Annotated in this window: 48 protein-coding genes and 2 tRNA genes; 36 read left to right on the forward strand and 14 right to left on the reverse strand. The window is 49.0% G+C overall.

The genetic code is table 11. The features are described 5' to 3' along the window. Positions 1-78: 78 nt before the first annotated feature. From HMPREF3139_RS01425 to HMPREF3139_RS01455, 7 genes are all read right to left on the reverse strand, one after another. Complete coding sequence (locus tag HMPREF3139_RS01425) at positions 79-1,422, reverse strand: aldehyde dehydrogenase family protein (protein WP_070459820.1); 1,344 nt, start codon at positions 1,420-1,422, stop codon at positions 79-81. A 79-nt stretch (positions 1,423-1,501) separates the two neighbouring features. Beyond that, entirely contained in the window at positions 1,502-2,161 is a 660-nt protein-coding gene (locus tag HMPREF3139_RS01430) for a MarC family protein (RefSeq protein ID WP_070459823.1), read from the reverse strand. Between the two features lies 1 nt (position 2,162). After that, the gene (rodA, locus tag HMPREF3139_RS01435; protein ID WP_070459826.1) at positions 2,163-3,314 is read right to left on the reverse strand and encodes a rod shape-determining protein RodA; all 1,152 of its coding nucleotides are present in this window, start codon (positions 3,312-3,314) and stop codon (positions 2,163-2,165) included. Further along, complete coding sequence (mrdA, locus tag HMPREF3139_RS01440; RefSeq protein WP_070459829.1) at positions 3,307-5,355, reverse strand: penicillin-binding protein 2; 2,049 nt, start codon at positions 5,353-5,355, stop codon at positions 3,307-3,309. Before mrdA ends, rodA begins: the two co-directional genes overlap by 8 nt. 4 nt (positions 5,356-5,359) lie before the next feature. Continuing rightward, positions 5,360-5,860 (reverse strand): rod shape-determining protein MreD, encoded by a 501-nt coding sequence (gene mreD, locus HMPREF3139_RS01445; RefSeq protein WP_070459832.1) that lies wholly within the window; start codon positions 5,858-5,860, stop codon positions 5,360-5,362. 4 nt (positions 5,861-5,864) lie between these two features. Then, a complete protein-coding gene (mreC, locus tag HMPREF3139_RS01450) occupies positions 5,865-6,707 on the reverse strand; it encodes a rod shape-determining protein MreC (RefSeq protein WP_070459835.1) in 843 nt (280 codons plus the stop codon). 11 nt (positions 6,708-6,718) lie between these two features. Beyond that, positions 6,719-7,756, reverse strand: coding sequence for a rod shape-determining protein (locus HMPREF3139_RS01455; RefSeq protein ID WP_070459838.1), 1,038 nt, complete (start codon positions 7,754-7,756; stop codon positions 6,719-6,721). Between the two features lie 225 nt (positions 7,757-7,981). Here HMPREF3139_RS01455 and gatC point away from each other — a divergent pair, with 225 nt between their 5' ends. From gatC to HMPREF3139_RS01480, 5 genes are all read left to right on the forward strand, one after another. Beyond that, positions 7,982-8,272, forward strand: a complete 291-nt coding sequence (gene gatC, locus HMPREF3139_RS01460; protein WP_003685110.1) for an Asp-tRNA(Asn)/Glu-tRNA(Gln) amidotransferase subunit GatC — start codon at positions 7,982-7,984, stop codon at positions 8,270-8,272. A gap of 150 nt (positions 8,273-8,422) precedes the next feature. Next, complete coding sequence (gatA, locus tag HMPREF3139_RS01465) at positions 8,423-9,871, forward strand: Asp-tRNA(Asn)/Glu-tRNA(Gln) amidotransferase subunit GatA (RefSeq protein ID WP_070459841.1); 1,449 nt, start codon at positions 8,423-8,425, stop codon at positions 9,869-9,871. 97 nt (positions 9,872-9,968) lie between these two features. Then, complete coding sequence (locus tag HMPREF3139_RS01470; protein WP_004520129.1) at positions 9,969-10,589, forward strand: trimeric intracellular cation channel family protein; 621 nt, start codon at positions 9,969-9,971, stop codon at positions 10,587-10,589. 100 nt (positions 10,590-10,689) lie between these two features. After that, positions 10,690-12,120, forward strand: coding sequence for an Asp-tRNA(Asn)/Glu-tRNA(Gln) amidotransferase subunit GatB (gene gatB / locus HMPREF3139_RS01475; RefSeq protein ID WP_070459844.1), 1,431 nt, complete (start codon positions 10,690-10,692; stop codon positions 12,118-12,120). A gap of 81 nt (positions 12,121-12,201) precedes the next feature. Continuing rightward, positions 12,202-13,206, forward strand: coding sequence for an FAD-binding oxidoreductase (locus tag HMPREF3139_RS01480; RefSeq protein WP_070459847.1), 1,005 nt, complete (start codon positions 12,202-12,204; stop codon positions 13,204-13,206). A 237-nt stretch (positions 13,207-13,443) separates the two neighbouring features. Here HMPREF3139_RS01480 and HMPREF3139_RS01485 read toward each other — a convergent pair whose 3' ends face one another. Next, the gene (locus HMPREF3139_RS01485; protein WP_070459851.1) at positions 13,444-15,552 is read right to left on the reverse strand and encodes a LysM peptidoglycan-binding domain-containing protein; all 2,109 of its coding nucleotides are present in this window, start codon (positions 15,550-15,552) and stop codon (positions 13,444-13,446) included. A 156-nt stretch (positions 15,553-15,708) separates the two neighbouring features. On the opposite strand from HMPREF3139_RS01485, the gene HMPREF3139_RS01490 reads away from it, so the two are divergent. From HMPREF3139_RS01490 to HMPREF3139_RS01510, 5 genes are all read left to right on the forward strand, one after another. After that, the gene (locus tag HMPREF3139_RS01490; RefSeq protein ID WP_070459854.1) at positions 15,709-16,368 is read left to right on the forward strand and encodes a class I SAM-dependent methyltransferase; all 660 of its coding nucleotides are present in this window, start codon (positions 15,709-15,711) and stop codon (positions 16,366-16,368) included. Between the two features lie 43 nt (positions 16,369-16,411). Then, complete coding sequence (gene mutM, locus HMPREF3139_RS01495) at positions 16,412-17,239, forward strand: bifunctional DNA-formamidopyrimidine glycosylase/DNA-(apurinic or apyrimidinic site) lyase (RefSeq protein ID WP_070460049.1); 828 nt, start codon at positions 16,412-16,414, stop codon at positions 17,237-17,239. 64 nt (positions 17,240-17,303) lie between these two features. Then, positions 17,304-18,089: a 1-acylglycerol-3-phosphate O-acyltransferase gene (locus HMPREF3139_RS01500; protein WP_070459857.1), complete on the forward strand. Its 786-nt coding sequence runs from the start codon at positions 17,304-17,306 to the stop codon at positions 18,087-18,089. 188 nt (positions 18,090-18,277) lie between these two features. Next, a complete protein-coding gene (locus HMPREF3139_RS01505; RefSeq protein ID WP_049348362.1) occupies positions 18,278-19,015 on the forward strand; it encodes a redoxin family protein in 738 nt (245 codons plus the stop codon). A gap of 253 nt (positions 19,016-19,268) precedes the next feature. Next, positions 19,269-20,675: a dihydrolipoyl dehydrogenase gene (locus HMPREF3139_RS01510; protein WP_070459864.1), complete on the forward strand. Its 1,407-nt coding sequence runs from the start codon at positions 19,269-19,271 to the stop codon at positions 20,673-20,675. Between the two features lie 73 nt (positions 20,676-20,748). Here the strand turns inward: HMPREF3139_RS01510 and HMPREF3139_RS01515 are convergent, their stop codons facing one another. After that, the gene (locus HMPREF3139_RS01515; RefSeq protein ID WP_049328597.1) at positions 20,749-21,879 is read right to left on the reverse strand and encodes a PilT/PilU family type 4a pilus ATPase; all 1,131 of its coding nucleotides are present in this window, start codon (positions 21,877-21,879) and stop codon (positions 20,749-20,751) included. A gap of 203 nt (positions 21,880-22,082) precedes the next feature. On the opposite strand from HMPREF3139_RS01515, the gene HMPREF3139_RS01520 reads away from it, so the two are divergent. The 3 genes from HMPREF3139_RS01520 to lepB all read left to right on the forward strand — a co-directional run bounded on the left by HMPREF3139_RS01520 (position 22,083) and on the right by lepB (position 25,729). Next, positions 22,083-22,784, forward strand: a complete 702-nt coding sequence (locus HMPREF3139_RS01520) for a 5'-methylthioadenosine/adenosylhomocysteine nucleosidase (protein WP_049328596.1) — start codon at positions 22,083-22,085, stop codon at positions 22,782-22,784. Between the two features lie 132 nt (positions 22,785-22,916). Further along, positions 22,917-24,710, forward strand: a complete 1,794-nt coding sequence (lepA, locus tag HMPREF3139_RS01525) for a translation elongation factor 4 (protein ID WP_002226499.1) — start codon at positions 22,917-22,919, stop codon at positions 24,708-24,710. Continuing rightward, positions 24,710-25,729 carry a signal peptidase I gene (gene lepB / locus HMPREF3139_RS01530; RefSeq protein WP_070459868.1) on the forward strand — a complete coding sequence of 340 codons (1,020 nt, stop codon included), beginning with the start codon at positions 24,710-24,712 and terminating at the stop codon, positions 25,727-25,729. The genes lepA and lepB overlap by 1 nt, the downstream gene beginning before the upstream one ends. A 54-nt stretch (positions 25,730-25,783) precedes the next feature. On the opposite strand, the gene HMPREF3139_RS01535 is transcribed toward lepB, so the two are convergent. Then, on the reverse strand, positions 25,784-26,662 hold the full coding sequence (locus tag HMPREF3139_RS01535) for a DMT family transporter (protein WP_141743125.1): 879 nt from the start codon (positions 26,660-26,662) through the stop codon (positions 25,784-25,786). Between the two features lie 236 nt (positions 26,663-26,898). On the opposite strand from HMPREF3139_RS01535, the gene HMPREF3139_RS01540 reads away from it, so the two are divergent. The 12 genes from HMPREF3139_RS01540 to greB all read left to right on the forward strand — a co-directional run bounded on the left by HMPREF3139_RS01540 (position 26,899) and on the right by greB (position 36,129). After that, the gene (locus tag HMPREF3139_RS01540) at positions 26,899-27,438 is read left to right on the forward strand and encodes a gamma carbonic anhydrase family protein (protein ID WP_003747238.1); all 540 of its coding nucleotides are present in this window, start codon (positions 26,899-26,901) and stop codon (positions 27,436-27,438) included. Positions 27,439-27,452: 14 nt separating this feature from the next. Continuing rightward, the gene (locus HMPREF3139_RS01545) at positions 27,453-28,052 is read left to right on the forward strand and encodes a Maf family protein (protein ID WP_070459874.1); all 600 of its coding nucleotides are present in this window, start codon (positions 27,453-27,455) and stop codon (positions 28,050-28,052) included. Positions 28,053-28,140: 88 nt separating this feature from the next. Next, positions 28,141-28,920: a 16S rRNA (adenine(1518)-N(6)/adenine(1519)-N(6))-dimethyltransferase RsmA gene (gene rsmA, locus HMPREF3139_RS01550; protein ID WP_070459877.1), complete on the forward strand. Its 780-nt coding sequence runs from the start codon at positions 28,141-28,143 to the stop codon at positions 28,918-28,920. 7 nt (positions 28,921-28,927) lie between these two features. After that, a complete protein-coding gene (locus HMPREF3139_RS01555) occupies positions 28,928-29,251 on the forward strand; it encodes a hypothetical protein (protein WP_070459880.1) in 324 nt (107 codons plus the stop codon). Continuing rightward, positions 29,251-29,979: an amino acid ABC transporter ATP-binding protein gene (locus HMPREF3139_RS01560; RefSeq protein WP_070459883.1), complete on the forward strand. Its 729-nt coding sequence runs from the start codon at positions 29,251-29,253 to the stop codon at positions 29,977-29,979. Before HMPREF3139_RS01555 ends, HMPREF3139_RS01560 begins: the two co-directional genes overlap by 1 nt. A gap of 63 nt (positions 29,980-30,042) precedes the next feature. Continuing rightward, positions 30,043-30,402 (forward strand): hypothetical protein, encoded by a 360-nt coding sequence (locus HMPREF3139_RS01565; RefSeq protein WP_049322913.1) that lies wholly within the window; start codon positions 30,043-30,045, stop codon positions 30,400-30,402. A 4-nt stretch (positions 30,403-30,406) separates the two neighbouring features. Next, positions 30,407-30,859 carry a protein YgfX gene (locus HMPREF3139_RS01570; RefSeq protein ID WP_070459886.1) on the forward strand — a complete coding sequence of 151 codons (453 nt, stop codon included), beginning with the start codon at positions 30,407-30,409 and terminating at the stop codon, positions 30,857-30,859. 38 nt (positions 30,860-30,897) lie between these two features. Then, positions 30,898-32,181 carry a bifunctional tetrahydrofolate synthase/dihydrofolate synthase gene (gene folC / locus HMPREF3139_RS01575; protein ID WP_070459888.1) on the forward strand — a complete coding sequence of 428 codons (1,284 nt, stop codon included), beginning with the start codon at positions 30,898-30,900 and terminating at the stop codon, positions 32,179-32,181. A 13-nt stretch (positions 32,182-32,194) separates the two neighbouring features. After that, positions 32,195-33,340 carry a cell division protein FtsN gene (ftsN, locus tag HMPREF3139_RS01580; protein ID WP_070459891.1) on the forward strand — a complete coding sequence of 382 codons (1,146 nt, stop codon included), beginning with the start codon at positions 32,195-32,197 and terminating at the stop codon, positions 33,338-33,340. Beyond that, positions 33,333-33,866, forward strand: coding sequence for a CvpA family protein (locus HMPREF3139_RS01585; RefSeq protein WP_070459894.1), 534 nt, complete (start codon positions 33,333-33,335; stop codon positions 33,864-33,866). Before ftsN ends, HMPREF3139_RS01585 begins: the two co-directional genes overlap by 8 nt. Before the next feature lie 152 nt (positions 33,867-34,018). Next, entirely contained in the window at positions 34,019-35,563 is a 1,545-nt protein-coding gene (gene purF, locus HMPREF3139_RS01590; protein ID WP_070459897.1) for an amidophosphoribosyltransferase, read from the forward strand. 74 nt (positions 35,564-35,637) lie between these two features. Next, positions 35,638-36,129 (forward strand): transcription elongation factor GreB, encoded by a 492-nt coding sequence (greB, locus tag HMPREF3139_RS01595; protein WP_070459900.1) that lies wholly within the window; start codon positions 35,638-35,640, stop codon positions 36,127-36,129. 87 nt (positions 36,130-36,216) lie between these two features. Here greB and plsY read toward each other — a convergent pair whose 3' ends face one another. Further along, positions 36,217-36,828: a glycerol-3-phosphate 1-O-acyltransferase PlsY gene (plsY, locus tag HMPREF3139_RS01600; RefSeq protein ID WP_070459903.1), complete on the reverse strand. Its 612-nt coding sequence runs from the start codon at positions 36,826-36,828 to the stop codon at positions 36,217-36,219. A gap of 57 nt (positions 36,829-36,885) precedes the next feature. Between plsY and folB the strand changes: the two genes are divergently transcribed. Both folB and HMPREF3139_RS01610 read left to right on the forward strand, forming a co-directional pair. Continuing rightward, positions 36,886-37,236 (forward strand): dihydroneopterin aldolase, encoded by a 351-nt coding sequence (folB, locus tag HMPREF3139_RS01605; protein WP_070459906.1) that lies wholly within the window; start codon positions 36,886-36,888, stop codon positions 37,234-37,236. Positions 37,237-37,309: 73 nt separating this feature from the next. Beyond that, the gene (locus HMPREF3139_RS01610) at positions 37,310-37,846 is read left to right on the forward strand and encodes an NUDIX hydrolase (protein ID WP_070459909.1); all 537 of its coding nucleotides are present in this window, start codon (positions 37,310-37,312) and stop codon (positions 37,844-37,846) included. A 130-nt stretch (positions 37,847-37,976) separates the two neighbouring features. Here HMPREF3139_RS01610 and HMPREF3139_RS01615 read toward each other — a convergent pair whose 3' ends face one another. Both HMPREF3139_RS01615 and HMPREF3139_RS01620 read right to left on the reverse strand, forming a co-directional pair. Further along, positions 37,977-38,615 carry an alpha/beta hydrolase gene (locus tag HMPREF3139_RS01615; protein WP_070459911.1) on the reverse strand — a complete coding sequence of 213 codons (639 nt, stop codon included), beginning with the start codon at positions 38,613-38,615 and terminating at the stop codon, positions 37,977-37,979. A 41-nt stretch (positions 38,616-38,656) separates the two neighbouring features. After that, positions 38,657-39,451 (reverse strand): polyamine aminopropyltransferase, encoded by a 795-nt coding sequence (locus HMPREF3139_RS01620; RefSeq protein ID WP_039862255.1) that lies wholly within the window; start codon positions 39,449-39,451, stop codon positions 38,657-38,659. Between the two features lie 215 nt (positions 39,452-39,666). Between HMPREF3139_RS01620 and HMPREF3139_RS01625 the strand changes: the two genes are divergently transcribed. The 6 genes from HMPREF3139_RS01625 (at position 39,667) to HMPREF3139_RS01650 (ending at position 45,308) form a co-directional block, all read left to right on the forward strand. Then, positions 39,667-39,742, forward strand: a tRNA-Thr gene (locus HMPREF3139_RS01625). Positions 39,743-39,778: 36 nt separating this feature from the next. Further along, positions 39,779-39,854 (forward strand) — tRNA-Thr (locus HMPREF3139_RS01630). Positions 39,855-39,982: 128 nt separating this feature from the next. Next, positions 39,983-40,774, forward strand: coding sequence for a 3-methyl-2-oxobutanoate hydroxymethyltransferase (gene panB, locus HMPREF3139_RS01635; protein WP_049333454.1), 792 nt, complete (start codon positions 39,983-39,985; stop codon positions 40,772-40,774). A gap of 119 nt (positions 40,775-40,893) precedes the next feature. Further along, positions 40,894-41,730: a pantoate--beta-alanine ligase gene (panC, locus tag HMPREF3139_RS01640; protein WP_070459914.1), complete on the forward strand. Its 837-nt coding sequence runs from the start codon at positions 40,894-40,896 to the stop codon at positions 41,728-41,730. An 88-nt stretch (positions 41,731-41,818) separates the two neighbouring features. Continuing rightward, positions 41,819-44,419, forward strand: coding sequence for a DNA mismatch repair protein MutS (gene mutS, locus HMPREF3139_RS01645; RefSeq protein ID WP_070459917.1), 2,601 nt, complete (start codon positions 41,819-41,821; stop codon positions 44,417-44,419). A 37-nt stretch (positions 44,420-44,456) separates the two neighbouring features. After that, positions 44,457-45,308: a DUF5672 family protein gene (locus HMPREF3139_RS01650; RefSeq protein ID WP_070459920.1), complete on the forward strand. Its 852-nt coding sequence runs from the start codon at positions 44,457-44,459 to the stop codon at positions 45,306-45,308. 43 nt (positions 45,309-45,351) lie between these two features. On the opposite strand, the gene HMPREF3139_RS01655 is transcribed toward HMPREF3139_RS01650, so the two are convergent. Next, positions 45,352-46,185, reverse strand: coding sequence for a DUF4198 domain-containing protein (locus HMPREF3139_RS01655; RefSeq protein WP_070459923.1), 834 nt, complete (start codon positions 46,183-46,185; stop codon positions 45,352-45,354). Positions 46,186-46,571: 386 nt separating this feature from the next. Between HMPREF3139_RS01655 and HMPREF3139_RS01660 the strand changes: the two genes are divergently transcribed. The 3 genes from HMPREF3139_RS01660 to HMPREF3139_RS01670 all read left to right on the forward strand — a co-directional run bounded on the left by HMPREF3139_RS01660 (position 46,572) and on the right by HMPREF3139_RS01670 (position 49,604). Next, complete coding sequence (locus HMPREF3139_RS01660) at positions 46,572-47,621, forward strand: sulfate ABC transporter substrate-binding protein (protein ID WP_199901837.1); 1,050 nt, start codon at positions 46,572-46,574, stop codon at positions 47,619-47,621. Between the two features lie 77 nt (positions 47,622-47,698). Then, positions 47,699-48,757 carry a DNA polymerase IV gene (gene dinB, locus HMPREF3139_RS01665; RefSeq protein ID WP_070459930.1) on the forward strand — a complete coding sequence of 353 codons (1,059 nt, stop codon included), beginning with the start codon at positions 47,699-47,701 and terminating at the stop codon, positions 48,755-48,757. A gap of 115 nt (positions 48,758-48,872) precedes the next feature. After that, positions 48,873-49,604, forward strand: a complete 732-nt coding sequence (locus HMPREF3139_RS01670) for a phosphoadenylyl-sulfate reductase (protein WP_070459933.1) — start codon at positions 48,873-48,875, stop codon at positions 49,602-49,604. Positions 49,605-49,639: the final 35 nt, after the last annotated feature.

The raw sequence follows: 49,639 nt of genomic DNA on the forward strand, positions 1-49,639 counted from the left end.
GGGGATTTTGGGGAATTTTGCAAAGGTCTCAGGCCGTCTGAAATCGGGTTTTCAGACGGCCTGAGTTAATGCAACAGTTTATTTTTGCCAATAGGTTTTGACGTTGACGAATTCGTACAGCCCGAATTCTGATAGCTCGCGTCCATAACCTGAAGCTTTGACGCCACCAAAAGGTAGGCGCAGATCGCTGCTGGTGTGGCGGTTGATAAAGACAGAGCCTGCTTGAATTTTTTCGGCGTATTGCCATGCATTTGCCGTGTCGGCTGTGTAGATACAGGCGCCGAGGCCGAAAGGTGTGTCGTTGGCAAGTGCGACGGCGTGATCCGGATTGTTGGCGCGTAAAATCATGGCAACTGGGCCGAAGACTTCTTCGTGCCAAACGCGGCAGTTCGGGTTGATTTGATCCAATACCGTGGCAGGGTAAAACCAGCTTTCTCCCTCAGGGATATAACCGCCGCTCAAGCACTGCGCGCCATGTGCAACCGCATCTTGAACCTGCTCGTGTACGGTTTGACGCAGGTCTTCGCGGTGAAGCGGGGCAAGGGTAGTGTTCGGGTCTTTGGGATTGCCGGTTTGCAGTTTGGCGCATTCGGCAAGGAAGAGCGGGATAAATTGTTCGGCAATATCTTGGGTAACAACGATGCGCTTGGCGGCATTGCAGGATTGTCCGGCATCGCGAAAGCGCGAATAGCAGGCATCGATGACTGCACGTTGCAGATCGGCATCAGGCAGGATAATAAACGGATTGCTGCCGCCCAGTTCAAGGACGGTTTTTTTCAGATGTCTGCCCGCATGGGCGGCCAGCAAGCGACCGGTATGGGTCGAACCGGTAAATGCCATGGCATCGGTATCTTCAATGGCTTTAAGCGTGTCTTCATGGTTTAACCATGCGCCGATAAGCGGCAAACCTTTGGGGACGAGGTTGAAGAGTGTTTCGCTGACGCGGGCGACACTGGGCGCAGGTTTGACCGCGCAGGCATTGCCGGCACAGAGGGCAGGGATGGCAAATCGTAAAATCTGCCAAACAGGGTAGTTCCACGGCATGACTGCCAAAACAACGCCCAAAGGCTCGAAGCGGACTTGGCTGAGGCTGGCTTGAGTGGCGATGGTTTTATGGGCAAGCAGTTCGGGGGTAAGGCGGACGTAATAGCGGATAAGCTCGATGGATTTGCTGATTTCGGCACGGCATTCGTGCAGGCAGCGTCCGACTTCTTCGCAGACCATTTCATCAGGGCGTTCTTGGTTTTGGGTAAGGCTGTCGGCAAATTGTTGTAAGAGGGCAGTGCGCTCGATAATGCTTGATTGTGCGAAGGTTTGCTGAAGGGTTTGGAGGCGGTTTAATTCGTCGGTGAACTCGGTATAGCTTTGCGCCGGTCTGCGGTAAATGGTTTCTCCGGTGAAAACGTGGGTGCTGTGAAACATGGTTGACTCCTTTGTTTTTATGTTTTTATGAGGCCGTCTGAAAATGTTTCAGACGGCCTTTTATTGTGATGATTGTACTTCAAGCGACCAGTTGGGGGAAAATGGATTTTAAGCCGGCAACAATAATCTCTACGGAAATGGCGGCAAGCATCATGCCCATGATGCGGTTGAGGATGGTCAGGCCGGTAGTGCCCAAGCGTTTGCTGATGCGTCCGGCCACGACCAGAATGAAATAGCAAATCAGGCTGACCAAAAAGCCGGAGATGATAATTAGGGCAATATCGCTGTAATTTTTGGCGGCAGAGGAGTAAATGATGACGGTAGAAATACCGCCGGGACCGATGGTAATCGGAATGGCAATGGGTACGACGGCAATGGCTTTTTCATTGCGGCGGATTTGTTGCTCATGGTGATGCTCTTCTGAATTGGGGTCGATTTTGGGCTTGGCAGGATTATTGTTGCCGTTCATTAAGGAGATGGCAATCAGCAAAACCAGAATACCGCCGCCGACTTGGAAAGAGCCCACGCTGATACCAAGTACTTTCAACAAGATACCGCCACTCAGTGCAAAGACGATGATTACGATGAAAACGGCCAATGCGGCAGTACGCGCGATTCTGCGCTTTTCTTTGGTGCTGTGGTTTTGTGTCAGATCAAGATAGATTGAGAGCGCGCTGAAAGGATTAATCAGCACGAGAAATGCCACAAGCAGCTTGCCGATTTCTACACCCAGTTCCATATTATTCCTCGCTTTCAGTTAGGTCATCGTTATCCGCATTACGGCGGCGGAGGTTTTTGTGTTCGTTGGCAATACCCATCAGCAGGGCGAGCACCACCATGATGGAAAGTGTAGCCGTACCGCCGTAGCTGACCAAGGGGAGGGGGACACCTACGACGGGCAAAATACCGCTGACCATGCCCATGTTTACAAAGGCGTAGCAGAAAAAAGTCATGGTCAACGCGCCTGCCAAAGTACGACTGTAAAGGGATTGCGCTTGTGCGGCAATCCACAATCCGCGTGCCAGAATGATGAGGTAAACCAGCAGTAAAAGGATATTGCCAATCAGGCCGAATTCTTCGCCGAATACTGCGAGAATAAAGTCAGTCGTTGATTCGCGAATATAGTCTAAATGGGTTTGCGTACCGTTGAGCCAGCCTTTACCCCATACGCCGCCCGAGCCGATGGCAATCATGGATTGGATGATGTGGTAGCCTGCGCCTAACGGGTCTTTGGTTGGGTCGAGCAGAGTGAGGACGCGGGTTTTCTGGTAGTCGTGCATGCCGTAATTCCACAAGAGCGGCAAAGCGGCCACAAAGGCAATAATGGCGGAAAAAATAGCCTTCCAAGGCAATCCGGCAAAGAAGATGACAAAAATACCCGAAGCCATAATCAGTGCTGCCGTACCCAGATCTGGCTGCTTCAATATCAGGGCAACAGGAACAAGAATCAGAACGAGGGCAACAATATAATGTACCCATTTCAGACGGCCTTCATAGCGTTGGAAATACCACGCGACAGTCATGGGAATACCGATTTTCATGATTTCGGAAGGTTGGATACGGGTAAAGCCGAGGCTCAGCCAACGTGTCGAACCGTTGACGGTAACGCCGGCAACTTCGACGCCAATCAGCAGTAATACGCCGACAATGTAAACAGGTAGGGCAACTTTGGCAGCCATTTGCGGCTTGAATACGGCGATAATCCATAAAAGGACAAAGCCCAAAACGGTATGGATGGTTTTGTTTTCCAATTGGCCGAACTCTTGCCCGTCTGCAGAATAGAGCAGGAACAGGCTCATGATGTAGATGGCGAGCATGGCAAAAAACAGCCAAGGGTCAATCGGGGCCGCAATGGTGGATTTGAAATTTTTCCACACTGATGTGTTATTCATGATGAACCTCCGGCTGTGAGGCAGGGCTTGTCGGCGTCAGTCCGTAGGCAGATTGGAAAATGCTGGTAATAGGCTGATGCTTGTCCGTTGTTTCAGTTTTGGCTAAATCTGACTCAAGGCCGTCTGAAAACTGTTGCGGCTTGACGTGAAGCATATAAAAATCAGTCATTTCACGGGCCAATGGCGCGGCATACGCACCCCAGCCGCCGTTTTCCAAAATAACGGCAATGGCAATTTCAGGTTTTTCCAATGGCGCAAACGAGATAAACCATGCGTGGTCGCGGTGTTGTTCGCGCAGGGCTGCGGCATTGTAGCGGCCGCCTTGTTTAATTTGTACGACTTGGGCTGTACCGGTTTTACCGCCCATCGTATAGGCGAGTCCGCCACCGATACGGTGCGCCGTACCACCCGGTTTCAATACCTTTTCCATTGAGCGTTTGACGTATTCGAAGTTATCGGCTTTGAACGGAATTTGACGCTCAGGATTGGGGTTGATACGGGTAATTTTGCGCGCGCCGAAATCCAATACTTCTTTGACCAAATGCGGCTGATAAACGACACCGTTATTGGCCAGAGATGCTGTCGCATGTGCCATTTGCAAAGGCGTGTAGGCGTTGTAGCCTTGGCCGATACTGACGGAAACCATCTCGCCGGCGCGCCATTCTTTGGCAGTCGGGTCGGAAGATTTGGCAAAGCGTTTGGCTTTCCATTCGCGGCTGGGCAAAACGCCTGTGTATTCGCTGGGCAGGTCAATGCCGGTTTTCTGGCCGAAACCGAATTGCGCCAGATACGGAGAGGCTTTATCGATACCCATTTCGTAACCCAAACGGTAGAAGAAGGTATCTGAGGATACTTGAATGGCTTTGCTCAAGTTGGCCGAGCCGTGACCGCTGCGGACGGAGTCGCGGAAGATATGGCGGCTGCCGGGTATGCTCCATGCGCCGGGTGCAGGGACGATAGTGTTTTGAGTAATTTTGCCGCTTTCCAACAAAGCCATGCCCATAAAGGGTTTGAATGTAGAACCCGGCGGATAAAGGCCTTGGGTAACGCGGTTGATCAAAGGCTTTTTCCAATCGTCATTCAGCATTTTCCAAGTGTCGCTGTCGATGCCGTCAATAAAGAGGTTGGGATCAAAGGAAGGTTTGGAAACAAAAGCCAAAACAGTACCGTCTTGCGGATTGATGGCCACCAATGCGCCACGGCGGTCGCCCAAGATGCGGTCGGCTTCCTGTTGCATACGGATATCCATACCTAGGCGCAAGGTTTGCCCCATTTTGGACGGAACATTTTTCAATACGCGGACGATGTTGCCGTAAGCGTCTTTTTCGACTTCCTGATAGCCTGGAATGCCATGAAGCTGGTGTTCGTAATATTTTTCCAAGCCGGATTTGCCGATATGTGTACTGCCGCGGTAGAGGGCGGTCAGGCCTTCTTCTTCCAGCATTTCTTTGTCTTTGTCGCTAATACGGCCGATATAGCCTAAGAAATGGGAAGTCAGTTTGCCGTAAGGATATTCGCGGAAAGTGCGTGAATTGACCTCTACGCCTTTGAATTCGCGCAGATGTACGGACAAACGGGCGGCTTCTTCATCGGTCAGTTTGAGTTTGAGTGGGATATTTTCAAATTTTCTATAGCTTTCGCGGTATTTTTTGAAGCGTTTTAAATCTGTCGGCGTGATATCGACGTATTTTTTCAATGCTTCAATGACATCTTCCATCTTGCCTTCGATGCGGCTGGGAATAACTTCGAGCGAAAAGACAGGATAGTTTTTGGCCAAAGGAACGCCGTTGATATCGACGATTTCGCCGCGTACGGGCGGCGTTGGAATCAGGGTGATGCGGTTGCTCGATGCTTGACCGGAAAACTCGTTGTGCTGAGTCACTTGCAGGTAAAAGAACCGCGCCAGCAAGATGGAAAAGAAGATAACAATCAGGATAAACGCAACGAGCAGGCGCAACAAAGCGTCGGCTTGTGCTGCCTGAGCGGAAGGTTTCTTGATATGTTGACCACCGGAAAGACGGCGTGGAAGAGTCGGTTTCATCTTTTCAGTGGGAGCGGTAAATACGGGTCACAATCAACATTAGCTGGCTGAGTATCGGCCAAAGTAATGTGCCGACAAATGGGGCAACAAAGCCTTGCAAAGTGATGACCTGATGATTAAGGAACAAACGGGCAACAGTTAAGACGGCCTGATTGAGAAGCAGCGCAGCCAAGACAGCAGCCAATTGCATAATGTGGCCGTACAGCATGATCTGGCGGCGGTGGTTTAAAATGAAATAAGTCATCACGACGTAAGACAGGGCGTGCAATCCCAAAGTCGCGGCGGTTGCGGCATCGACAATCAGGCCGATGGCAAAAGCCAGTCCCATGCCTGCGCGTTGCGGTTGGTGCAATGCCCAATACAGCAGCATCAGTGCCGTCATTTCAGGCAGCCAGAAGAACCCGTCAAAGGAAAACGGCATAAAGTCCAGTATCATCATCACGATGAGACTGGCCGCCATAATGTGCAGCGGTACTGCACGGTAAGAATCGTCAAAATCGTTCATGAAATCAGCGTGGGGAAGAAGGGGCGGAAGAAAGTACCAAGACAAAACGGCTGCTGCGTAAAGCGGCTAAAGGCGTCAGTTGCGTATCGTAATAAGGCGTTCCCGATGCGCGGACAACCTTGCTGACGGTTGCAACGGGAATCCCCGCCGGATAAGTACCGTCCAAGCCGGAAGTCAGTAGAATATCGCCGGGTTTCAAGTCTGAGCCGGTTGGAAAATAGCGCAAATCCAAACCGTTGCCATTGCCGTATGCCAAATTGCGTTCGCCGGTGCGACTGACGGCTATGGGGACAATGCTTTGTCCGCCTGAAATCAGCCCAATTTCCGCACTTTGTGTGTGAACTTGTGTCAACAGGCCGATCAAACCGCTTTGATCGATGACCGCATCGCCAACTTTCAAACCATCTTGGCCGCCCTTGCCGATAATCAGTCTTTCGGAAAGCGGATCTTTGCCATTGGAAATGACTTCCGCACCGATAACGTTGTGAATGCCTTTTTGTTGCAAACCGTACAGTTTTTTTAATTCGCGCAATTCATCAGTATTGACTTTATCTCGCTGCAAATCAATTTTCAGACGGCCATTTTCTTCCAGAAGTTGGCGGTTTTGTTCCAAGAGCTCGGATTTGGACTGGGAGAGGTCGGCAAAATATTGATAAAGTTGAACAGGTTGATTTGCCAGCCATTGAACAGGATAGAGCATGGGCATTACTGCAGCACGTACAGGCTGCATCAATGAAAAGCGGTAATCTGCCACCATCAGGCCGGCAGCCAGAGCGATATAAACGACAAAACGAGGCAACAGCTTAGAGCCTTTTGCCTCGTCAAAGCGCAAAGAAGAGCGTTCCATAACCATCTACCTTATGGGTTTTCCGTGAATACGGTATCCCATTTGCCGATATAGTCCAAAGCCTTACCGGCACCATAGGCAACGCAGTTCAGAGGTTGGTCGGCAATACCGACGGGCAGGCCGGTTGCGTCGGCCAAGACAGTATCGATACCGTGCAGAAGCGCACCGCCGCCGGTCAGCATAATACCGCGGTCGGCGATGTCGCCGGCCAATTCAGGCGGAGCCTGTTCCAAAGCTAGACGAACGGCACGGATGATTTGATTTACCGTTTCACTCAATGCTTCACGGATTTCATCTGAAGTAACTGCCAAGGATTTAGGCGTACCTTCGGCCAGATCGCGGCCTTTAATGCGCATGGCTGTTTCGGTTTCAAAGCCCGAGGCAGAGCCGATTTGTTTCTTCAATTCTTCGGCTGTAGCTTCGCCAATCAAGACACCGCGATGGCGGCGCAGGTAATGGATGATACTTTTATCGAATTCATCGCCGGCTGCGCGGACAGAAGCAGAATAGGCCATGCCGCCCAGTGAAAGAATACCGATTTCAGTCGTACCGCCGCCAATATCGACAATCATCGAACCTGCCGCATCTTCAATCGGCAAGCCCGCGCCCAAAGCGGCGGCCATCGGTTCTTCAATCAAATGCACGCTTGCCGCGCCGGCGGCAAACGCCGAATCCAAAATTGCTTTACGTTCCACTTGGGTAGAGCCGCCAGGAACACAGATAACCACGCGAGGCGGAACCAAAGACCGTCCTTCGGTGGCTTTTTTAATCAACATCCCCAGCATACGCTCGGTGATCACAAAGTCTGCAATCACACCGTCCCTCATCGGGCGGACAATTTCGATATTGCGCGGCGCACGACCCTGCATCTTTTTGGCTTCCGTGCCCACTGCCATAATTTTACTTTTATTGCCTGCGCCGGATTGAATCGCAACCATGGACGGCTCATCCAAAACAATCCCTTTGCCGCGTACAAAAATCAGCGTGTTGGCCGTGCCCAAATCGATGGCAATATCATTGGAGAGGAAACGAGATAAAAGACGAAACATTAGGATTCCTGAAATTCCGGCCCAGTCCGGATGCTTTAAGCAGTATTTAAAATAAGAAAAACAGGTACACGGTTTTAGACGGATAAATGCGCCCTTAAAAGGCCGTCTGAATCAAAACACCATGCCAACCTGTTTGGTTTTCGGTTATAATTCTTCGCTTCATAGAAGACGAAATGCAATGATACCCCAAACCCAAGAGGCATTGCTATCAGACAAGGATTTTTTATGGCTTTAAGCTTAAATGATGTGGAAAAAATCGCAAAACTCTCGCGCCTCACTTTAACGGACGAAGAAAAAAACAAAACGCTTGCCGAGTTGAACGATATTTTCGCCATGGTTGAAAACATGCAAAGCGTCAATACCGACGGTATCGAACCCATGGCGCATCCGCACGAAGCCGCTTTACGCCTGCGCGAAGATAAAGTGACTGAAACCGATCATGCTGCCGAATATCAGGCTGTTGCCCCCGAAGTGCGCAACCGCCTGTATATTGTTCCTCAAGTAATTGAAGAATAAGGTTTCATACGGCCTTTGCTTATCGGCAAGCCCCTATTGCAAGGCCGTCTGAAAGGATTTTTTGTTCAGACGGCCCGATTTATTGATTTAAACGGATGTTTTCAATATCTGTTTTGAAAGCAAAAACTGTTTTATAGAAAGTACGGCACAATGACCGCTTACACGCTCAAACAAGCCAGCAGCCTGCTGCAATCCAAACAAATTTCCGCAGTCGAATTGGCGACCGAATATTTGGCCGCTATTGCTGCGAAAAACCCTACCATCAACGGCTACGTTACCATCGATCAAGATAAGACCCTTGCTGAAGCTAAAGCAGCCGATGCGCGTATCGCGGCCGGTAATGCAACAGCTTTGACCGGTGTGCCGGTTGCTTACAAAGATATTTTCTGCCAAACAGGTTGGCGCAGTGCATGCAGCTCCAAAATGTTGGATAACTTCGTTTCTCCTTATACTGCTACTGTGGTGCAAAACCTGTTGGATGCCGGCATGGTTACTCTTGGCCGTACCAATATGGACGAATTTGCCATGGGTTCGACCAATGAGACTTCGTTCTACGGCGCAACCAAAAACCCATGGAATCTTGAACATGTTCCCGGCGGTTCGTCAGGCGGTTCGGCTGCCGTGATTGCGGCGCGTTTGGCACCGGTTGCGTTGGGTTCGGATACCGGCGGTTCTATCCGTCAGCCTGCATCGCATTGCGGTATTACCGGCATCAAGCCGACTTACGGTACGGTTTCACGTTTCGGTATGGTTGCCTATGCTTCCAGCTTCGACCAAGCCGGCCCTATGGCGCAAACAGCCGAAGACTGCGCGATTTTGTTGAACGCTATGGCCAGCTTTGACGAGCGCGATTCCACCAGTTTGGAGCGCGACAAAGAAGACTACACCCGTGATTTGGACAAGCCGCTCAAAGGTTTGAAAATCGGTTTGCCTAAAGAATATTTTGGCGAAGGCGCAGATGCCGATGTTCAGACGGCCTTGCAAAGCGTTATTGATTTGCTCAAAGTACAAGGAGCGGAGACTGTTGAAGTTTCCCTGCCGCAAACATCATTGTCGATTCCTGCTTATTACGTTCTTGCCTCTGCTGAAGCAAGTACCAACTTGTCCCGTTTTGATGGCGTACGTTATGGCCACCGTGCGGTGCAATTTGGCGATTTGGAAGAAATGTACAGCAACACCCGTGCCGAAGGTTTTGGCAGCGAGGTCAAACGCCGTATCATGATCGGTACTTATGTATTGAGCCATGGTTACTACGATGCGTACTATTTGAAAGCGCAAAAACTGCGCCGTCTGGTTGCCAATGATTTTCAGACGGCCTTTGGTCAATGTGATTTCATTTTGGCGCCGACTGCGCCGACTGCCGCGCCAAAACTCGGCAGCGACATTCACGACCCTGTGCAAATGTACTTATCCGATATTTACACCATCGCCGTGAACCTTGCCGGTTTGCCTGCACTGACTCTGCCTGCCGGTTTCAGCGCAAACGGCCTGCCGATTGGTGTGCAATTTATCGGCAACTATTTCTCCGAAGCCAAAATTTTGGGTGCCGCACATCAAGTTCAGCTGAACAGCGATTGGCACACTAAAGCGCCGGAATAATGTTTTAGGGCCTTGATGATTCAAGGCCGTCTGAAAATAAACCATATAAAAGCGCCTGAATGTATTGAGGTGCTGCATATTGTAGATATTTAAAAACATGACAGCCACCGACTTCATTCAAATCATTGGGACAGCCGCGTTTGCCATTTCCGGCTATTTGGTCGGCTACAACAAGCGGTTGGATGTACTCGGTGTCGTCATTACTGCGTTACTGACGGCTGTCGGCGGCGGCATGATACGCGATGGCTTGGTCGGCCGGATTCCGCAAGTGTTTTTGCAAACCGATGCGCTGATAGTTGTATTTGCCACGCTTGCCATCGCATGGTTGATAAGGGTGCAACGTTATCGCAGCACCTATTTGGCTGCTGCTTTTATTATTGCCGATGCCATCGGTTTGGCAGCGTTCAGCATTACCGGCGCACAAATCGGTATGACCTTGCAGCTCAATTTGTTCGGCGTTATTTCTTTGGCTTTTGTGACTGCCGTTGGTGGCGGTATTGCGCGCGATATTTTGGTCAATGATGTGCCGATGATTTTGCGCACCGACCTTTACGGCAGTGTAGCCATTTTGATTGGCGGGCTGATTTATCTGTTCGGGCATTTGGGCTGGATTAATATTTTTACGTTAAACCTGCTCTTTGCCGGCGGATTGTTGTTTCGCCTGACTGCATACCGTTTCCATTGGCAACTGCCCGGTTTCCAACGCCGCAGGAAATAAACTTATCTTATCAGACGGCCTATTATGTTTTTTATTCAGGCCGTCTGAAAAACGAATCACTCATTTAACCGATTAACTTTTTTTCGACAGAAAGACCCTTATGACTTGGGAAACCGTAATCGGACTGGAAATCCACGTCCAACTCAACACCCAATCCAAAATCTTCAGCGGCGCATCCACTGCATTCGGTGCCGAGCCTAATGCCCACGCCAGCGTGGTTGAGTGTGCGTTGCCGGGCGTATTGCCGGTAATGAACCGCGAAGTCGTCGAAAAAGCCATCAAACTCGGTTTGGCTTTGGATGCGAAAATCAATCAGAAAAACGTGTTCGACCGTAAAAACTATTTTTATCCTGATTTGCCAAAAGGCTATCAAATCAGCCAGTTGAATTTGCCGATTGTAGAACACGGCAAACTGGAAATCGTAGTGGGCGATGAGGTTAAAACCATCAATGTTACCCGTGCGCACATGGAAGAAGATGCGGGTAAATCCGTGCACGAGGGTTTAAACGGTGCCACCGGTATTGACTTGAACCGTGCCGGTACGCCTTTATTGGAAGTTGTCTCCGAGCCTGAAATGCGTTCCGCAGCCGAAGCCGTGGCATACGCTAAAGCGTTACACGGTTTGGTAACTTGGCTGGATATTTGCGATGGCAATATGGCGGAAGGCTCGTTCCGCGTTGATGCCAACGTATCTGTCCGTCCGAAAGGTCAGGCAGAGTTCGGTACACGCCGTGAAATCAAAAACCTCAACTCTTTCCGCTTCTTGGAACAAGCCATCAATTATGAAGTGGAAGCGCAAATTGAAATCTTGGAAGACGGCGGTAAAGTACAGCAGGCAACCATGCTGTTTGACCCTGAAAAAGGCGAAACCCGTGTGATGCGTTTGAAAGAAGATGCACATGATTACCGCTATTTCCCAGATCCGGATTTGCTTCCGGTCATTATTTCAGACGGCCAATTGCAAAAAGCCAAAGAGCAAATGCCAGAGTTGCCGCATGAAATGGCGGCGCGTTTTGTTGTCGATTACGGCGTGTCTGACTATGATGCGCGCCTGTTAACTGCCAGCCGCGCTCAAGCCGCCTATTTTGAAGAAGCAGCCAAAGCCTGCGGCCAAGGTAAATTAACGGCGAACTGGATGAACGGCGAGCTTGCTGCTACTTTGAACAAAGAAGGTTTGGAATTAGCTGGAAGCCCGATTACGGCTCCACGCCTTGCCGAGTTGGTTGCTAAAGTTGCAGACGGAACATTAAGTAGCAAATTGGCGAAAAAAGCTTTTGAAGCAATGTGGGCCGAGCCTGAAGCAGGTATTGCCGAAATCATCGAAAAACATGGCTTGCAACAAATTACCGACACTGGAGCAATTGAAGCGATGGTGGATGAAGTGTTGGCAAATAATGCGAAAGCCATTGAGCAATTCCGTTCCGGCAATGAAAAAGCCTTGAATGCGATTGTCGGCCAAGTGATGAAAGCAAGTAAAGGCAAGGCCAATCCTGCTCAAGTTCAAGAGTTGATTAAAGCCAAATTAGCTTGATAGATAGGACAGGCCGTCTGAAAAATAGGTCTTATTTTTCAGACGGCCTTTATTTTTGATTCTAAAATTATTCTAAATACCATGACACATACTATTACCTTATCAGATCAAATAACATTTACGGCAAACGATGATGAAACCGTTCTTGCTGCTGCGACCCGTCAGAATTTAAATCTGCCCCATTCTTGTAAAAGTGGCGCCTGCGGACAATGTAAGGCCGAGTTGATGAGTGGTGAATTTGAAATGGGCGATCATATTGATAAAGCCATCAGCGAAGAAGAAAAAGCGCAGGGCAAAGTGCTATTGTGCTGTACTACTGCGAAGAGCGACCTGAAAATCAATGTGCAGGGGTTTAATCCGAATGCTTTGCCAGTGCGCACTTTGCCTGTACGTATCGAAACGATTGAAATCAAACATGATGTTGCTTTGTTGAGATTGGCTTTGCCTAAAGCCCCATCGTTTGCATTTTATGCAGGGCAGTATATTGACTTGTTGCTTCCGGGTAATATTAGTCGCAGTTATTCAATCGCCAATTCACCTGACCAAGAAGGCGTTTTGGAGTTGCATATTCGGAAACGAGAAAATGGCGTATGTTCGGAAATGATTTTTGGTGCAGAGCCTAAAATCAAAGAAAAAGGCATTGTCCGCATTAAAGGCCCATTGGGTACGTTTACTTTGCAAAAGGACAGCGATAGACCGATTGTTTTGTTGGCAACGGGTACAGGTTACGCACCTATCCACAGCATCTTGCTTGATTTGATTCATCAGAATAGCGAACGTCAGGTTCATTTTTACTGGGGAGCACGTCAGCAGGAGGATTTGTACGCATTGGAAGAAGCAGAAGCATTAATAGGCCGTCTGAAAAATGCGAAATTCTTGCCTGTTCTTTCTAAGCCTGATTCTGAATGGAAAGGGGAGAGTGGATATGTGCAAAACGTTGCAGCACAAAATTATCCTGATTTGAGCCAATATGAAGTTTATGCTTGCGGGTCACCAGCCATGACGGAGAATGCGCAAAGTTTGCTGACTCAAAATTGCGCTTTACCGGAAGATGCCTTCTTCTGTGATGCTTTTTCACCGGCATAGTGATGTGTATACAGGATTTATATGTTTGAATGCAGCTGTTAAGAGTAAAATTTGACGGCAATCTATTTGAAGAGGAGAGTGTGTTTTTACACACTCTTTTTTCTATGTGGAAGTTATTGCATGGATGTTTATGTCTTGAAGAGATAACTATTTTGTTATCAAAAATTGAATTTATAATTTATCATAAAGAAAAAGGCCGTCTGAATATTTTAGACGGCCTTTGTTTTGAAGCAAGTATTAGCTACCAATCAGTTTCAAACGTTGACCAGGGGTCACCGTACGTGTATTGCGGTTCCAACGGCGGATATCATTAATATCAACATTGAAACGGTTGGCGATGGTGTTCAAAGTATCGCCTTTGCGTACAGTGTAGGAAACGTTTTGAATCGGGTTGCTGCGGACTTTTGCCGGAGCAGCTGTAACGCGGAGGATTTGGCCTTTTTTGATATTGTTACCTTTGATGTTGTTGGCAATAATCAAATCGGCTACGCTCAAGTTGTAACGTTTGGAGATGTTAAACAACGTATCGCCATCTTCCACGCGGTGTATACCTGCTGCAAGTGCTGCAGTTTGTGTGTTTTGTTGGCCATTTACACGGGCAAGACGCGCATTGATGCGTTGTTGTTGTTTAGCGGTATTGGCTGCGATACGTTCTGTACGAGCGTTTTCAGCGGTGACAACAGTTTGAACTTGTTTGGTTTCAGGAGTCGCTTCAGCAACAGTCGCTGCAGGTTCCTCTGCAGGTCGGCTTTGTACCAAAGCCATCAGGTCATCATGCTCTTCTTGAACCGGCGCAGCAGCAACAGATTCAACTGCTGGAGAAGGGGCTACATCGTTTGCGGCAACAGTCGGTGCAGTCAAGTCGGCAGGGATAGCCGCTTTGGGTGCTTCTGCAACATTTGTGGTAGCAGGCTCAATAGCAGTATGGACCATGGCTACAACTGGGGCGGTCATTTCTATACTTGCAACTTGAGGCTGCTCTTTGGTTTCTGTTACCGCTACGGAAGTAACGTTTTCAGTTTTGCTGTGTGCAATAAAGTCAACCGGTTTAGTGGACTGAGGAACAACAGGTGCAACAATATTGGTCACGGTAGTTTGAGCGACTTTAACCGGTTCTACTGCGTTGGAAGCAATAATCGGAGACATGGCCGGCATATTGGATTGGTAAGTATCCGGCGTATTGTCTTTGTCAATAAAGTTAATAATGTCTTGGCTTTGGATAGCTGAGTTTTTAGCCACTAAAATGCTGCGGCCTTCAGAAATGGCGCTACCGCTCAGGCCATTGAGGCGTTTGAGTTCGGCTACGCTCATACCGGTATCGTTAGCAATGGCGTTAAGCTTTTTGTTGCCCAAAGAAGTATAAATATCCCAAGACATTAGGGTATCTGGATTGGCATTGCGGTAGTTCTTTTCAAATGCGGAAACCGCAGAAACCGGCAATAACAGGCGACGGTTGTTTTTAGGGATGAATACTGGAGCATTGAAACCTGGGTTGAGTGCCAACAGTTCGCTTTCGCTGATGTTTGCAAAACGAGCAATTGTGCTGTTATCAATAGGTTTGTCGATGCTGACAGATTTGAAATACGGCTGATTGCTGATTTCGCTGATATTCATACCGAAGGTTTGCGGATTGGCAACGATATTGCGGACGGCCAAAAGTTTGGGAACGTAGTTGCGTGTTTCGTTCGGCATACGCAGGTTTTCGTATGTCGGCTCCAAACCTTGCGCACGGGCACGGTTTACGGCGCGACCAACATTACCTTCGCCCCAGTTGTAAGCAGCAAGGGCCAAAGACCAGTCACCGAACATACCGTGCAGGTATTGCAGATAGTTCAGCGCGGCATCAGTAGCGGCGTAAACGTCGTGACGACCGTCATACAAAGGCGTTTTTTCCAAGCCGAAGTGGCGGCCGGTAGCCGGCATAAATTGCCACAGGCCGGATGCGCCGACGTGTGATTTGGCTTTGGTTAAAAATGCGCTTTCAATGAAAGGCAACAAAGCGATTTCAGCAGGCATATTGCGCTTTTTAACTTCATTGGCAATATGGTACATATAAGGTTTGCTGCGGGAGATGGTGCGGTCGAAATATGCACTGTTTGCAGCAAATTTGTTTTCATGGCGGCGAACCAGTTCTGTGTTGACTTCGTTAATGCGGAAGTCTTTACGTAATGATGCCCACAAGCTACCAGAGCCGAAGGTTTGTGTTTTGGCTTGGTCGAGCAGGGAAGAGTTGAGGCGCATCATTGCCATGCCGACTTGGTTGGGCGTAGCGTTTTGCGCGTAGGCTGTGGCGGAAACTGCCGACAGGCTTGAAACGGTCAGAACGATGGTTTTTAGTTTTGCCATAGTAAATAGAGTTATCAAATATATAATAAAATTTTGTCCTTTCGATGGTATCGTTTCAGCATTCAAACGTCAAGTCGGGCAGGGAATTTGCGTGTATGATGTGGTCGTGGTGTTAAAATTCTGTCACACAAGTCGGGATGCATAGGAGAGCATTTAATGGAAACTTTTTTTATGCAAACGCCAATGGGGCAATATCTTGCTCAAAAAGAGGCGGATTTTTTCAGACGGCATTTGCAATATTTGAATAGGCAAGTGGCGGTTCAATTGGACGGTGTATGGCAGAGGCCGTCTGAAAATATGATTGTGGTACCGCGCGATGTGCTGATGGATGCTGAAATGTTGGCATTTGAAACGCATTCCGTGGATGTATTATTGATGCCCCATCTTTTGGAAATTTCATCTGCCGATTTGGTGTTGCAAGAGGCATTTAGGATATTAAAACCCGAGGGCAGGTTGATTTTAACGGGGTTTAACCTTAAATCTTTGTGGGGGTTGAGCTCGTGGTTTGATGGTAAAAGACTGCCTATGAAATCTCAATGCTTGGCTCTGGCTGAGTTGAAACGAAAAACTGCCGCTATTGGTTTTGAAATGGAATATGGGCAGTTTATGGATTATCTGCCTGCTGTGAATTCATCATCTGCTTTGAAGTTTTGGCAGTTTATGGAAAAGGCAGGGGATAGGTGGTGGCCGCAGTGTGCGGCGGTGTATGGTGTGGTTTTAACGAAACATTTGATTGGTGTCCATCCTTTGCCTGAATTGGAATCTGCATTCGATGGCAATACGGTTGCTTTAAGTACGGCACGTTTGGCCGAATAGTTTTCAGACGGCCTATATATAATGATGAATTTGGAGAATAATGATGCCTGAATTACCTGAGGTAGAAACGACTTTACGCGGAATCGCGCCGCATATTGATGGCAAAAAGATAGAAAAAGTCATTATTCGCCAGTTTAAATTGAGATGGCCTATCCATCCGAACTTGGCGCAAATTTTGGCCGGGCGCAAAGTTTTGGCATGCAACCGGCGTGCGAAGTATTTGATTGTTACTTTTGAAACGGGTATTTTACTTATGCATTTGGGTATGTCCGGCAGTTTGCGGATTTTTACCGCCGATGATGAGCGCATCGCCACGCCGGATAAACATGATCATTTAGATTTTGTATTTGATGACGGTACCGTATTGCGTTATCACGATCCGCGTAAATTTGGTGCGGTATTGTGGTATGAGGGTATTGCCGAGCATCATCCGCTGTTGGAAAAGTTGGGACCGGAGCCGCTCTCGGATGATTTTGATGCAAATTACCTGTATCAGAAATTGAAAACCCAAAAGCGTGCAGTCAAATTAGCGCTGATGGATAATGCAGTGGTGGTTGGTGTCGGTAATATTTATGCGAATGAAAGTCTGTTTAAGGCAGGTATTTCGCCATTGCGTCCGGCGAATAAGCTGACCAAGAAAGAATGCGCATTATTGGTGGAAACCGTTAAAGCGGTTCTGCTGAGGGCGATTGAAACGGGCGGCAGTACACTGCGAGACTTCGTTAATAGCGATGGAAAAAGCGGCTACTTTCAGCAGGAATATACGGTCTATGGCCGCCACAATGAGCCTTGTGTCCAATGTGGCGGGTTGATTTTTAAAGAAACTTTGGGGCAGCGTGGAACATTTTATTGTCCAAATTGCCAGAAATAGTTTCAGACGGCCTTAAATGTCAGAGGCCGTCTGAACATAATGAACACAATACAGAAGAAATTTTATGTCTAAACAAAAAGCTCCTTTTTTTAAACGTCTGAGCCGACTTTGCCGTTTGGCAGCTTGGTTATTCAGAACCGGCCGGGATTTGCGTGCCATTGATGGCAACAATGCAGAGGAACGCAATCATGCTGTGGTTGTTTTGGGAAAAGGTGCGTTGGATGCTTTGGATATCGAATTGGAAATCGGCGTACCGCCTCAAGGAAATGTGAGTGGTACTTTGGTGGTGGCCAACCATGTGTCTTGGTTGGATATTTTTGCCATGAGCGCCGTTTATCCGAGCAGTTTTATTGCGAAACAGGAAATCAGCGGTTGGCCGGTTTTGGGGAAAATGGGTAAAAATGCCGGCACGGTGTTTATCAATCGCAATTCCCGCCGTGATGTCGAGCCGATTAATCAGGCGATTTGTGCAGCATTGAAAGCAGGGCAGAATGTCAGCTTCTTCCCTGAGGCGCGTACTTCTTCCGGCTTGGGTATTTTGCCGTTTAAAGCTGCCCTGTTCCAATCGGCTATTGATGCGAAAGCGCCGATTCAGGCGGTAACTTTGCGATATTATGATGACGAAGGACAACGGACGGATCTGCCATCCTATGCGGAGGTAAACCTGCTTCAATCTTTATGGCGCATTGTTTCTATGAAGAAAATCTGTATCCGCTTGGATTTCTCGCCTCAGTACAAACCGACAGATATGCCTGATAAAGACCGCTATGCTTTGAAGGATATTGCGGAAACAGCCATCGGCGAAATTGTGGCTTCGGATTCTCCCGTTCAGCCCTTACCTAAAAAATAATTTCAGTCAGGTACTTGTTTTATTTCAGATGGCCTTCATTTAGAGGAATAGCTGTTCTCGATTTAATTGAGTTGATAGTTTGATGTAATTAATATTATTTGAACTATAAATTATACAAATCGATAGGCCTGCATTAAAATGCAAGCATTGATTCATTTCTCAAACCCGAATTTTTAAGGAGCTTAAAAATGGCTTTGCAAGATCGTACCGGTCAAAAAGTACCTTCCGTAGTATTCCGCACTCGCGTTGGCGACACTTGGAAAGATGTTTCTACTGATGATTTGTTCAAAGGCAAAAAAGTAGTCGTGTTCTCTCTGCCTGGCGCATTTACTCCAACTTGCTCTTCTTCTCACCTGCCACGCTACAACGAATTGTTTGGCGCGTTCAAAGAAAACGGTGTTGACGCAATCTACTGCGTATCTGTAAACGACACTTTCGTAATGAACGCTTGGGCTGCTGAAGAAGAAGCTGACAACATCTACATGATTCCTGATGGTAATGGTGAATTCACTGAAGGCATGGGCATGTTGGTTGGCAAAGAAGACTTGGGCTTCGGCAAACGCTCTTGGCGTTACTCCATGCTGGTTAACGACGGCGTGATTGAAAAAATGTTTATCGAACCTGAAGAGCCAGGCGATCCTTTCAAAGTGTCTGACGCTGACACTATGTTGAAATACATTGCTCCTGACTGGAAAGCTCAAGAGTCTGTTGCCATCTTCACCAAACCTGGCTGCCAATTCTGTGCTAAAGCTAAAAAAGCTCTGCAAGACAAAGGCTTGTCTTACGAAGAAATCGTATTGGGCAAAGATGCAACTGTTACTTCCGTACGCGCTATTACCGGCAAGATGACTGCTCCTCAAGTATTCATCGGCGGTAAATACATCGGTGGCAGCGAAGACTTGGAAGCTTACTTGGCTAAAAACTAATTGCCTGTATGCTTAAGACGGCTTGAAAAGGCCGTCTGAAAGACCCAAATATAGAGTTATTCAGACGACGTTTGCAAATCGGCGTTCTGAATAACTCTATATTTACAAGTAGAATTTGAGATTATTGTTTTAAATCGATATTTAGATATTGGCTATTGATTTTTAAATTTTGATAGTTTATGAAGTTTAGGCCGTCTGAAAACGGATAACCTGATGGCAATATCGGTTTGGATATAGACAGTAAGGATAAAATATGAAAAAAATTCAAGCAGATGTGGTAGTACTGGGTGGCGGTACAGCCGGTATGGGCGCATTTCGCAATGCTCGACTTCATACAGATAATGTTTACCTGATTGAAAACAATGTATTCGGAACAACTTGTGCGCGTGTCGGCTGTATGCCGTCCAAATTGCTGATTGCAGCTGCGGAAGCGCGCCATCATGCTCTGCATACCGATCCGTTTGGCGTGCATTTGGATAAAGACAGCGTAACGGTAAACGGCGAAGAAGTCATGCACCGCGTGAAGTCCGAACGCGACCGTTTTGTTGGTTTTGTAGTCAGTGATGTAGAAGAGTGGCCTGCCGACAAGCGTATTATGGGTACGGCAAAATTTGTTGACGAACACACCGTCCAAATCGATGACCACACTCAAATCACTGCAAAAAGTTTTGTGATTGCTACCGGTTCGCGCCCTGTGATTTTCCCTCAGTGGGAAGTTTTGGGCGATCGCTTGATTGTGAACGATGATGTTTTCTCTTGGGATACCCTGCCTAAGAGTGTGGCCGTATTCGGTCCTGGTGTAATCGGCTTAGAGTTGGGTCAGGCTTTGCACCGTTTGGGCGTAAAAGTTGAAATTTTTGGCGTAGCAGGCGCTATTGGCGGTATTTCCGACCCTGTTGTCGCTGAAGAAGCCAAAACCGTTTTTGGTGAAGAGTTGACCTTGCATTTGGATGCCAAAACCGAAGTCAAATTGGACGCAGAAGGCAATGTTGAAGTTCATTGGGAACAAGATGGCGAAAAAGGTATATTCCATGCCGAATATGCTTTGGCTGCCGCCGGTCGCCGTCCGAACGTGGACAATATCGGTTTGGAAAACCTGAATATCGAAAAAGATGCACGTGGCGTGCCTGTTGCCGATCCGCTGACCATGCAAACCAGCATTCCGCACATCTTTATCGCAGGCGATGCATCCAACCAACTGCCTCTGCTGCATGAAGCTTCTGACCAAGGCAAAATTGCCGGTCACAATGCCGCTATTTTCCCGAATATTGAGGGCGGTTTGCGCCGTAGCGTAATCGGCGTGGTATTTACCAGTCCGCAAATTGCCACTATCGGTTTGAAATACGCGCAAGTTGCGGAGAAATATCAGCCTGATGAGTTTGTCATCGGTGAAGTTTCCTTCCGAAACCAAGGCCGCAGCCGCGTTATGTTGGTAAACAAAGGCCATATGCGTTTGTATGCTGAGAAAGCGACCGGCCGTTTCATTGGTGCGGAAATTGTCGGCCCTGCTGCCGAACATTTGGCACACTTGATGGCTTGGGCGCATCAAATGAAGATGACGATTCCGCAAATGTTGGATATGCCGTTCTACCATCCGGTTATCGAAGAAGGTCTGCGCACTGCATTGCGTGATGCCGATGCAAAACTGAAACAGGCTTGATTATTTGATGGAATAAAGGCCGTCTGAAACTCGTAGTAAGGTTTCAGACGGCCTTTTTTATGCTTTGAAGCTGTTAAATCAATTCTAAATCCGGACCGGCATTTTGCGCACGACGGCTTCGTAATTGAATGTCTAAGCGCAAATCATGAGCGGAGTCGGCATTTTTAATGGCGTCTTGATAACTGATATCGCCGTTTTCATACAAATCATACAAGGCTTGGTCAAAAGTGATCATGCCCATGCCGGTTGATTTTTTCATCATTTCTTTGATGTTGTGGACTTCGCCTTTTTGAATCAAGTCGGCAATAATTGGCGAATTGAGCAAAACTTCGACCGCCGCCACACGACCCCGTCCGCTTTCACGGGGAATCAGTCGTTGTGAAATAAAGGCTTGCAGGTTGAGCGATAAGTCGGTCAGCAACTGGGTACGGCGCTCTTCGGGGAAGAAGTTGATGATGCGGTCGAGCGCTTGGTTGGTACTGTTGGCGTGCAGTGTTGCCATACACAAATGGCCGGTTTCTGCGAAGGAAATGGCGTAGTCCATGGTCTCGCGGTCGCGGATTTCACCAATCAGGATAACATCCGGCGCTTGGCGCAGGGTATTTTTCAATGCAATCGGCCAATTTTCTGTATCTACACCGATTTCACGTTGGGTGATGATGCAGTTTTTGTGTTGGTGGATAAACTCAATCGGGTCTTCGATGGTAATAATGTGGTCGAAGCTGTTTTCGTTTCGATAGTCGATAAGGGAGGCGAGGGAAGTGGACTTGCCCGAACCTGTACCGCCGACAAAAATAATCAGGCCGCGTTTTCTGAGGGCAATGTCTTTCAGAATAGGGGGTAGATTGAGCGTTTCAAATTTCGGGATATTGCTGGTAATGGAACGGAATACCAAAGCAGTTGCACCGCGTTGAACCATTGCATTAACACGGAAGCGGCTGGTATCGGGCAGGCTGATGGCGAAGTTGCATTCGTTGGTGGAAGAAAATTCTTCGATTTGTTTGGAAGACATAATCGAAAAAGCGATTTCCATACATTTTTCAGCACTCAGCGGCTCATCAGTCAGTCGCATGATTTTGCCGTCCACTTTCATGGCCGGTGGGAAATTGGTGGTAATGAAAAGGTCGGAGCCTTTGTATTTGTTCATATGGCGTAGCCAAGCGAACAATTCTTCTTTTGCATCCGGAGTATTTTCGTTAAACATAAGAATTTAGGTATTTAAAATATAGTTATTTTATCTATGGTAATTATAACAGATGCAATCATTATTTGCTGATTGCTAGCTGGAGCATCAATCTGTTTTAAATTGGGTGTCGTTCTGGGAATATAGCAGATTTTTCAGTATCCCTGTGATTTTAAATTCTGCTGTTATAATGTTGCCCGATTAGTGAATGGAAAGGTAACGAGATGTCAGTACAAACAATTGCCGTGGTCGGCGCAATGGAACAGGAAATCGAGCTTTTGCGTGAAAGCATGACCAATGTCAAGCATGTGTCCTTCGGTAAATTCTCGGCGTATGAAGGTGAATTGGCCGGAAAACGTATGGTATTGGTTTTGAGCGGTATCGGTAAAGTCAATGCGGCGGTTTCGACTTCTTGGGTCATTCATCAGTTTGCACCGGATTGCGTCATCAATACCGGCAGTGCAGGCGGTTTGGGCAAGGGCCTGAAGGTCGGTGATGTGGTCATCGGCGAAACTGTGGCGCATCATGATGTTGACGTAACGGCTTTTGGTTATGTTTGGGGACAAGTACCGCAACTTCCTGCCGTGTTTGCATCGGATTCAAACTTGATTCGCCAAGCAGAAAAGGCGGCGCAAGTGTTTGACGGAGCGGCTGTCACGCAAGGCCTGATTGTCAGTGGCGACCGTTTTGTGCACAGCAGCGAAGGTGTCGCGGAAATCCGCAGCCATTTCCCAGAAGTAAAAGCAGTGGAAATGGAAGCTGCGGCGATTGCGCAGACTTGTTACCAGTTGGAAGTGCCGTTTGTAATTATTCGCGCCGTCTCCGATTCGGCAGATGAGAAAGCGGACATCAGCTTTGAAGAGTTTTTGAAAACGGCGGCTGTCAGCTCGGCGAAGATGGTGACCGAGATTGTCAAATCGCTATAAAATCATGCAGAAACGTTGAATTTCCGTTAGAATACGGAACGATTCAACCTTATTCTAAGGCCGTCTGAAAACCGAATCCCTGTTTTTTCAGACGGCCTTTCCGACTTTAATTGCATTTATCTTAATAACAATATGAAAAACATACGGAATTTCTCCATTATTGCCCACATCGACCACGGTAAATCGACGCTTGCCGACCGTTTTATCCAATACTGCGGCGGTTTGGATTTGCGCGAAATGAGTACGCAGGTGCTCGACTCCATGGACATCGAAAAAGAGCGCGGCATTACCATCAAAGCGCAAACCGCCGCGCTCAACTATAAAGCACGCGACGGGCAGGTGTATCAGCTTAACCTAATTGATACGCCGGGACACGTCGACTTTTCTTACGAAGTATCCCGTTCGCTCTCTGCCTGCGAAGGCGCGCTTTTGGTCGTTGACGCGTCACAAGGCGTGGAAGCGCAAACCGTGGCGAACTGCTATACCGCGATTGATTTGGGCGTGGAAGTCGTGCCTGTTTTGAACAAAATCGACCTGCCTGCCGCCGACCCCGAGCGCGTGGAACAGGAAATCGAAGACATCATCGGCATTGATGCCGTTGGCGCGGTACAGTGTTCTGCCAAAAGCGGCATTGGTGTGGAAGATGTTTTGGAAGAAATCGTTGCCAAAATCCCTGCGCCGACCGGTGATGAAAATGCGCCGTTGCAAGCGGTTATTGTTGATTCATGGTTTGACAACTACGTTGGCGTGGTCATGCTGATTCGTGTGAAAAACGGCACCATCAAGCTGAAAGACAAAGTACGCTTTATGAGCACCAAGGCGGAAACTCAGGTCGAGCAGTTGGGCGTATTCACACCGAAATCGGTTCAAAAACAAGAACTCAAAGCCGGCGAAGTGGGTTTTCTGATTACCGGCGTAAAAGAATTGGGACAGGCGAAAGTCGGCGATACGGTGACTTTGGTTGCCAACCCTGCCTCTGAGCCGTTGCCCGGCTTCCAAGAAGTACAAAGCCAAGTATTTGCCGGTCTCTATCCTGTGGAAAGCCACGACTACGAAGCCTTGCGCGACGCTTTGGAAAAATTGCAACTGAACGATGCTTCACTGAAATTCGAACCTGAAGTTTCTCAGGCATTGGGCTTCGGCTTCCGTTGCGGCTTCTTAGGCCTGCTACACTTGGAAATCGTACAGGAACGTTTGGAACGCGAGTTCGACATGGACTTGATTACCACTGCGCCGACGGTGGTTTACGAAGTCGTTTTGAAGAGCGGCGAAAAAATCGAAGTCGAAAACCCATCTAAACTGCCCGACATCGGCAGCATCGAAACCATTCTCGAGCCGATTATTACCGCGACCATTCTTGTGCCGCAGGAGTATGTCGGCAACGTCATGACTTTGTGTAACCAAAAGCGCGGCGTGCAGGTCAATATGCAGTACATGGGCCGTCAAGTCATGTTGACTTACGATTTGCCGATGAACGAAGTCGTAATGGACTTCTTCGACAAGCTTAAATCGACTTCGCGCGGCTATGCTTCGTTGGACTACCATTTCAAAGAGTTCCAGCCGTCTGATTTGATTAAGCTCGACATCATGGTCAATGGCGAAAAAGTCGATGCCCTGAGCCTGATTGTGCACCGTCAAAGCGCGGTTCACCGTGGTCGTGAGTTGGCGTCAAAAATGCGCGAGCTGATTCCGCGCCAGATGTTCGACATCGCCGTACAGGCCGCCATCGGCAGCCAGATTATCGCCCGCGAAAACGTCAAGGCCCTACGTAAAAACGTTTTGGCGAAATGTTACGGCGGCGATATTACGCGTAAGAAAAAACTTCTCGAAAAACAAAAAGCAGGTAAGCGCCGCATGAAACAAGTGGGCAACGTGGAAATCCCGCAAAGCGCATTCTTGGCGATTCTGCAAGTGAGTGATAAATAATGAGTATAAATCTGACTTTAGGCGCAATCGTTGTACTGTTGGCCGGCTTGGTCCTCAACTTCAAAAGCAGCAAAGAGCGTCAGGAAAACGGCGAATGGAGCTCCGGCCTGCAATGGAGTTACCTCTTGTGCATGGTCGGCGTATTCGGCATTTTGTCTGAATTTATGAGCTTTACCGCCGTATTGCTGGTGTTTGTCGTGTTCACCGGCATGGTTTGGGCAATCCATAAAGGCCGTCTGAAAAAAAGCGAAACCGGCGAAGACAATGCGCATTTTACCGACTACATGGGTGGATTTTTCCCCATTATCTTGGTTATCTTTGTGTTGCGCAGCTTTATTGCCGAGCCGTTCCAAATTCCGTCCAGCTCCATGCGTCCTGGCTTGGTCAAAGGCGATTTTATCTTGGTGAACAAATTCTCTTACGGTATCCGCCTGCCGATTTTGAATAAGGTCATTATCCCTGTCGGCAATATTGCCCGAGGTGATGTCGTGGTGTTCAATTATCCGCTTCAGCCTGAGATGAATTACATCAAACGTATCGTCGGTATTCCGGGCGACGTTGTGGAATACCGTGATAAGGTTTTGACTGTTAACGGTGAAATTATTTCTGAAAAACCAAACGGCAACTATCAATACGCAGATGATACCGATCCGTCTATGATTCATACGCTTGAGCGTTTTCAGACGGCCTTGAACGGCAAAAATTTTGACGTGGTCAAGGAGGCCGGTCAGCCTTCCGTATCTATTGCCGTATTGAACAAATACACCTCCGAAGTGATGCCTGAAAGCAATTACTCGCTTGAAAAAAGTGGTTTGGAAAATTGCGAATACGCAGAAGACGGCAATGGCTTTATCTGTAAAGTCCCAGAAGGCCGTTATTTCGCGATGGGTGACAACCGCGACAACAGCGCCGATTCTCGTTACTGGGGATTTGTCGATGACAAGTTGATTGTCGGTAAAGCCTTCTTTGTTTGGATGAATTTGGGCGAACTCAGCCGTATCGGTACCAGTATCCAATAAGCAATAAACAGACTAAAAGGCCGTCTGAAATTTTTCAGACGGCCTTTTTTGTATCTATTTTTTGTCTTTTAACGAACCTAAATAAATTGCCAATAAAGTCAAAGTGGCGCCACCCCATTGGACGATATTAATCGGTTTATCCAACCAGAAATAATCGATCAACATGGCGGCGACTGGTTCGGAGAGCAGTAGTAGGCCGGTCAGTGACAAGGATAAAAGCGGGATGGCGTAAGCAATCAATGCCCAAGCAAAGCATTGCATAACGATGCCGTAGATGGAGACTAGAATCGCATCGTTTAAAGTTTTGGGGTAAAGATGGGTGGCATCGAATAGCAGCGATGGGATGACCAGCGCCATTGCGCCACCGAAGCTTAAAATCATCATCAGCGGAAACAAACCTACTTTTTCCTGCTCATGGGTTTTGCGTACGAAGACCATAGACAGGGCCAGCATGGCGCCGGATACTACGCCGCTGACAAATCCCCATGCGGCGTTGTCGTTATGACCGAACTCTGGGCTGCCGATTAAGGCTACGCCTATGGTGGCCAATATCAAACTTAAAATTTGCAGGGTGCTTAAACGTTCTGAATAAAAGAAGAAGCCGATGGCGGCTAAAAAGAAAATCTGCAGGCTGTTGAGCAAGGTGGAAATGCCGGGGCCTACGGCGTGAATGCTTTCGTGCCAAAGGGCGAGGTCGAATGCGAGGAAAACACCGGATAAGAGCGCGTAGCCAATCGTTTTTCTTTTCGTGGGCATTTTTTGTCTGAAAAAACGCCCGAGCAAGAAGAATATAGGGGCGGCAATCAGCAAACGCCAGAATGCGATGGCGTAAGAGCCGACATCGACAAATTTGACGATCAAGCTGCCTAAGCCGAAGACGACGCAGCCGACGACCAATAGGGGCGCTGCATAATTTCCCGAACGTGTCTCCATCGGCTTCTCCATCAATCAAATGAAGAAGATTATTCCATAAAAGATGGATGAGACGCTAATGATAAATAGTGGTAAGCCAAGATAAAGGTTTATGATGAAAGGCCGTCTGAAAACTATTTCAGACGGCCTTTTGATGATTTTTTGGCTTGATTTAGTATGGTTGTAGTATAAAATCGTTTTACGCCGTGTTTTCAGACGGCCTGATCAGTTTTGGTTTTGAGAAAAGGATATTGGAAATGGCAAACCCTATTCGTGCGTTTTTGGATTATGTGCCGTCGGTTGATAAGTCTTGCTTTATAGATGAGACTTCGGTTGTGATTGGCGAAGTGTCGCTGGCGGAAGATGTATCCGTTTGGCCTTATGCCGTATTGCGCGGCGATGTGAACAGCATTTCTATCGGCAAGCGCAGCAATGTGCAGGACGGCAGCGTTTTGCACGTGTCGCATAAGAATGCGGCAAAGCCTGACGGTTCGCCTTTGATTATCGGCGATGATGTGACGATTGGGCATAAGGTCATGCTGCATGGCTGCCGAATTGGGAATCGTGTGTTGGTGGGCATGGGATCGATTATTTTGGACGATACGGTTGTCGAAGATGATGTGATGATAGGCGCAGGCAGTTTGGTGCCGCCGCGCAAGCGATTGGAAAGTGGTTTTTTATACGTCGGCTCGCCTGTGAGACAAGTGCGTCCGCTGACGGATGAGGAAAAGGCATTTTTGACGTATTCGGCTGCACATTATGTCCGCCTGTCCGGTCAGCATAAAATTTCAAAATAAGGAAAACCAATCCAATGAACGCAATTTATCTGGCTTCGGGCAGTCCGCGCCGTCGTGAGATTTTGGAGAATTTGGGTTTCACGGTACACCGCCTTTCTGCAGATATTGATGAAACCCCTAAAGAAGGCGAAGCTGCGGTAGAGTATGTGCGCCGTATGGCATGCGAGAAAAATCAGGCGGCGGTGGCGCAATGGTTTACTGCTCATGATCAAGAGCCTGAGTTTGCTGTATTGACGGCGGATACGACAGTGGCGGATGGTGCGGCTATTTTGGGTAAACCGGAATCCGAGGCGGATGCGGTCGATATGCTGGAACGCTTGTCCGGACGGACGCATCAAGTGCTGACGGCTGTATGCGTTTACTGGCAAGGCGTACGCCATGATGTGGTGCAGACGAGCGAAGTGCGCTTTAAAACGTTGACGGCTGAGGAAGTCGCAGCCTATGTTGCCAGCGGTGAGCCGATGGACAAAGCCGGTGCGTATGGGATTCAGGGCTTGGGCGGCGTATTTGTCGAGCATTTGCAGGGCAGTTTTACCGGCGTGATGGGTTTGCCGGTTTATGAGACCGCGCAACTACTGAAATCTTTGGGTTTGGAAGCGCCGCCGTTTGCTTAAAATTAGGCAAATGCTGTCTGAAAGCGTGCCGACAAAAACGCTTGTTTCAGTTACAATACTGCCTTAAACAGCTTGCTTGAAGAAAGATATGAAAGAACATAAGGCCCGGAAACGCTTCGGGCAGAATTTTTTGCAGGATACGCGGATTATTAGCGATATTGTCAACGCAGTCAGACCGCAGCCTGATGATATCGTGATTGAAATCGGCCCGGGCTTGGCTGCCATTACCGAGCCTTTGGCGAAAAAACTCAACCGCCTGCATGTTTGCGAAATCGACCGCGACATCGTACGCCGTCTGAAAACCTTGCCGTTTGCAGATAAATTGGTGATACACGAAGGCGACGTATTGCAGTTTGATTTCAACAGCATTAAAGGCAAGAAAAAAATTGTCGGCAACCTGCCGTACAATATTTCCACGCCACTTTTGTTCCGATTGAGCGAAGTGGCGGACGATGTGATCGATATGCACTTTATGCTGCAAAAAGAAGTGGTCGAACGCATGGTGGCGCAGCCGAAAACCAACGACTATGGTCGTCTGGGCGTCATGCTGCAATATTTTTTCGATATGGAAATGTTGATTGAAGTACCACCCGAGTCCTTTGATCCTGCGCCGAAAGTGGATTCGGCCGTGGTACGTATGATTCCGGTGAAACACCGTATCGGTAAAGCAGAAGATTTTGAACACTTCGCCAAACTGGTAAAACTGGCTTTCCATCAACGACGCAAAACCATACGCAATAATTTGAAGGAACTTGCCGGCGATGATGATTTGCAGGCAGTCGGCATCAATCCGCAGGACAGGGCAGAACACATTGCCGCTGAGAAATATGTGGAATTGAGCAATTATCTGGTTCAAAAGGCCGTCTGAAACAGTGATGGCAATTTTTAAGCAACCTCCTATTCAATGGGGGTTTCTGGGTGATTCATATTTGTGGCGCGAGTTGGCGCAGTATTTTTCCGGTAAGGATATGCCGCCTGAGCGGCACCGTTTTGAAGCGGCAATTATCGGCGCAGTTTGGTTATTGACCGGGCATCGTCTCGATAGGGAAGAGCAATTTAAAGTCAATCGGTACAATCAAGGCGGAATCTCTGGCGGCGTAGTCAGTTGCCGCTTTTGGTTGGAAACTGTCATTCCTTTGCTTTGGCAGCGACAAGAGCAACTCAAGCCCCGAAAATTTTGGCAGTTTGGAAATAAATAATGATTAGATTCAAAAATGTACACAAACATTTTAAAGATTTGCACGTTATCAACGGCGTGAATCTGGAAGTCAAGCAAGGCGAAGTGGTCGTTGTATGCGGCCCTTCGGGCAGTGGCAAATCGACGTTGATTCGTACGGTAAACCAACTTGAGCGCATTGAAAGCGGCGAGATTTGGGTGGACGGCATCAATGTTGCCGATCCGAAAACTGATTTGAACAAAGTGCGCGAAGAAGTGGGCTTTGTGTTCCAAGGGTTCAATCTGTATCCGCATTTGACTGTCTTGGAAAATATTATTCTTTCGCCGATGAAAGTGAAAAACCAAAGCCGTGAAGAGGCGGAAAAGAAAGCGATGGAGCTTTTGGAACGCGTCGGCTTGGCGCATAAAAAAGACGCGCTGCCCGGTCAGCTTTCCGGCGGTCAGCAGCAGCGTGTGGCGATTGCACGCGGTTTGGCGATGGAGCCGCGCGTGATGTTGTTTGACGAGCCGACTTCCGCGCTTGACCCTGAAATGGTCGGCGAAGTATTAAAAGTGATGAAAGACTTGGCGGAAAGCGGCATGACCATGATGTGTGTGACCCATGAGATGGGTTTTGCGCGCGAAGTCGCCGACCGTGTGATTTTTGTCGATAAAGGCCAGATTCTGGAAGATGAAACGCCGGAAGAATTTTTTACCAATCCGAAACACGAGCGTGCCAAACAATTCCTGCAACAGGTGATGACACATTAAACTCAGGCCGTCTGAAATTTCAGACGGCATGATCGGTTTGAATGATTTTGAAAGTTGAACATTATGTATTTTGTTGACCGTACTGCTGTCGTGCTGAAGCCGACCGCCCGTTTTTTGGAATGGTTGAAATCCTCCGATGAGAATATGCCCGATTTGACCATTGAGCAACTGCGCACCAACTGTTCCGTATTCCTGGTGCCGCAATTTGACGAGCCGGAATCCGTCATTTCCTATTTTGACGAACGCTACCAGCAGATTTTTGAAGCCGAATTGGCAGGCTGGGACATCGATAAAAGCAAATGGCCGCAAGACATGAGCCTGAAGGCTTTTTGGGAATTTTTCGATACCGAAATCCACGATATGGTTTTGGATATGGAAGAGGCGGAATTGAACATTACGCCTGTTTTCGACAATATGATGTAAAGCCGTGCGAAGTTTTCAGACGGCCTTAAAGCCCTCGCGTTCTTTGAAAATTCTGATTGTCTTCTTACACCTTTCGGCTTTGGCCTTATGCCTTGCAGAGTTTTACGGCTGGATGATGTGGCTGGGTTTGGCGGCGTTGGCCGGCAGTTTTGCCTATGCTTGGCACAGCGTTAATTTTCAGACTCGAAATGCGGTCAGAAAAATCATCATCGACCGCCAATACTGTGCGACGGTTTACTTGAATGACAAGGAAGAGGGAAGAAGCGCGGTTTTGCAAGACAGCAGTATGTTGACGGTTTACGCTTTGTTTTTGCAATGGAATGTTGACGGAAAAATGGTCAAACACTGCATCTTGCCCGATATGGCCGACCGTGATGCCTACCGCCGTCTGAAAGTATGGGCGCGCTGGTGTCGGGAAAAAGAAGACAAAGCAGAACTTGCGGCAGATATGGATTAAACGGCTGTTTCAGACGGCCTCTTGAAGCGATCAATACAATGAAAACATTACAAGACTGGCTTTCTCATTTGGAGACTGCCCATAGTTCCGGCCTGATCGATATGGGTTTGGAGCGCGTGGGAGAAGTGAAAAAACGCATGAATTTGGTGCCGCAGTGTCCTGTCGTCGTGGTGGCGGGTACCAATGGCAAAGGCTCCGTATGCGCCTATTTGTCGCATATTTATAAAGAAGCCGGTTTCAAAGTCGGTACGCTGACCAGTCCGCACCTTCTGCGTTACAACGAACGAATCGCCATCAACACTCAGCCGGTTTCAGACGACCTGATTGTTTCCTCATTTGAGCGCATCGAAGCGGCACGCGGTGAGATTTCGCTGACGTATTTTGAGTTTAATGCTTTGGCCACCGTCGATATTTTCATGCGTGAAAATGTGGACGTCATGATTTTGGAAGTCGGTTTGGGCGGACGATTGGATGCCGTGAATGTATTTGACGGCGACTGCTCGGTCGTTACCAGCGTGGATTTGGACCATCAGGCATTTTTGGGAGATACCGTCGAGCAGGTCGGTTTTGAAAAAGCCGGGGTGTTCCGTAGCGGCAAGCCAGCCGTATGCGGTCAGAATCCTGCGCCTGAATCATTGGTTAAACACGCAGAAGAAATTGGCGCAAAACTGTTGATGGTTCAGCGAGATTTTGATTTTGCGTCAATGGAAAGCGTACAGTGGAACTACCGCTTCCATCCGCAATCTTCAGACGGCCAAAACCGCAACCGCAATTCCTTGCCGTTTCCTGCTTTGCGCGGCGCGTATCAGTTGTCCAATGCCGCGTGTGCACTGACTGTTTTAGAGTGTCTGAACAATCAGCTGCCCGTTGACATCGGCGCGATTAAACGCGGTTTGCTGTTGGTTGAGAATCCTGGACGTTTCCAAGTTTTACCCGGCCGTCCGCTGGTGGTCTTGGATGTCGGCCACAATCCGCACGCAGCCCGTGCTTTGCGCCGCAGTCTGATTAACCTTGCCTTTGCCCAAAAACGGACCGCCGTATTCAGTATGTTGTCCGACAAAGATATTGACGGCGTGCTGGAAATCGTTAAAGACCAGTTTGACGAGTGGAATATCGCGCCTTTAGATGTGCCGCGCGGCATGACGGTAGAGGCTTTGCAGGCCAAATTGGCTGAACACGGCATCGATAATGTAAATGTTTTTGAAACTGTCGCTGCTGCCTATCGCACTGCTTTGGCTAAAGCAACCGAAAATGATAGAATCGTTGTTTTCGGCTCATTCCATACTGTTGCCGATGTAATGGCTGTTTTGAAAGAACACTAACGAGGAAATTATCATGTCCGACAATAAACAAAAAGAAACTCCAAACGGATACGATTTAGACGGTTACGAACAACTCAAACGTCGCAACCGCCGTCGCTTGGTCTTGGCCTCCGGCTTGGTGGTGGCATCGGGTATGCTGTTCGGTCTGGCACTGACTTCCGGCGACGATAAAAATTCACCGTTTAAAGAAGCGCCTGTCGGTCAGAGCCAAGTCAAAAAGGCTGACGAGCCGAGCAAGGCTGTTGTTTTGGAGCCGAATAAAGAGGATGTTGCTGCTGCCGAGGAGGCTGCCCGCCACGCGGATGCCGAAGCGCCAAATAAACCGCAAAATGCAGGCGACGAAGAAGACAATGCGCCGGTTGAAGTATTGAAGCCAAGCCGTGAGTCTGCTCCCGAAGATGTCGGCGAGCCGTTGGTTTTGATTAATGATACTTTGGATGACGGCAATATTAAAGGTTTGGAAGAGTCTGAGCGTATTCAACGAGCTGAGGCCGCCAAACGCGAAGCTGCGGAGCGCCGAGCCGAAGAACGCCGCCAACGCCAGGCAGAACAACGTGCTGCGGCACGCAAGGCACAAGCCCAACAGGAAGCGGATGAAAAAGAAAACGCATTGGCTGCTAAAAAACGTGCACTTCAAGCGCGTGCTGAAAAAGCAGAGCGTGAAGCGGCTGCCGAACGCAATAAATTGGCACAATTGGAAAAAGCAGAGAAAGCCATTGCTGAGCGTAAATCTGCCAAAAACAGCAAAGACAGCGTAAAAGACAAGGCCGAGCCTGCTAAGAAAGCAGAAGCCAAAGTTGAAAAACCAAAAAATGAAAAGGCTAAACCGGAAACGGCCAAAGCAGAAAAAGCCGATAAGGTAAAAACTGCCGAGAAGCCGTCTGAAAAAGCCAAGCCTAAAGCTGAAAAAGAAACAGCAGAAGCCAAGCCTGCGAAAAAAGCTGCCATTCAGGCTGGTTATGCTGAAAAAGAACGTGCGCAAAGCCTGCAACGTAAAATGAAAGCCGCAGGTATCGACTCGACCATTACTGAAGTGATGACCGATAAAGGTAAGGTGTATCGCGTGAAATCAGCCAGTTATAAAAATGCACGCGATGCAGAGCGCGATTTGAACAAATTGCGTGTACATGGCATTGCAGGTCAGGTGACCAGTGAGTAATTTGCCTGTTGCCGATTTGTTGGCGACCACCGTCATCGTCATCTGCATCATTATCTCGTTGACACGGGGTATTATTGCTGAAGCAGGGGCGATGGTGGCGTGGGTGGTATCGTTTATTGCAGCCAGAACGCTTGCCGTTCCGTTTGCCGATGTGGTCTTTAAATCGGTTGAGTCGCATTCTTTGGCGGTTGCCATGGGTTTTGCCGCTGTGTTTTTTCTGGCATGGCTGTTGCAGAAACTGGCACGATCGCTGTTGAGCAGTTTGATGTCTGCCGTTGGTTTGGGAAGCATCAACCGTTTGCTTGGCGGCGTATTCGGTGCAGTGAAAGGTGTGATTTTGGTGACACTGGCAGTGATGGTTTTTTCACACACTGATTTGCCGAAAACGGAAGAGTGGCAAAGTTCGCACACAATTCCGTATTTTGAATCACTTGCTGATGCTGCGATGCCTTATCTGCCAGGGAAAGATACCGCAATGCCGCATCTTTCGGGTAAAGCAGCTGAAGTTGAAGAATTGGATGATTGAATTTGACGGATTCAGACGGCCTATGGGTCGTCTGAATCCGTTTTTATTTGCGTAAATTTGACATCATATTGTCAACAATTCGAGCAAACTCATCTAAATTATTTTATAATGACAGCTTACCCATTTAATCTTCAAACTCGGAGAAGCACGATATGTGTGGTGTATTAGGTTTGGTCAGTCATGAGCCGGTCAATCAGATGTTGTATGATGGTTTGCAGATGTTGCAACACCGTGGTCAGGACGCAGCAGGTATTGTTACTGCCGAAGGCAATATATTTCATATGCACAAGGGCAAAGGCATGGTGCGCGAAGTGTTCCGTACCCGCAATATGCGCGACTTGGTCGGTAATGCAGGCATTGCACATGTCCGCTATCCGACTGCAGGCAATGCGGGCAGCAGCGCAGAGGCTCAGCCGTTTTATGTCAGCTCCCCATTCGGCATTGTTTTGGCACACAATGGTAATCTGACTAATACCGAAGAGCTCTATGAAAACGTATGCAACAAACACCTGCGCCACGTTAATACCAGCTCCGATTCTGAAGTCCTACTCAATGTATTCGCACACGAATTACGCCGCGAAGTCTCTAAAAATACAGCCCCTTATCAACTTACCATCGACAATATTTTCAACGCCGTTTCCGAAGTACACCGCTTGGTGCGCGGCGCATACGGCGTAGTAGCCATGATTGCAGGATACGGCATGCTGGCTTTCCGGGATCCTTTCGGTATCCGTCCGTTGGTTTTGGGTTCGCAAATTGACGAATCCGGCAAAAAATCTTATGCTGTTGCCTCCGAATCCGTTGCTTTCAATGCGCTTGCCTATGATTTGGAACGCGATATCCAGCCGGGCGAAGCTGTATTTATTGGTTTTGACGGCACGATTATTTCCCGTCAATGCAGCGATAAAGCCAAATTAAGCCCTTGTCTTTTTGAATATGTTTATTTTGCCCGACCGGACTCCGTCATCGATGGCGTTTCCGTTTATCAGTCCCGTATGGATATGGGTGTATCTTTGGCAGAAAAAATCAAACGCGAGCTGCCTGTCGATGATATCGATGTCGTGATGCCGATTCCCGATACCAGCCGACCCAGCGCGATGGAGCTTGCCGTTCATCTCGAAAAACCTTACCGCGAAGGTCTGATTAAAAACCGCTACATTGGCCGCACCTTTATTATGCCTGGCCAAGCAACACGCAAAAAATCAGTACGCCAAAAACTCAGCCCGATGGAAACCGAGTTTAACGGCAAAAGCGTTTTATTGGTGGATGATTCCATTGTACGCGGTACGACCAGCCGTGAAATCGTCGAAATGGTACGCGCGGCAGGTGCACGCAAAGTCTACATTGCTTCTGCCGCTCCTGAAGTACGCTATCCGAATGTGTACGGTATCGATATGCCGACCCGTGAAGAACTGATTGCAAACGGCCGCAGCGCAGCAGAAATCGCAACCGAGATTGGCGCAGACGGCATCGTCTTCCAAAACTTAGAAGATTTGGAAGCAGTAGTCAAAGCACTCAATCCAAAAATCGAATCCTTTGATTCTTCATGCTTTAACGGTGTTTATCAAACCGGCGATATCGATGAAGCATATCTGAACCGTCTCTCTACCGAAAAATCAGGTTGTGGCGGCTTGAAAGTTCATCCAAGCAAAATGGAACACAGCATCAGTATCAGCGATAGCGATGATGATGAATAAAGTAAATTGACTTACAATAAAGGCCGTCTGAAAATTAATGTTCAGACGGCCTTTAATTATGTTATAGACACATCATGAGTACCGAAACCAAAAATTACATCACACCTACCGGTTGGCAGGCACTGAAAGACGAACTTTATCATCTGGTCAACAAAGAGCGCCCGGAAATCGTCCAAATCGTTAACTGGGCAGCAAGCAATGGCGACCGCAGCGAAAATGGCGATTATCTTTACGGCAAACGCCGTATGCGCGAAATCGACCGCCGTATCCGCTTCCTAACTAAACGCTTGGAAGCTGCTGTCGTTGTCGACCCTGAAGCGCGTGAAGCCACGGACCAGATTTTTTTCAGCGCCACCGTTGGCTTATTGCGCGGAGATGGTCGTGAACAAACCGTCAAAATTGTCGGCGTAGATGAAATTGATACCGCTAAAAACAAAATCTCATGGATTTCCCCTTTGGCACGCAGCCTGATTAAAGCACGCGAAGGGAATGAAGTTGTCTTGGATACACCGGAAGGACGCGAGATTATAGAGATTCTCTCAGTGGAATATATTAAGATTGACTGATTACGCGTGAATAAAGCAAGTGAAGCTATAAAAGGCCGTCTGAAAAATATACTTTCAGACGGCCTTTCATTGATTGTATCTACGTTTTTAAGATTTTCCGGCTTTATCTCCGATTTTGCTTTCTTTGCCTTGAATCAGGTTTTGAATATTGCTTTTATGGCGGTACAACACCAATGCTGCAATGAATACGGTTGCCCATGCCCAAGAGGCGTGTGGCATCATGAAGAAGGCGAAGATTGGGGCACAGACGGTGGCGACCAGTGCGGCGAGGGAGGATACTTTGAAACCGAATGCCATGACCAGCCAAATCAAGGTGCAGAGCAGGGCGGTTGCGGGGGAGAGGGCGAGTAAGACACCTAATGCGGTGGCCACGCCTTTGCCGCCTTTAAAATTGAAAAATATTGGCCACATATGACCGACCAATGCGGCGATGGCGACCAGGGCTATCGTTGCATCAGACAAATTTAAAGCATCTTGCAGACAGCGTGCCAAGATGACGGCAACCAAGCCTTTTACTGCATCGCCGAGCAGGGTCAGTGCGGCCGCTTTTTTCTTACCGCTGCGCAAGACGTTGGTGGCGCCGGGGTTGCCGGAGCCGTAAGTGCGCGGATCGTCCATGCCGTAATATTTTGATACGATGACGGCAAAAGACAGGGAGCCGATAAGATAGGCGGCAATAATGGCGAGTACATTGAACATTTTGGGTGCTTTACTTAAAATGGGAATGGTTATTCTATCAAAAAAACGGACAGGCAAATGGATAAAATCTTTTTGTACGGCATGAAGGCCGATACTTTAATCGGCGTATATGATTGGGAACGCGAGCGTAAACAGACTTTGATTTTGGATTTGGAAATCAGTGTCCCCGAGCGTACCGGCACGAGCGACGATATCGGAGACACCATCCATTATGGTGAAGTATGCGAAGTTGTACGCCGCAGCCTTGCCGAACAGGATTTTTTACTGCTGGAAACTTTGGCGGAACATATCGCCCAATTGATTTTAAATGATTTTGGTGCGGCCAAAGTGCGCGTCCGTATTGTGAAACCGGGTATCTTGCTCGATGTGGCGCAGGTCGGTATTGAGATTGAACGTACTCGGGAATAGGGCTTATCTATGCCGTCTGAAAAAGGATTTCAGACGGCCTTTAATATTTAATAATTTGGAAATGAGGTAAAAAATGGATTTGAAAGAAACTAAATTAAGCAGCGAGCCAATCTACGAAGGTTCTTTTGTTACCATCAGCCGCGATCGGGTTCGCCTACCCAACGGCAATGAAAGCCAACGAGTTGTGATCCGCCATCCGGGTGCTGCGTGTGTGTTGGCGGAAACGGAAGACGGCAAAGTTGTTTTGGTGCGCCAATGGCGTTATGCCGCCGATCAGGCGACGTTGGAATTGCCGGCGGGTAAATTGGATGTGGCGGACGAAGATCCTGCCGAATGCGCTTTGCGTGAGTTGGCAGAAGAAACGCCATATGTCGCCGACAGTGTCAAACTGTTGTACTCCTTTTATACTGCAGTTGGTTTTTGTGATGAGAAAATGTATCTCTACCAAGCGCAAGGCGTGCGTTTGGGTAGCGAATTGAGCAATGATGAAGATGAAATTACTGAAACCGTCCTGATGAGCAAGGACGAGGTGCGCAATGCATTGGTAAACGATGAAATCAAAGATGGTAAGACTTTGATTGGTTTGCAGTATTGGTTGACTCAGAATTGATATGTTAAGTAGAAAATCCTTGATGGATTTCTGAATACTTGAGCCTGATATTTAGATAATAAAGGTTTCATACAAACAAGGCCGTCTGAAAAAGCTTTCAGACGGCCTTGTTTTATTGTGTAGCCGGATTTTAGCCTAATAAAGCCGGTGCAAACCGTGTGATCGTATCGCGTAAAACGATGAGTTTGCCGTGGAAGAAGTGGGTCGAACCGGCAATGGTTACAACCGGCAGGCCTTGTGGTTCTGCCCATGTCAGGGCTTTGTTGATTTCGACGACTTCGTCTTCCGCGCCATGGATCATCAATGTTTTGGCGACATCAGGAACATCGGATGGTTCCGGGCGGTCGGTGTAGTGATGGACGGCGGCGCCCATCAGCAACAGCAAATCAGGCGTGCGTGCTTGTGCGGCAAAGGTGGAAACGTAGCCGCCGAATGAGAAACCTGCCAGGACGAATTGCGGCGCGTCAGGATGTTGCACGCGGGCGTAGTCGATAACGGCAATGCAGTCTTGCGTTTCGCCGCGGCCGTAGTCGTGTTCGCCTTCACTATTGCCTACGCCGCGCAAATTGGGCAGGTAGCAATGGAAGCCGAGTTGGCTGAGGGCTTTGGCAGCGGTTTGGATGACTTTGTTGGTGTTGGTGCCGCCTTGCAGGGGATTGGGGTGGTTGATGACGGCAACGCCGCGGGCGGAGTCTTGTGCGCTTGGCAGGTAGATGGTTTCCAGCAAACCGGCCGGGCCGGGAATTTGAATGATATCGGGTTTGAGCATGGGTGTGTCCTTGTTTGTTTTTTCAGACGGTCTGAAGCGGTTTACAGATAAAAATTCTTGCCGTTGTTTTGATTATTGGCTTTCAAATCAGCAAGCATCCGTTTGAAGTCCAAGCCGTATTTTTCGCTTAATTTTTCGGCGCGTTTTTTTAAGTTGTCGAGATTTTGTTCTTTAGGGCTGCTTTGGAATGCCATGACCGCTACGTTGCCGTGGCTTTCTGCAGGCAGCTCGAGTACGCGGCCGTCAAAGACGTTGAGCAGGCGTTCGACAAAGCGTTGGTAACGCTGATCGCCGCTCCACCAGTTGGTCACAAATACACCGTCGGGGGAGAGGGCGTTGCGGCAGTCTTGGAAGAAGGGTTCTTCCACCAAAGCATCGATAATCTGTTCGCCGTCAAAACCATCTACCAAAATTACATCGGTATTGTGGCGGAACACTTTAATATATTCCGCGCCATCCGCCTCGATAATTTCAAAATGTTCGCCTTCGTGCGGCAATTCAAACAGGCTGCGCGCTACGGCGATGACTTGCGGATTGATGTCAATGGCGGTTTGCTTGGTATCGGGCAGGTAGCTGTCTATCCAACGGGCAAACGAGCCGCCGCCCAAGCCAATTTGGGTGATGTGTTTGGGCGGGGTTTCTGCAAACAGCAGCCAACCCATCATGGCGCGGCTGTACGACAACACAAGCTCGGACGGATGATCGACATTCATGGAGCTTTGAATGGTGTCGCTGCCCAAGTGCAGGGAACGGATATTGCCTTCTTCAGAAATACCGACTTCGGGCAGATGGGATTTGGCTGGGCGCAGGCGGCGGTAAGGATGGCGGGGTGGCATGTGTGCAGACGAAAGATGTGAAAGGCGTTATTTTAACAGAAACCATGATGTTTTGCGCTGGGGCGGTTTTCAGACGGCCTTTGAGCGTGTTGGATGGCAAGATAAGGCATGTATTTAATTTTCTTTAAAATCATTGGTTTTTATAATTTCGTGAGTAACTTTGTTTTAAAATGCTTGCCAAGATGGGAACTTATCGGCATAATGCCGACTTCCTTGCCGGTATAGCTCAGTTGGTAGAGCACCTGACTTGTAATCAGGGGGTCCCGAGTTCGACTCTTGGTGCCGGCACCAGTTAAAGACTGATGGTGCTGCAAGGCATTTCAGTAAGCCGGTATAGCTCAGTTGGTAGAGCACCTGACTTGTAATCAGGGGGTCCCGAGTTCGACTCTTGGTGCCGGCACCAATTAAAAGCCCGATTGTGAAAGCAGTCGGGCTTTTTGCTTATGCTTTGATATTTTAAAAGCAGACCTTATAATACCGCGTTTCCATTACAACAAAGGGCTGCCCGTCGGGCGGAACACACAAAACACCATGATTACCGTAAACACTTTGCAAAAAATGAAAGCAGAGGGCGAAAAAATCGCCATGCTGACCGCTTATGAATCCAGCTTTGCCGCGCTGATGGACAATGCCGGCGTGGATGTGTTGCTGGTCGGCGATTCTTTGGGTATGGCGGTGCAAGGTCGTCAGTCCACTTTGCCGGTGAGCTTGCAGGATATGTGCTACCACACTGAATGCGTGGCTCGCGGTACTAAAAATGCCATGATTGTCAGCGACTTGCCGTTTGGCGCATATCAGCAGAGCAAAGAGCAGGCATTTGCGGCGGCGGCAGAGTTGATGGCGGCCGGTGCGCATATGGTCAAGCTCGAAGGCGGTGTCTGGATGGCGGAGACCACTGAATTTCTGCAAATGCGCGGTATCCCTGTTTGCGCCCACATCGGCCTGACCCCGCAATCCGTGTTTGCATTCGGCGGCTATAAAGTTCAAGGCCGCGGCGACAAAGCAGAAGCGTTGCTCAACGACGCCAAAGCGCATGATGCGGCAGGAGCGGCAATCGTATTGATGGAATGCGTGCCTGCGGAATTGGCGAAAAAAGTGACCGAGACAGTTTCTTGCCCAACCATCGGTATTGGCGCAGGCGTGGATTGCGACGGTCAGGTTTTGGTGATGCACGATATGCTCGGCATTTTCCCCGGCAAAACCGCTAAATTCGTGAAAAACTTTATGCAGGGCAAAGACAGCGTTCAAGCTGCGGTCAAAGCCTATGTGGACGAAGTCAAAGCAAAAACGTTCCCATCTGTCGAACATACGTTTGCCGGATAAAATAAAAACCAGGCCGTCTGAAACTTATTTCAGACGGCCTTTTTGATGAATAAAAGCGTATAATCGGCGCGTGATTTCCGTTGATGAAACGGCGGAAAAGATAAAGGATTTTTCAAACCATGCAAATCATTCATACGATTAAAGAATTGCGCGAGTGGCGCAAAACTGCCGGAAAAGTGGCATTTGTACCGACCATGGGCAATCTGCACGAAGGCCATCTTGCGCTGGTGCGCGAAGCAAAAAAACGTGCCGATAACGTTGTGGTCAGTATTTTTGTCAACCGCCTGCAATTCGGACAAGGCGAAGATTTCGACAAATATCCGCGCACTTTGCAGCAAGATGCCGACAAATTGGCAGGCGAGGGCGTTGCCGTTGTGTTTGCGCCTGATGAAAAAGAGCTGTATCCGAATGTGGAACAGCGTTTCAATGTCGAGCCTCCGCACCTGCAAAATGAATTGTGCGGCAAATTCCGCCCGGGACATTTCCGCGGCGTTGCGACCGTTGTGACTAAGTTGTTCAACATTGTTCAACCCGATACCGCCTGTTTCGGCAAAAAAGACTATCAGCAGCTGGCGATTATCAAAGGCTTTGTCGAAGACTTGAATTTCAATATCGAAATCGTCCCGGTCGACACCGGCCGCGCTTCAGACGGCCTGGCACTTTCCAGCCGCAACCAATATTTGAGCGAAGCAGATCGTGCAGAAGCGCCGCGCCTCTATCAAGAGTTGCAAAACATTGCCGCTGCCCTGAAAAACGGCAATCTAGATTACGCCCAGCTTGAAGCCGAATGTATCCGCCGTTTGACCGATGCCGGCTGGGTGGTTGATTACGTTGAAATCCGCCACGCACACAGCTTGGCAGTGGCTCATGTTGGCGATAAAGAATTGGTGGTGCTTGCCGCCGCCCGTTTGGGTACCACGCGCCTGATTGATAATTTGGAAGTGGATTTGGCTTAAAACCAAGCTACTGTTAAAGGCCGTCTGAAACCTGTTTTTCAGACGGCCTTTTGTTACAATAACGCTTTTGCGTTTCTAAGGCTTTTCCATGTCCAAACCCACCGTTTCCCCGATGATGCAGCAGTATCTCGCCATCAAATCGCAACACGCCGACAAGCTGGTGTTTTACCGTATGGGCGACTTTTACGAGTTGTTTTTGGATGACGCAGTGGAGGCGGCAAAGCTGTTGGACATTACCCTGACCACGCGCGGGCAGATGGACGGCGTGCCGATTAAGATGGCGGGTGTGCCGTTTCATGCGGCGGAGCAGTATCTTGCGCGACTGGTTAAGATGGGAAAAAGCGTGGCGGTATGCGAGCAGGTGGGCGAAGTCGGCGCAAGTAAAGGACCGGTGGAGCGCAAAGTCGTGCGCATCGTAACGCCCGGCACGCTGACCGACGCGGCGTTTTTGGAAGACAAGGAAACCAACCGCATTGTGGCGGTGAACACGGATAAAAAACACGTTGCTATTGCGTGGGCTTCTTTGCAAAGCGGCGAATTCAAAACCAAGCTGACGACGGCGGACAAACTCGCCGACGAGCTGGCGCGTTTGCAGGCGGCGGAAATCCTGTTGCCTGAAGGTAAAAGTCTGCCTGACGGTTTTCAGGCAACCTCCGCCAACATCACGCGCCTGAACTCATGGCAGTTTGCCGCCGACGCGGGCGCGAAATTATTGACCGAATACTTCGGCTGCCAAGACCTGTACGGCTTCGGTTTGGACGGCAAGGAACACGAAGCCGCCGTCGGCGCGGCGGGCGCGCTGCTGAACTACATCCGCCTGACGCAAAACCTGATGCCGCAACACTTAGACGGCATTTCGCTCGAAACCGACAGCCAATATATCGGCATGGACGCCGCCACGCGCCGCAATCTTGAAATCACGCAAACCCTCTCCGGAAAAAAATCGCCGACCCTGTTTTCCATACTCGACGGCTGCGCCACCCACATGGGCAGCCGCCTCTTGGCACTCTGGCTGCACCATCCCTTGCGCAGTCGCGCCCACATCCGCGCCCGCCAAGAAGCCGTTGCCGCGCTGGGTTCGCAATACGAAAACCTGCAAGGCCGTCTGAAAAACATTGCGGACATCGAACGCATCGCCGCCCGCATCGCCGTCGGCAACGCCCGCCCACGCGACCTCGCCGCCCTGCGCGACAGCCTATTTGCCCTGTCCGAAATCGAATTGTCCGCCGAGGGCAGCAGTCTCTTAGAAACCCTCAAAGCCGTTTTCCCCGAAACCCTGCCCGTCGCCGAAACCCTCAAAGCCGCCGTGATGCCAGAACCCGCCGTCTGGCTCAAAGACGGCGACGTCATCAACCAAGGCTATTGCGCAGAACTGGACGAACTGCGCCACATCCAAAACCACGGCGACGAATTCCTGCTCGAGCTCGAAGCGCGCGAACGCGAACGCACCGGCCTTTCTACCCTCAAAGTCGAGTTCAACCGCGTCCACGGCTTCTACATCGAGCTATCCAAAGTTCAAGCCGAACAAGCGCCTGCCGACTACCAACGCCGCCAGACCCTGAAAAACGCCGAACGCTTCATCACCCCCGAACTGAAAACCTTCGAAGACAAAGTCCTGACCGCGCAAGAGCAGGCATTGGCACTGGAAAAACGCCTGTTTGAAGCCCTGCTGAAAGAAGTTCAGACGGCCTTGCCGCAGCTTCAAAAAGCAGCCAAAGCCGCGGCTGCCCTCGACGTACTTTCTACGTTTGCCACCATTGCGGCAGAACGCGGCTTCGTCTGTCCCGAGTTCGCCGACTATCCGGTCATCCATATTGAAAACGGCCGCCATCCTGTCGTCGAGCAACAAGTGCGCCACTTCACCGCCAACCACACACGCCTCGACCACAAACACCGCCTCATGCTCCTGACCGGCCCCAACATGGGCGGCAAATCCACCTATATGCGCCAAGTCGCCCATATTGTCCTTATGGCGCACACCGGCAGCTTCGTCCCCGCCGATGCCGCCCAAATCGGCCCCATCGACCAAATTTTCACCCGCATCGGCGCATCCGACGACCTCGCCTCCAACCGCTCCACCTTCATGGTCGAAATGAGCGAAACCGCCTACATCCTCCACCACGCCACCGAACAATCCCTCGTCCTCATGGACGAAGTCGGACGCGGCACCTCCACCTTCGACGGCCTCGCCCTCGCGCACGCCATCGCCGAACACCTGCTGCAAAAAAACAAATCCTTCAGCCTCTTCGCCACCCACTATTTCGAGCTGACCAAACTACCCGAAGCCCACGCAACAGCAGTCAACATGCACCTCTCCGCACTCGAACAAGGACAAGACATCGTCTTCCTCCACCACATCGAGCCCGGCCCCGCCAGCAAAAGCTACGGTATTGCCGTTGCCAAACTCGCAGGCCTGCCCAACCGCGCTTTGAAATCGGCTCAAAAGCATTTAAACGATTTGGAAAACCAAGCCGCCGCCAACCGTCCGCAGTTGGACATTTTCAGCGCAATGCCGTCTGAAAATAGGGCAGATGAGGAAGGGAAAACACAAGAAATTGAACCTGTTGATAATTTGCAGGCCAATGAATTGGCTGAAGCTTTGGCGCAAATTCAGCCCGACAACCTCACGCCGCGCGAAGCCTTGGATGCCTTGTATCGCTTGAAAGAAATTTGCAACAAGGTGTCGTAAATAACTCAAAGGCCGTCTGAAACAGGAGAAACATATAATGAGTTTTGCTGACATTACCGTGGTTGGTATTACCGGTGCAGATTCTTATACCGAGGGCACGATGTATGCAATTATCCGCAGCTGTGCCGAATTGCCTGGAAGCCGTGGATTGCTGATCAGCCCGAGCTGTCCGCAAGGTTTGCCGGAAAATATCCGACATCAGCCTTGCCGGCCATTCGGTTATCTCGAATATAATCTGTTTGTTTTGTACCAACTGATGTATTACATCGATACTGATTATTGTTTGATCGTTCAAAATGACGGCTGGGTGTTGAACGGTCAAAACTGGCAGGATGCCTATCGGGAATATGACTATATCGGCGCACCTTTGCCGATTTTGTTGGAAACCGAAGCCGACGGGCAGTTTTTCCTGAAGGGAACCGACCAATATTTGGCCAAACAACATCTGATTCAGACTTCTCCAAATTTGGACGAGCCGCAGAATGGCGGTTTCAGCCTGCGCAGCAGACGGCTTTTAGCTATGCCACGACAACTGGGCTTAAATGTAGAAATCCGACCGCCTTTGCCGCCGAAAGACGAAAAAATTGCCGATATGGAATGGCTGATACGGCTGCACCACGAAGATATGTTTTTGACGGCGCAACACCGTTATAGATTGCAGGACTTGGGTCTGAAATTCGCGCCTCCGGATATTGCTACGCAATTCTCTTCAGAAGTACCGTTTATCAATCAAATGAGGAATGTCCCTTTAGAGCGCGTCTTTGGGGCGCATTGGATGGGCAATGTGGTCTTGACCGGCTGCAACCGTGTCCGGTTTGCCCAATTGAATGAGGATAAATTGGAAACATACTCCCGTTTTTTTAGAAATTTGGGTTATGAATGGGAATAAATTAAGGCCGTCTGAAAGTTCAGACGGCCTTTTTTAATGGTTGTTAATGATGATGGTGGGCATGGCGTGCGGCTGCGCGTTTGGTACCAACAGGCACAATCAGCGTTGCGTAAGTATTGTCTTTCTGACATACGCTTTTATCGCCGTAATCGGTCTCGTTCACGACTTTGATTTTCCACAAACCGTCAATCAGCGTAATCACATTGACCACGCCGTTTTTATCGGTTTTGCCGGAGAAGCCTTGAGGTTCGCGGTGGTCATGGGTCGATTCCAAGTCCATTTCCGCCAAAGTGTCCGAGCTGGCGGTAACGGTGGCTTTAACCAAAGGCTCGCCTTTGTACAGGACTTTGACCGGCAAAATGCCGCCAGCTTTGACTTCGTTCGGATTTTGCAGCGGAACCAGTTCCAGCTCTTGGCCGATAGGGCGGGTCAATACCGTTTCATCAACTGCGCCGTTGCCCACTTGGACAAAGCTTTTGCCGAACATTTGTGCCTGTTCGCAATAGGTGGCACCGGCCAGTTGTTTTAAGGTTTGCTGTTTCCAGCCATCTTGGTTTTTCGACCAGAAAGTAGGTTTGTAGGTTGCGCTGACCCAGTAGGAACCTTCAGGCAAAGCAGCTCTGGAAACGTATTGATAGTTTTCGCCTTTATTTACCAAATCAACGGTTTTCTTTGAGCTGCCGGTCAATTGTAGCGGTTTGAAAATATGTATGCGGTCGTCGGCGATTTTTTCGACATTTGGGAAGTCATGGCTGTAACCCAAATCCGCATGCAGGATTTGGCCGGCAGGCTGATGTGTCGGTGCGGCCACCCAAACATCGTGCGCCTGCGCCACTGCACCCAATCCCAGCAATCCCAAAAGCATCCATTGTTTCATAGTTTCTACACTCCATTTTGTTGTTGAATGAAAGGCCTTGTATTTTGGCGAGTAGAAACATTACTCTTATTTGCATTTTTTGTAAATAATAAGAACTATATTTTTTAATTATAAATAATTATTTATATTAGGTTTTAGACGACCTGACGTATTAGGTAATGCAGTTTGCAACGTATGTTTATCCTGTGTAAATAGTTGCTTTAATCTTTATCTAATTAATTTATATACAATTTATTATGATGTTTATCTGAGTGGGCATTTTTTCCCGACTTCAGCCCGGATTGTATATAACCAAAACTGATAAACGCGAAAGCAAACATTATTTCCCGTTTGCCTCCGATCCCGATAAAGTGCTCCCATATTTTCAACAGGAGCCGACCATGAATATCCGTACGCTTTCTTTTGCCGCATTGACCGCCGCGCTGGCTTTGAGCGCGTGCTCGCCAAAAGCCGAACAATCCGCCGACAATGCTTCTCAAGCTGCCGGGGGTAAAGGGGGCGAAGTCAAATTGCTGAATGTCTCCTACGATGTCGCCCGCGATTTTTATAAAGAATACAATCCTTTATTTGTCAAAGAGTTTGCCGCAAAAAACGGCGGACAATCGGTTGAAGTCCAACAGTCGCACGGCGGCTCTAGCAAGCAGGCTTTGGCCGTGGCCAACGGTTTGGCTGCCGATGTGGTGACCATGAACCAGACTTCCGATATTGAGCTTTTGGTGAAAAAAGGTTTGGTCAAAGCCGATTGGAACACGCGCCTGCCGGATAATGCCGTGCCTTATACCAGCAACGTCGTTTTCTTGGTACGCAAAGGCAATCCGAAACACATCCAAGACTGGGGCGATTTGGCCAAAGACGGCGTGCAAATCGTTTTGGCCAACCCGAAAACCACCGGCAACGGCCGCTACGCCTTTTTGGGTGCGTACGGTTATGGTTTGAAAGTGAATAACGGCGATGAAGGCAAAACCAAAGATTTTGTGGCCGCATTGCTGAAAAACACGCCTGTGTTTGAAAACGGCGGCCGTGCGGCAACGACGACCTTCAGCCAACGCAATATCGGCGATGTCTTGGTTACCTTTGAAAATGAGGCTAACTACGTCAGCAAAAAGCTGACCCAAGACCAATTTGAAATTGTCTACCCAAGCTACACCATTCTTTCCGAAGCGCCGGTTGCTGTCGTGGACAGCGTAGTCGATAAAAAAGGCACACGCGCCGCTGCCGAAGCCTATCTGCAAAACCTCTGGAGCGAACCGGCCCAAGAGTTGGCCGCCAATCTTTACCTGCGTCCGCGCAATGCCGAAGTATTGGCGAAACACAAAGCCGATTTCCCTGAGATTGAGACGTTTAATCCGAATGAGAAATTTGGCCCGTGGGAAGAAATCATGAAAAAATTCTTTGCCGACGGCGGATTGTTTGACCAGCTTTCCAGTAAAAAATAAGGCTTGAATATAGAGGCCGTCTGAAACTTCAGACGGCCTTTTGTTACAATAAGCCTTTTTCTTATCCATCTTTTCCCATGTCTCAACGCAAAATCATCCATATCGATATGGACGCATTCTACGCTTCGGTAGAACTGCGCGAGCAGCCGCACCTGAAAGGGCTGCCCATCGTTGTGGCGTGGGACGGCACGCGGTCGGTTATTTGTGCCGCTTCTTATGAGGCGCGCAAATTCGGCTTGCACTCGGCCATGTCGGTGGCAACGGCGAAAAGGCTGTGTCCGCAGGCGGTGTTTGTGCCGCCGCATTTCGATTTGTACCGCCAGGTATCGGCTCAGATTCATGCCGTGTTTCAGCGTTATACCGATTTGATCGAGCCTTTGTCTTTGGATGAAGCCTATTTGGATGTTACCCGAAATTTTGAAAATATCCCGTACGCCAGCGATGTGGCCAAACGCATTCGTGCCGAAATTTTTGAAGAAACCGGTTTGACGGCCTCCGCAGGCATCGCGCCCAATAAGTTTTTGGCCAAAATCGCTTCCGACTGGCGCAAGCCAAACGGGCAGTTTGTGCTGCCGCCGCAAAAAATCATGGCGTTTTTGGAGAGCCTGTCGTTGGGTAAGATTCCCGGTGTCGGCAAAGTCACGCTGAAAAAGATGAATGCCCTCGGTATGCAGACCGCCGGCGATTTGCGCCGTTTTGAGCGCGGCGAACTTTTAAACCATTTCGGCCGCTACGGCTACCGTCTTTACGATTTAGCACGCGGTATCGACGAGCGGCCGGTCAAAGCCGAACGCGAACGCCTGCAAATCTCAACCGAAATCACTTTGCCCGAAGATTTATCTTTGGCGCAGGCTTCAAGCCATTTGCCGCACCTTGCCGAAGACCTCTGGAGGCAAATCGAATGCAAAAACGTCGAAGCCAAAGGCGTTACCCTCAAGCTCAAAACCTACGATTTCCGCATTATCACGCGTTCGCTGACGTATTCTTCCGTCCTTCCCGACAGCGCCTCGCTGCTTCAGGCGGCACATACTTTGCTGCAGCGCATACCGCCGCAACGCGAAGACGCCTTCCGCCTGATCGGTATCGGCGTGAGCCATTTGCTGCCGAAAAACCAGCAGCAGACGCTTTGGTTATAAAGAAATAGAAAAGCATTCTTTCCGTTTGAAGATAGGGCGCAGGACAATATCGTTCCATAACCATATCGACAGCCGTTTTAACAGGCCGTCTGAAAATTATTAGGAACAACCAGCCATGTCTTTATTCCGTCCTCAATTCTGGAAAATCCCCGAAATCAGCGATGACGAACGCCGCCGCCTGCCTGAGTTGGCGGCCACTTTGGAGCGCCGTTTGCAAGACATTGCCGCGCGCTATCCGCAAGCCGTGTTCGCATCCAGCCTTGCGGTTGAAGATATGGTCATTACCGATGCCGTGTGCCGTCTGAAACTGCCCATCCGCATCATTACGCTCAATACGGGCAAACTCAATCCCGAGACCGCCGCGCTGATTGCCGAAACCAATGCGCGTTATCAAACCGAATTGGAAGTATTTTATCCCAACCGACAAACCGCTGCGGAATTTGAAGCGGAGTTTGGTACAACCGCCATGTACGACAGCGTCGAGTTGCGCCGCCGTTGCTGCCATATCCGTAAAATCGAACCACTCAACCGCGCTTTACACAACGCCCCCGCATGGCTGACCGGACAACGCCGCAGCCAGTCCGAAACGCGCAGCGAATTGAATTTTGAAGAGCTGGATACGGGCCGCAACATCGCCAAATTCAATCCTATTTTCGATTGGGAAGAGCAGGATGTTTGGGCATATGCACACGAGCACCGAGTTCCGCTTAATGCGCTGTATCATCAAGGCTATCCCAGCATTGGGTGCGAACCCTGCACGCGTCCGGTCAAGTTGGGTGAGAATATCCGCGCCGGGCGATGGTGGTGGGAAAGCAAAGACAGTAAGGAATGCGGTTTGCACAAATAATCAAAGGCCGTCTGAAAATGTTTCAGACGGCCTTT

This window comes from Neisseria sp. HMSC15G01 (assembly GCF_001808255.1).
GTDB classification, from domain to species: Bacteria; Pseudomonadota; Gammaproteobacteria; order Burkholderiales; family Neisseriaceae; genus Neisseria; species Neisseria subflava_A.

Bases quoted from the DNA above. Each gene is read 5' to 3' on its own strand.
- HMPREF3139_RS01455 (WP_070459838.1), bottom strand. From the start codon at position 7,756: ATGTTTCGTCTTTTATCTCGTTTCCTCTCCAATGATATTGCCATCGAT.
- HMPREF3139_RS01510 (WP_070459864.1), top strand. From the start codon at position 19,269: ATGAAAAAAATTCAAGCAGATGTGGTAGTACTGGGTGGCGGTACAGCC.
- HMPREF3139_RS01655 (WP_070459923.1), bottom strand. From the start codon at position 46,185: ATGAAACAATGGATGCTTTTGGGATTGCTGGGATTGGGTGCAGTGGCG.
- HMPREF3139_RS01610 (WP_070459909.1), top strand. From the start codon at position 37,310: ATGGATTTGAAAGAAACTAAATTAAGCAGCGAGCCAATCTACGAAGGT.
- HMPREF3139_RS01500 (WP_070459857.1), top strand. From the start codon at position 17,304: ATGTCTAAACAAAAAGCTCCTTTTTTTAAACGTCTGAGCCGACTTTGC.
- plsY (WP_070459903.1), bottom strand. From the start codon at position 36,828: ATGTTCAATGTACTCGCCATTATTGCCGCCTATCTTATCGGCTCCCTG.
- HMPREF3139_RS01650 (WP_070459920.1), top strand. From the start codon at position 44,457: ATGAGTTTTGCTGACATTACCGTGGTTGGTATTACCGGTGCAGATTCT.
- gatB (WP_070459844.1), top strand. From the start codon at position 10,690: ATGACTTGGGAAACCGTAATCGGACTGGAAATCCACGTCCAACTCAAC.
- panC (WP_070459914.1), top strand. From the start codon at position 40,894: ATGCAAATCATTCATACGATTAAAGAATTGCGCGAGTGGCGCAAAACT.
- HMPREF3139_RS01515 (WP_049328597.1), bottom strand. From the start codon at position 21,879: ATGTTTAACGAAAATACTCCGGATGCAAAAGAAGAATTGTTCGCTTGG.
- HMPREF3139_RS01670 (WP_070459933.1), top strand. From the start codon at position 48,873: ATGTCTTTATTCCGTCCTCAATTCTGGAAAATCCCCGAAATCAGCGAT.
- gatA (WP_070459841.1), top strand. From the start codon at position 8,423: ATGACCGCTTACACGCTCAAACAAGCCAGCAGCCTGCTGCAATCCAAA.
- HMPREF3139_RS01615 (WP_070459911.1), bottom strand. From the start codon at position 38,615: ATGCTCAAACCCGATATCATTCAAATTCCCGGCCCGGCCGGTTTGCTG.
- HMPREF3139_RS01565 (WP_049322913.1), top strand. From the start codon at position 30,043: ATGTATTTTGTTGACCGTACTGCTGTCGTGCTGAAGCCGACCGCCCGT.
- mreD (WP_070459832.1), bottom strand. From the start codon at position 5,860: ATGAACGATTTTGACGATTCTTACCGTGCAGTACCGCTGCACATTATG.
- rsmA (WP_070459877.1), top strand. From the start codon at position 28,141: ATGAAAGAACATAAGGCCCGGAAACGCTTCGGGCAGAATTTTTTGCAG.
- HMPREF3139_RS01485 (WP_070459851.1), bottom strand. From the start codon at position 15,552: ATGGCAAAACTAAAAACCATCGTTCTGACCGTTTCAAGCCTGTCGGCA.
- panB (WP_049333454.1), top strand. From the start codon at position 39,983: ATGATTACCGTAAACACTTTGCAAAAAATGAAAGCAGAGGGCGAAAAA.
- ftsN (WP_070459891.1), top strand. From the start codon at position 32,195: ATGTCCGACAATAAACAAAAAGAAACTCCAAACGGATACGATTTAGAC.
- HMPREF3139_RS01540 (WP_003747238.1), top strand. From the start codon at position 26,899: ATGGCAAACCCTATTCGTGCGTTTTTGGATTATGTGCCGTCGGTTGAT.
- mreC (WP_070459835.1), bottom strand. From the start codon at position 6,707: ATGGAACGCTCTTCTTTGCGCTTTGACGAGGCAAAAGGCTCTAAGCTG.
- gatC (WP_003685110.1), top strand. From the start codon at position 7,982: ATGGCTTTAAGCTTAAATGATGTGGAAAAAATCGCAAAACTCTCGCGC.
- HMPREF3139_RS01560 (WP_070459883.1), top strand. From the start codon at position 29,251: ATGATTAGATTCAAAAATGTACACAAACATTTTAAAGATTTGCACGTT.
- HMPREF3139_RS01430 (WP_070459823.1), bottom strand. From the start codon at position 2,161: ATGGAACTGGGTGTAGAAATCGGCAAGCTGCTTGTGGCATTTCTCGTG.
- purF (WP_070459897.1), top strand. From the start codon at position 34,019: ATGTGTGGTGTATTAGGTTTGGTCAGTCATGAGCCGGTCAATCAGATG.
- rodA (WP_070459826.1), bottom strand. From the start codon at position 3,314: ATGAATAACACATCAGTGTGGAAAAATTTCAAATCCACCATTGCGGCC.
- greB (WP_070459900.1), top strand. From the start codon at position 35,638: ATGAGTACCGAAACCAAAAATTACATCACACCTACCGGTTGGCAGGCA.
- HMPREF3139_RS01545 (WP_070459874.1), top strand. From the start codon at position 27,453: ATGAACGCAATTTATCTGGCTTCGGGCAGTCCGCGCCGTCGTGAGATT.
- HMPREF3139_RS01470 (WP_004520129.1), top strand. From the start codon at position 9,969: ATGACAGCCACCGACTTCATTCAAATCATTGGGACAGCCGCGTTTGCC.
- lepB (WP_070459868.1), top strand. From the start codon at position 24,710: ATGAGTATAAATCTGACTTTAGGCGCAATCGTTGTACTGTTGGCCGGC.
- HMPREF3139_RS01620 (WP_039862255.1), bottom strand. From the start codon at position 39,451: ATGCCACCCCGCCATCCTTACCGCCGCCTGCGCCCAGCCAAATCCCAT.
- dinB (WP_070459930.1), top strand. From the start codon at position 47,699: ATGTCTCAACGCAAAATCATCCATATCGATATGGACGCATTCTACGCT.
- folB (WP_070459906.1), top strand. From the start codon at position 36,886: ATGGATAAAATCTTTTTGTACGGCATGAAGGCCGATACTTTAATCGGC.
- HMPREF3139_RS01505 (WP_049348362.1), top strand. From the start codon at position 18,278: ATGGCTTTGCAAGATCGTACCGGTCAAAAAGTACCTTCCGTAGTATTC.
- folC (WP_070459888.1), top strand. From the start codon at position 30,898: ATGAAAACATTACAAGACTGGCTTTCTCATTTGGAGACTGCCCATAGT.
- HMPREF3139_RS01425 (WP_070459820.1), bottom strand. From the start codon at position 1,422: ATGTTTCACAGCACCCACGTTTTCACCGGAGAAACCATTTACCGCAGA.
- HMPREF3139_RS01480 (WP_070459847.1), top strand. From the start codon at position 12,202: ATGACACATACTATTACCTTATCAGATCAAATAACATTTACGGCAAAC.
- HMPREF3139_RS01520 (WP_049328596.1), top strand. From the start codon at position 22,083: ATGTCAGTACAAACAATTGCCGTGGTCGGCGCAATGGAACAGGAAATC.
- mrdA (WP_070459829.1), bottom strand. From the start codon at position 5,355: ATGAAACCGACTCTTCCACGCCGTCTTTCCGGTGGTCAACATATCAAG.
- mutM (WP_070460049.1), top strand. From the start codon at position 16,412: ATGCCTGAATTACCTGAGGTAGAAACGACTTTACGCGGAATCGCGCCG.
- HMPREF3139_RS01490 (WP_070459854.1), top strand. From the start codon at position 15,709: ATGGAAACTTTTTTTATGCAAACGCCAATGGGGCAATATCTTGCTCAA.
- HMPREF3139_RS01535 (WP_141743125.1), bottom strand. From the start codon at position 26,662: ATGGAGACACGTTCGGGAAATTATGCAGCGCCCCTATTGGTCGTCGGC.
- mutS (WP_070459917.1), top strand. From the start codon at position 41,819: ATGTCCAAACCCACCGTTTCCCCGATGATGCAGCAGTATCTCGCCATC.
- HMPREF3139_RS01555 (WP_070459880.1), top strand. From the start codon at position 28,928: ATGGCAATTTTTAAGCAACCTCCTATTCAATGGGGGTTTCTGGGTGAT.
- lepA (WP_002226499.1), top strand. From the start codon at position 22,917: ATGAAAAACATACGGAATTTCTCCATTATTGCCCACATCGACCACGGT.